Below are 56,907 nucleotides of genomic sequence, written 5' to 3'. Positions count from 1 at the left end.
CAGCCGGACCGGCCCGGAGAGGCCGTACGCCTGACGGGCGGCCGTGCCGAAGACGGCCGGCTGGGCCACCCGGAGCCGGTTGATCAGGGGCGTCGCCACCTCCACCTCGATCACGTTGTTCCCGGGCCGCAGACGGCCGCCGAGGTCGACGACCGGGTGGAGCCGGTCGGCGGGGGCCAGCCGGGTGCCGTTGACGGTGACCCGGAACGTGTCGCTGACCACGCCCAGTTCGAGGTGTGCCCCGTGTGCGGCGGACCAGTCGGCGGGCAGGGCCACGGTGGTGCGGTAGCGGCCGATGCCTGCGGAATCGGCCAGTTCGGGGATCTGCGACCAGGGGAGCAGGGTGTCGAGGGAGAGCGTGCGCCGGACGACGTCGGTGTCGGTCGGTCCGGCGCCGGGAGTCCAGTCCTCGACGTCGAGCCGCCAACTGGTGAGGGCCACCGGTGCGGGCACGGCGGGCAGTGTGGTGGTGACCGAACGGCCGCGGGACAGACGAGTGGTGTACGTGCCCGCGGCCGTGGCCCGGACGGCCAGACCGCGGCCGGTGAAGAGCACGCTGTCGGCGTCGCTCGCCACGGCGTACTGCCGATCGCCGTCACGGTCGCCGAAGAGGCCGGGGCGGCCGAGGGCGACGACCGTGGCCTGCCCGGGTTCGAGGGTGACGCGCAGGGTGATGCCGTCGTCGTCCTCGGTGTAGCGGCCTATCCGGGTGACCTCGCCCGTCCATGGATCGAGGAGGTACGGGACGGTCGTGCCGCGTCTGGTCGGGCGCAGGGTGATGGCGTGGTCGATGGCGGCGACGGGCGGCTTGACCGTCTCGGCGTGCTTGCCGTTGCAGAGGTAGAACAGGTCGGTGTCGCCGCTGACACGGTGGAAGTTGAGCAGGGTCGAGGAGGTGGCGTACCGGGCGTCCGGAGCGACACCGAGGGCGGCGAGCGCGTCGCCGACGGCGGCCTTGTCGGTGACCCTGGTGACGTTCGGCAGGGCGAGGAGGCTCGCGAGGACCTCGCGCAGCCGCCCCGTCTCGTCCTCGCCGGGCACGCCCGGGGTCAGGGCCTGGTCGAAGGCGCCGAGCAGGACCATGGGCAGCCCGTCCCGGGCCAGGCTCAGCAGCTTGCGGGCGTCGGCGAGGGCCAGGGTCGGGGTCGAGGAGTAGAAGAAGTCACCCTCGACGAACAGCGCCTTGTAGGCGGGGCCGTCGGGAGCCAACCGGCCTTGTGCGACACGGGCGCCCGGCAGGTCGAGGAGCGGTCCGCTGAGGAACTGGTGGGTCCAGCCGAGCGGCACGCCGGTCGCGGTGAACCAGGAGGCGCCGATGCCGGTGGCGGTGTACCCGGTCTGCCGGAAGACGGCGACGTCGACCCGCGGGGTGCCGGTCTGGAGCACTTGGTGGACGCGGCCCAGATAGCCCGCGATGTCCCGGGCGTGCCGCCAGGTCGGCTGTCTGGGACCCCATGACTCGCCGTAGCCGGGGGCGCCGTTGTACGGGCTGAAGGCGGCGAAGCCCGGCCAGCTCACGCCGGGGGCGGTGGCGTACGAGAAGCCGTGCACCACCGTCTGGTTGACACCGGCCGCGTAGGCGCCGCCCATGGTGCGCAGGAACCGGTCCCAGGTCGTGCTGTAGGCCGAGCCGTTGTAGGCGCCCGACTCACAGGACAGCACCGTGTGCCCGGCCATGTCCCGGCCGCCCGCGAGGCAGCGGTAGTCGTCGAGGTTCTTGAAGCCGAGCGACTCCCCCTCGGGGATGTCGAGGAGCGCGGCCGACGCGATGGCGTCGGTCTGGAGGCCGTACGGCTGCGACCGCAACTCCATGCCCAGGGAGTGCGCCCAGTCCCGCAGGGCGGTGACGTGGTGGGTGTTGAACAAATGGGAGACGGTCTCCCAGAAGTCGTGCCGGATCTGCCGGGTGACCTGCGCCTCGAAGGCGAAGACCTGGTTGCTCTTGTCCAGCACGAGAGCCGGGAGGTACGGCAGCAGGGAACGGCCCGTGCGCTCCTCGAAGACCTCGGGCAGCGCCCGGGTCCACACGAGGGAGTCGGTCTCCAGCTCCACGGAGTCCTCGAAGAAGGCACCGCCGGCGGCCCGGAGCAGCCTGCGCACGGGGCCGGTGAGCACGGAACGCTCCCAGAAGCCGGTGACGGCGGCGGTGCCGGCCGGGCTGAAGTGGTCGACCACGTAGGCGGCCGGGGCGGAGTGCGGGCCCGACTCGGGCTGTTGGGCGGTGCCGCGCTGCCAGTACGAGATCAGCACCCAGTCGCCCTCGGCCGGCGCCGTCCAGATGAGTGCGCCGTCCGCCACGGCGGCGGTGAGGTCCTGGACACTGGCGAGGTCGAGGCCGGTCTCCTTGCGGGTCGCGTTGGCGGGCTCGACGCGGGCCGCCTGGACGGCGAGCAGCGTGCGCGTGGTGACGCCGCTCGCGGCGGCGCGTACGGGTTCGGGCACCGGGCCCCGGTAGGTGGTGCCGGCGGGCACGGAGGCGCGGCCGTAGGCGAGTTCGCGGGCGGCGGCCTCGTCGTCGGGGGTGACGCCGGGGACGGCGACGGGCCAGCTGGGGCCGAGCGTGAGGTCCACGGTCAGGCCCCGGCGGGCGGCCTGCCGCAGGGCGGCTTCGACGCCCTCCCGCCACGGGTCGCTGCCCCAGCCGTGGTGTGCGGTGTCGAGGACGGACTTGTCCTTGATGCTGTGGTGCACGGCGGCGATCTCGGCCCCGCCGAAGCCGGCGTCGGCGATCTGGTCGATCTCGCGGGCGATCTCCGCCGGGTCGACGAGACCGTCCGGCCACCACCAGCGGAACCTGGGTCGCACGGAGCGCGGCGGTGTGCCGAACCAGTCGCCGGACAGCCGCTGCGGGCCGTTCAGCGGTACGGCACCGGCGTGCGCCGCGCCCGCCACGGTGAGGGCCGTGGCCGCACCCGCGGCCAGCACGGCACGCCGGGACATCCCGTCACGCCGCGGAACGGGCTTTTGCATGGTGCGCCCCTATCACTTACTGAAACGATTCAATATGCCGTAAACGCCGGAACGCTAAGGGCGCGATCCCGTCGGAGTCAAGATCCGTGCGAGGAGCAGAACCGGCTTGTGCGCGTCGCGATGAGTTTCACCGCGTCCCGCGGTCTTACTGTCGAACCCCGCACCGAGGAGGACTTCTGATGCGCAGCGTGACCTACTCGATGAGCTGCTCCCTCGACGGCTACATCGTCGGGCCGGACGGCGGTTTCAACTGGACGGCACCGGACAAGGAGGTCTTCCGTTTCTGGATCGACGAGATCCGGCAGGTCGGCGTCCATCTGCTGGGGCGGCGGCTGTACGAGACGATGCTGTACTGGGAGTCGCCCGAGCAGGAGGCCTCGTTCGACGAGGCGGAGCAGGAGTGGGCCGCGCTCTGGAATCCGCTGCCCAAGGTGGTGTTCTCCACCACGCTGTCGGAGGTGCAGGGCCACGCCCGACTGGCCTCCGGCAGTGTGGCGGAGGAGATCGAGCGGCTGCGGGCCGAGCCGGGGAAGGGCGACATCGCGATCGGCGGGGCGACGCTCGCCGCCGCGGCGGCCGCGGCGGGCCTGATCGACGAGTACCAGGTCATGGTCTACCCGGTACTGGTCGGCGGCGGTACCCCGCTCTTCCCCCGGGAGGAGCGCAGGGTGGATCTCGAACTCGTCGAGACCCGCGCCGTCGGGTCGGGTGTGGTGTACCTCCGCCACCGTGTGAAGCGTTAGCGGGCCTGGCCGCCGAGTTGCTCGGCCAGGCCGACCAGGAGGTTCTCGGGGCCGCGGACGTAGCAGAGCAGATAGCTGTCCTCGAACCGCTCGACCTCGCCGAGCAGTTCGGCGCCGTGGGGGCGCAGCCGGGCGAGGGTGTCCTGGAGGTCGTCGACGGCGAACATGATGCGGCGCAGGCCCAGCGTGTTCACCGGTGCGGGCGCGGGTTCGGCGGTGAGCGCCTTCGGCGTGTGGAACTTCGTGAGCTCCAGTCGGCTGTGGCCGTCGGGGGTCCTCAGCATGGCGACGTCCTGCCGGGCGCCGTCGAGCCCGATGACACGGTCCGCCCAGCCTGCCTCGACCGGCATCGTGCCCTCCCACTCCATGCCGAGTTCGACGAAGAACGCGATGACGGCGTCCAGGTCGTCGACCACGATGAGAACGTTGTCCATGCGCTGGATCGCCATGCCGGGCCTCCTGGGGGAGTGTGTTCCGTCCGCCCCCGGCCCGGGGAAGGGCAAGGGCACGGCCGGACACTGTACAGAAGTCCGGCCGCGCCGTTGTCTGTTGCGCGCGCGTCAGCTCGTCGCGCGGACCGCGTCACGGATGAGGTCGGCGACCTCCTTGGGGCGGGAGACCGCCACGGCGTGCGAGGCGCCCTCGAGTTCCACGATCGTGGCCCCGGCCCGCTTGGCGCCGAAGCGCTCGACCTCGGGGTTGATCGCCTCGTCCGCGCCGGCGACCAGCGCCCACGACGGCTTGGTCTGCCACGCGGCGACGGGCGCGGTCTCCCCGAACGCCGAGGCGGCCAGCGGGCGTTGGGCGGCCGCCAGGACCTTGGTGACGTCCGCGGGCACGTCGGCGGCGAACACCGACGGGAACGCGTCCTCGGCGATGGTCACCTCGACACCGGGCTCGCCGTCCGGGATCGGGTACGTCCACTCCTTGAGGTTGCTCACGAGCGGGGAGAGCGGGAAACGGCCCTGCAACTCGCCGAGGCTCTCGCCCTCTTCGAGGACGTAGGCCGCCACGTAGACCAGACCGACCACGTTCTCCGTGACACCGGCCACGGTGATGAGCGCGCCGCCGTAGGAGTGGCCGACGAGGACGACCGGGCCGTCGATCTGGGCCGCCACGGAGGCGACGTAGGCGGCGTCGGAGGCGAGGCCGCGCAGCGGGTTGGGCGGCGCGATGACGGGGACGCCGTGCTTCTGGAGTTCCTCGATCACCCCGGACCAGCTGGTGGCGTCCGCGAAGGCGCCGTGCACGAGGAGGACGGTGGGAGTGGTGGACATGGGCGGTTCTCCTTCTCGGGTCAGCCGTGCAGCGCGGTGCGCAGGGTGTCGACGGCCAGCGTGATCGCGGCCTCGGCGGCGTGGGTCTCGCGCAGGGCGTTGAGCATCACGAAGTCGTGGATGATGCCTTGGAACCGCACCGCGGTGACCGCGACGCCGGCCTCGCGCAGCTTGTTGGCGTACGCCTCGCCCTCGTCGCGCAGGACGTCCGCCTCGCCGGTGATGACCAGGGCCGGGGGCAGCCCGGTGAGCTGCTCGGTGGTGGCCCGCAGCGGGGACGCGGTGATCTGGGCGCGCTCGGCCTCGTCGGTCGTGTACTGGTCCCAGAACCACTGCATGCCGTCCCGGCGCAGGAAGTAGCCGGTGGCGAACTGGTGGTACGAGGGCGTGTCGAAGTTCGCGTCGGTGACCGGGTAGAACAGCACCTGCTGGACCAGCGGCACATCACCGCGCTGCTTGGCCATCAGCGTCAGCGCGGCGGTCATGTTGCCGCCCACCGAGTCGCCCGCCACGGCCAGCCGGGAGGCGTCCAGACCCTTCGACGCGCCCTGCTCGACGACCCACTTGGCGACCGTGTAGTTCTGCTCGATGGCCACCGGGTAGCGCACCTCGGGGGAGAGGTCGTACTCGGGGAAGACCACGGCGGCGTTCGCACCGACGGCGAGCTCGCGCACCAGGCGGTCATGGGTGTGGGCGTTGCCGAACACCCAGCCCGCGCCGTGGATGTAGAGGACCACCGGGAGGCTGCCGGTCGCGCCCGCGGGCTTGACGACGCGGGCCCGGACGCTGCCGGTGGGGCCGCCCGGGACGGTGACCCACTCCTCGTCGACGGCGGGCTTGGCGATGTCCCCGGACTGCACCTCGTCGACCGCCTTGCGGCCCTCGGCCGGCGGCAGGTCGAAGAGGTAGGGCGGGTTGGCGGTCGCCTCGGCGAAGGCGGCGGCGGCCGGCTCCAGCACCGGCTGGACCGGCTCGACGACGTCGGACATGTGGTTCTCCTCAGTGTTCGGATGCGCTGTGTGGGCGCTTCGATGACGACGCTAGAACCGTGAAGGCGGGGTGAATTGCCCGACAGCGCACCGGTGGCGGTCCGGCAGTGCACGGGTGCCAGTCCGGCAGTGCCCGGGCGGGGGTCGCGGGCGGGCGTCTCGTCAGCCGCCGTGCCCCTGTGCGCGGTACTGCGCGGGGGACATCCCGTACGCCTTGCGGAAGGTGTGGCTGAAGTGGGCGGGGCTGACGAAACCCCAGCGGGCGGCCACGGCCGCGATGGAGCGGTCGGCCGCCGAGGGGCGGGCGAGCTCCGCCCGGCAGGCTTCGAGCCTGCGTCGGCGGATCCACGCGCCGACCGTGGTGCTTCGCTCCTGGAAGAGCTTGTGCAGATAGCGCAGGGAGATGCCGTGCGCCTCGGCGAGGACCTTGGGGGAGAGTTCGGGCTCACCGAGGCGCGTCTCGATGGTGGTCCTGACGCGTTCGAAGATCGCGGTCTCCCCCGCGCCGGCCGGAGGCCGCTGGTGCCCGGCGCCGGGCAGTTGAGCGGCGGCCAGGGCCGCGAGCAGGTCCGTGACGGCGCGGGCGAGTTCCTCGCGGGCGGCCGGCGTGGCCGCGTGGATCTCGTCCACGAGGCCGGCCAGCAGCGGAAGCAGCAGCGCGGCCGGGCCCTCGGGCGCCGCCGCTCCGATGGTCCGCGCCATGACCCGGCCCATGTCCGCCTCGCCCAACCGCACCAACTGCCGGGGAATCATCAGGACATGGGCGCGCTGCCGTTGCGGCAACGCCAGACTGAAGGGCCGGCCGGCGTCGTGGAAGGCCAGGTCTCCCGGGCGGAGCCGCGCCCGGCGGCCGTCCTGGAACACCAGCGCGGTGCCTTCGAGTTGGAGGCGGGCGAGGAGGTGTGTCCTGCCGTCCGCCGTCGCGTGGCGGGCGGTCCGTACGACCTCCACCGCGTCGGACTCCTCGGTCGCGATCCGCAGCAGGCCCAGGTGGAGCAGGCGCAGGGAGCCCCGCCAGGACTCGGGGTCGGCCGGGACGACCAGTTCGACCTCGCCGTACGCGGCCGAGAAGGACCGCTCCCCGTGCGCCGGCGCCCTCATGACGCCTCCAGGGTGTGACCCGCGCGTTCGCCCAGCAGCCAGTCGGTGGGAGAGGTGCCGTACTCCCGGCGGAACGCCCGTCCGAAGTGCGGGGTGCCGCTGAAGCCCCAGCGGCGGGCCACGCTGCCCATGTCGGCCGCGTCGGTCAGTTCCCTGCGGCACTCCTGGAGCCGGAGGCCGCGGATCCAGCGGCCGACCGTCGTGCCCTCCTGCTCGAAGAGCCGGTGCAGATAGCGCACGGAGATGCCGTGGGCCCGGGCGATGAGCGCGGGCGTGAGGTCCGGGTCCGCGAGATTCCAGCGGATGAACCGCTGGACCCGCAGCAGCAGCACCCGCTCGGTGCCGGGCAGGTCGGCCGGGTCCTCGCCCAGCTGCTGCGCGGCCGTCGCGGCCAGCAGACCGACGGCGCTGTCGGCCAGCCGGTCGGCCACCGGCCCGGTGTAACTCCCGGACGTGTCCGCCAGACGCGTCATGAACGGCGACAGCAGCGCGGCGAGCCCGCTCACCGGACGGATGGCCCGTGCGGTGAGCCGGCCGAGCGCCGCCTCCGGCTGTCCGAGGAGACCGCGCGGCACGGCGAAGATCTTCAGCTGGAACCGCTCCGGGAACCGGGTGCGGTAAGGGCGGACGGTCTCGAAGAACGCGATGTCACCGGGCGCCAGTTCCGTGTACCGGCCGTCCTGCTCGACCTGGGCGGTGCCGCTGGCCTGCACGGCGACGAACACCTGGGTGCCGTCCCCCCGCGCGACCCGACCTGAGTTCCGGATGACCTCCCCGGGATCGCAGTCGACCGTCGTGAGACGGAGCTCGCCCAGCCGGTCCGTGCGCATGGTGGCGTCGTACGTCCCGCCCTGCGTCCGGATGTCCATCCCCACCAGCGTGGCGAGCACGGCGTCGTGCCAGAACTCCAGACTCTCGCGTGGCGGCACCGAACTCGTGCAGAACACCTGGCCGCGCTGCCGCACCCCACGGTCGTCCGCCCTGATGGAATCGTCCGCTTCGCCACCCATTGCCGTGCCCCCGGTCTTCGTGCCATACCCGGTCCTCGATGCTGTCAGCGCGATGGCGGGCCCCGCTTCTGTCATATGACCGGTCTCCGCGTCCGACCTGGCAGGATGGGGGGTGAGCGGGGTGGGCGGGAACGGAATTCGATGGACTTCGGTGGCTTCGGCGACAGCAGTGACAGCACTGGCAGTGGGGACTTCGGCGCCGGGCGGCAGGACGGCCCCGCGCTTCTCGGCAGAGAGCGTGAGCTGTCACGGATCGCGCGGCTGATCGACGCGGTGGACGCCGACGGTCCCCGCGTGCTCGTGCTGACCGGTGAGCCGGGCGCGGGCAAGAGCGCCCTGGTCGACCGGGCGACAGCGCGGGCGGCCGAGCGGGACCGCGGGGTGCTGCGCGTGCGGGGCTGCGAGGGGGAGCAGGACCTCGGCTTCGCCGGGGTGCATCAGCTGCTGCGTCCGGTGCTCCCAGGCATGGATCGGCTGCCCGCCCACCAGCGCGAGGCCCTGCGCCACGCGCTCGGCATGGACCGCGCCGACGGAGTGTCGGCGCCCGACGCGTTGACGATCCGGACCGCGGTGCTGACCCTGCTCCTGGACGCGGCGGCGGAACGTCCCCTGCTGATCGCCGTCGACGACGCCCAGTGGCTGGACGTCGGCTCCCTGGACGTCCTCGCGTTCGCCGCCCGGCGCCTGGACGGGGAGCCGGTGTCCCTGCTGCTCGCCGCCCGTGACGGGGCGGTCCCGGCGCGCTTCGACCGCGACTTCCCGCATCTGAGCGCGGGCCCGCTGGACCGGGCCGCGGCCGGACTGCTGCTGGACGCCCAGCCGCGTCCGCCCCAGGGCCGGATCCGCTCGCAGATCCTCACGCAGGCCGCGGGCAATCCGCTCGCCCTGATCGAACTCACGCGCGCCTTCACGCGCGATCCGGCCGGCCGCGAGCTCGCGGCGGCCGGTGCCCTCCCGCTGACCGCACGTCTGGAAGACCTGTTCGCCGCCGACCTGCCCACGCTGCCGTCCGCGACGCGGCGCGCCCTTCTGCTGGTGGCGGCGGCGGGCACCGCTCAGCTGTCGGAGATCCCGGGTGTGGGCGGGCCGGAGGTGTGGGAGCCGGCCGAGCAGGCGGGCCTGGTACGAGTCGACGGCGGCCGGGTGCGGCTGCGCCACCCGTTGGTCCGCTCGGCCGTCCAGCAGGCGGCCACCTTCGCCGAACGCCGTGCGGCCCATCTGGCGCTCGCCGCCGCGCTGGCCCATGAACCCGACCGCCGGGCCTGGCATCTCGCCGCTGCCGCCCTCGGCCCCGACGAGGAGATCGCCGAAGCCCTGGCCGAGAGCGCGCGCCGCTTCCAGCACCGAGGCGGACACGCGGCCGCGGCGACCGCCCTCGAACGCGCCGCCGAACTCACCCCCGATCCGGACACCCGGGCCCGCCGCCTGCTCCTCGCGGCCGAGTCCGCCATGTACGCGGGCCACCCGCAATGGGTCGGGGAGATCGCGGGCCGCGTCACCACGCTCACCGGCGACCCGCAACTCCTCGCCGAAGCCTCCCTGCGGGCCGGCTGGTCCCTCGCCGTCACCCTGCGCCACGACGACGCCCTCGCCTTCCTGCTCCCCGTCGCCGCCTCCATGGCCACGCCGGCACCGGCTCTCGCCCTCAGCGCACTGGGCACGGCGGCGACCCCGGCGTACAACTCGGGCGACCCCCGCCACCGGCACGAGATCCAGCGGATCGACGGTCTCGTCGCGGTGCAGCCGGACGGGGCCGACCGGGTGTGGACGCGGGCGGCGACCCAGCCGTTCACCGACCGGCAGCGCACGCTGAAGAACCTCGCCCACGCCGTCGACACCCTCCCCGAGGAGACGGACCGCACCCTGCCCGCCCTCGTCACCCTCGGTGGCGCGGCCTGGATCCTGGACGAGACCGACGAGGCCGTACGCCTGCTCGGCCGGGCCATGGACCATCTGCGCCGGGCCGCCACCGCGGGCGCCAACTGCACCGTCGCGCAGGCACTGGCCCTCGCGTACTTCGAGAGCGGCGCCTGGGACGAGGCCCTGGCCGCCGCCGAGGAGGCCTTCTGGCTGGCGACGGAGGCGGGCGCGGACAACGTCGGCGTCGGCTCACCGCTCCTCCAGGCCACCGTGCGCGCCGCCCGCGGGGACCACGCCGGTGCCCGGGCCCAGGTGGCGGACGCCGTCCGCGGCCGGGACCTGCATGCCTCCCGCAGCCTGTACGTGCGGCACCGCCACGCGCTCGCCCTGGCGGCGTCGGCGGAGGGCGACCACGAGACGGCGTACGGCCAGCTCCGCCGCGCCTTCACCGACGCGGACCGGCCGGCCCCCGTCCACTACCACGCCTCCCTCTACCAGCTCGCCGACCTCGCCGCCGCGGCCGTCCGCGCGGGCCGCACCGACGACGCCCGCACCGTGCTCGACGCCGTGCGCCGCACCCTCGAACAGCCGCGCTCCGCCCGGCTGGCCGCGATCGTGCACCGCGCCTCGGCCCTGCTGAGCGAAGCCGAGGACGCCGAACCCCACTTCCGTGCGGCGACCGACGACCCGGCAGCCGCCCGCTGGCCCTTCGAACACGCCCTCGCCCGCCTCGACTTCGCCGAGTGGCTGCGCCGCCGCCGACGCGCCGCCGAGGCCCGCCCCCATCTCACGGCCGCCCTCGACACCTTCGTACGACTGGACGCGCGCCCCTGGGCCGAGCGGGCCACCGCCGAACTGCGCGCGGCGGGCGTGCCCGTGACCCCGGCCGCCCCCGCCGACGCCCTGGCCGGGCTGACCCCGCAGGAGCTGGAGATCGCCCAACTCGCCGCGGAGGGCCTGACCAACCGGGACATCGGTGCCCGGCTCTATCTCTCCCCGCGCACCATCGGCTTCCACCTGCACAAGGTCTTCCCCAAGCTCGGCATCACCGGCCGCGCCCAACTGCGTGACGCCCTCGGCCGGTTGCCGGGCTCGGACTGACAACTCCGCGGCGCCTCACAGCCGGACGAGTTTCTCGAAGAAGAACTCGTGCTTGAGGAAAGAGGTCTGGTGCTCCGCGCCCGGGTAGGGCGGGATGAGCTGGGCGGCCTGGAAGAGCCGCCAGCCGTCCTGGAGGGCGGCGACACCGGTCGTGTACGGCGGTTCGTCGCTGTCGCCCGTGGTGGGACGGGTGGTGCCGGTGCCGTCGTAGCGGGCCCAGCCGACGACGTCCGAGTCGAGGGCGGAGGTGGACAGATACAGGACGAGCACCTGCTGGCGGTCCGCGACGGTCATGACTGGCTCCTCAGGGCGGGACGGTTGGCGATACGGGTGGCCCAGTGGTCGATGTCGAAGTCGCTGTCCCCGCTCAGGGCGCGCCACAGGTGGATGCGGTTGTGGACCTCCAGCCGGCCGGTCGCCGGTTCGTACCAGGGGAAGGTGTGCCCCAACTCGGCGGACACCTGAGGGGAGTTCAGATCCGCCGCGTCCCACAACCGGACCTGTGGCACCGTCGGGTTGAAGCGGATCTTGTACATCTGGCGGACGCTGTCGCTGTCGTTGCGCCGCCCGCCGTGCCAGATGCCGTGGTGCAGCAGCATGACCGTGCCGGCGGAACACGTCAGCCGGGTCTGGCCGAGGAGGTTCTGGTAGCGGCCGGTGTCGGACTCGTTGGTGCGGCGCAGATGACTGCCCGGCACCACGAGGGTGCCGCCCATGTCCGCGGTGACGTCCTGCGGGTAGTACATGAGCTGCACGTCGAAGGCGTCCGGGCGGACGTCGATGAGGGCGTCCGCGTGCAACGGCTGGGCGCTGCCCTCGTGCGGCTCACGCGTGTGCACGAAGTGGTGGTCGACGGTCGGGTCCGGACCGACCAGACTCTCCAACGCCCCCGCCACGGCGGGCAGTTCGACGAGCCGGCGGGCGAAGGAGCCCTCGGGGAACGCCTTCGGGACCGGGGTGCCGTACGGCACGACCGGCAGATCGCCGGTGAAGACGCGGAGCGCCTCCTCGTTCATCTCCCCCGGGACGACGCCGTCGAGACGCAGGAAACCGTGCGCCACGAACCGCGCCACCTGGACGCTGCTCAGCAGCTGAGGTGTGGTTGACATACGACGAGCCTAGGTTCGACCAGCTCTTCTGCAATGGGCCGTAATCGACGACCGCTGGTAATTTTCCACCATGTGGCAACAGGTGGAACTGGCCCTCGATCTGCCGCCCCAGGTGGCGAACGCGGGCGTGGGCGTGCACGGGGCGGCGGGGCCGCACGAGGTCTTCCGGCTGCCGCGGCTGTGGCAGCTCCACCTGTACAGCTACTCCGGCACCCTGGAGTTCGGCGGGGTGACGCACCCGATCCGGCCCGGCCATCTGAGCCTGGTGCCGCCGGACACGGAGGTGCACTTCCACTACGACGCCCCGCGCTGCGAGCACCTCTACGCCCACTTCCGGCTGCCCGGCGGCGGAGAGCGGCGCCGGCTACCGGCGATGCAGGACACCGGCGCGGACGCGGCCGTGCTGAGCGGGCTGCTGCGCCAGACGGTGGCGGCGAGCACCCAGTCCCCGCTGCGCGCCTCGGCGGAGCTGTGGACGGTGCTGTGGCGCACGACCACCCTGACCGGCTCCGCGGACAACAGCCCGAGTCCGCGCCACCCCGCGCTGCGCACGGCCATGGCCCATATCGAGGAACACCTGGCCGGACCCCTGACCATCCCGGCCGTCGCCCGCGCCGCGGGCGTCTCGCACACCCACCTGACCCGTCTGTTCCGCGAGGACACCGGGTACACGGTCGTCGGCTACATCAGGCACCGCCGCATGGAGCGCGCCCGGCACCTGCTGAACGCCTCGACCCTCGCCATCCCCGCCATCGCGGCCGCCGTCGGCATCGCCGACCTCCAGGCGTTCAACAAGACGTGCCGCAGGGAACTGGGCGCCTCACCCCGCGCGGTGCGCCAGGCGGCGAGCGGGTGAGCGCCCGGCACCTCTAGTCGGTCCGCGTGAAGGTGCCCAGCCCCTCGGCGTCGAGGTACTCGACGGTGAACGACTTCTTGCCCGGATCGAAGGACACCCCGGTCCGGCCGACCGCGTTCTCGCCGGCCGTCTCGAAGCTGAAGGTGTCACCGTCGTAGTGCGTGAGCCGGTACGACTGGGGCTCAGGACCCAGTCGCAGGGTGAGGCGGCCCTTGGCGTCGGCGACGACCTGCGCCCGCCCGTAGTAGTCGCTCTCGTACGTGCCGGTGTAGGTGTCGGCCGCCTTCGCGGGCGCGGCACCCGAGGGCGGGTGGGCGTAGTCGGTCTTCGACCTGCCCTCGTCCGCCTGCTGCTGGTAGAGCCCGTCCACCAGGGGGATCCAGTCGCGGCTGACCTTCCCCGTCTCCGCGATGTCGAAGAAGTCGAGGGCCACGGCGTCGGCGACCCCGGCCGGCGAGGAGTTGGTGAGGACGACGATGCCGAGGTCCTCGCCGGGCAGCATCGTGACGTTGGTGTGCGCGCCCAGCGCGAACGCTCCGGTGTGGGAGAGCTTGAGCCGGCCCGCGTCGTCGTAACTCACGTTCCAGCCCAGGCCGTAGAAGCCGGTCCGGCCTGCCGCCGCGTGAGGCGGGTTGGAGACCGCCTCGGGCCAGTGGGTGCGTTCCAGGGCCTTGGCGTCGATGACCTGCGTGCCGTCCAGCTTGCCGTCGCCCAGCTGGAGCCGCAGCCACCTCGCCATGTCCCGGGCGCTGGAGCTGACGCCGCCGGCCGGGGACTGCGCGTCCGGGTCCCGCACGGACTCGGCCTTCCACTCGCCGTCGGCGGTCTTGACATGGCCCCAGGCCCGGTCGGCGGCCTTCGCGTAGTCCTCGAAGCGGGAACTGGTGGAGTTCATGCCGGCCGGCTTGTAGAGGGTGTCCTCGGCGAGTTTCTCCCAGGACACGCCCTTCTCGTCGGCGACGGCCTGGGCGGCGGCCGTCAGTCCGAAGTTGGTGTAGGCGTAGCTCGCGCGGAACGGGGTCAGCGGCTCGTAGCGCAGGTGGGACAGGATGTACTCGCGGTCGTAGCCGAGGTCCTCCAGGAGATCCCCGGCGTGGTCGGGAAGGCCGCTGCGGTGCGAGAAGAGGTCGGCGACCGTCACATGGGAGGTGACCCACGGGTCCTTCAGACGGAAATCCGGCACGTTCGGGGCGACGGGTTGGGTCCAGCCCTCCACGCCCACCGCTCCGGCGACGACGGTGGAGGCGATCGGCTTGGAGACGGACGCCAGCTGGAAGACGGTGTCGGCGTCCACGGCGGCCTTCTCGCCGGCCTTGCGGACCCCGTAGCCCTTGAGATGGACCACCTTGCCGTCATGCACCACGGCGACCGCCACGCCAGGGGTCCCGGTGCGTTTCATGGCCGCCTCGACCACGCCGTCCAGCTGGTCCACGGCCCGCTGGACCTCCGCGTCGTCGAGCTGGGGCGGGGGCTGTGGAGGGGGCGGCGAGGGCCCTGGTGAAGCGGCGCCCAGCAGCGCCGACAGTCCGGCCGCGGCGATCCACCCAAGAGTGCTCACCCCTCCATTGAAAGACCGCCGCTGCCGTATGTCGCGCGCTGACCGAGAGCCCCGGCCGGGGTGCCTCAGCCGAAGTCGGGGATCGGGTGGTCCGGGGCCAGGGCGGCGGCGATGCGCTGGGCGATCGTATGGGCACTGTGGCCGTCCGCCGCCTTGCGGCCCTGGGTGGTGGACACGGCGATCGCCAGCCGCTCGGAGGGGAGGTAGTCCATGGAGGCGGAGTAGCCGAAGAACAGCGGGTGTTGGGAGATCCAGTCGCCCAGGACCAGCACACCCATGCCGTAGTGGGTGGCCGCGGTGTTCGCGATGCAGACCGTGGCCGGGCACGTGCGGGTGGCGTGGCCCAGACCGACCGTCCCCGGGTTCAGCAGCTCCTCGTACGTGGCGCGGGAGAGCAGCTCGCCCGAGCCGATGGCGGCGGCCGAGCGGGCCAGGTCACAGATGTCGGTGGTCTGGACCGCGCCGGGCGCGGTGGTCCAGGAGGGGTTCCAGAACGTGGACTCCTCGTACGTCCCCCGGTCGTCGGTGAACGCGTGCAGGACCGGTGTCGGGATGTCGGGTGTGAAGCTGTTGCGGGTCTCGCGCAGGTTCAGCGGACCCATGACCTCCCGCTGGAGCAGGACGTCCAGCCGGGCGCCGGTGATCTTCTCGAGGGCGGCCCCGAGGAGGACGAAGTTGGCGTGCGAGTAACTCCAGTTGGTGCCCGGCTGGTACCACCGCGGCTCGCTCGTGGAGAGGGCCACCACCTCCTTGGCCGTCCACTGCCGGAACGGGTCGGCGACGACGGCCTTCTGGAACGCGGGGAGGCGGACGTAGTCGACGAGACCGGTGGTGGACGCGGCCAGCATGCGCAGCGTGATCTTCTCGCCGTGCGGGAGATCGGGGAGCCAGCGCTTGACGGGGTCGTCGAGACCGACCACTCCCTGGTCCACCAGCCGCAGCAGCGCCGTGCCCAGGTAGCTGATGGCGATGTTGCCGTTGCGGAAGTGCAGGGCGGGATCGGCCGGGACCCCCGTCATCGACCTGCCGAGCGCGGTCGTGACGACGTCGTGTCCGTCGACGGTGACCCGGACGATCACGGACTTCAGGTCCATCTCGGCCTTGGCCCGCTCGGCGATCCGCACGATGTCGCGGGCCGGCCCGTGATCCGGGGACTGGGACCTCGTGCACGGCCGGTGGTGACCGTTTCCGCCCGCCGTCGCCGGGGTGCCGAGGGCGAGGAGCGTGAGAAGCGCGGTGACGGCCGTGGCGGCGAGGCGAGACCGTGAGGCGCGGTGCGTGGGGCTCATGGCGGAGGCGATCCTCTCTACTTCGGGGGAATCGGACGGGCGTACACGTGGTCCGGCGTCACGATCTCGGTGATCGCCCGGGCGAGCAGCGTGTACGGCTCCTGGCCCTCGGAGAAGATGTCCGTGTTGATCATCAGCACCAGGGTGGCCTTCTTCGAGGGCAGATAGACGGTGACCGTCTCGTAGCCGGGGATGGACCCGTTGTGCCCGATCCAGCCGCCGCTCTCGAAGATGCCCAGGCCGTACTTGGTGCCGGGGAAGCCGGTGGGGAGCATCGTGAGCCGCTCCGCCTGGGTCTCGGGCCGCAGCAACGTGCCGGTGGCGACGATCTTCGCCCAGCGGCGCAGGTCGCGCAGATCGGAGATCATCGCCCCGGCCGCCCAGGCCCAGCTGGGGTTCCAGTCCGTGCTGTCGGCGACCGCACCGGTCAGCGTCTGGTTGGTGTACCCGCGCGGGTGCGGCCGGGGGAACTCGAAGTCCCGCGGGAGCAGCGTGTGGTGCAGCCGGGCGGGGCGCAGCACCCGCTCGTCGAGGAAGTCGGTGAGGGAGCGCCCGCCGACCTTCTCGACCACGAGACCGAGCAGTACGAGGTTGGTGTTGGAGTACTCGAACTTCGCGCCCGGCGCGAAGGTGTTCTTGTGCTTGAAGCCGTACGCCAGGACCTCCCGCGGGGTGAAGGACCGTGCCGGGTCGCTGAGCAGGTCGTGCTGGAAGTCCGCGTCGGCCGTGTAGGGGTAGAGGCCGCTGCGCATCTCGGCGAGGTGGCGCAGCGTGATCCGATGCCCGTTGGGCACACCGTGGATGTACCGGGAGATCGGGTCGTCGAGCTTGATCAGGCCGTCGTCGACGAGTTCGAGCAGGGCGGTGACCGTGAACGTCTTGGTCTCGCTGCCGATCCGGACGAACACGTCCGAGGTCATCGGCCGGCCGGTGGCCTTGTCGGCGACGCCGGTGGCGCGGACGTAGCTGCCCTTGCCCGGCATCCACAGCCCGGCGACGACACCGGGGATGCCGGCCTCCCGGCGGACCTTCTCGATGGCCGCGTCCAGCCGCGAGACCAGCTTCGGATCGAGCTCGTGCCGGGGACAGTCGTCGTCACCGACGCTCGTGCGGGGCGGCTGCGCGGCGGTGGCGGGGGCCGCCGCCAGCGGGGTCAGCAGGGACGCCACGAGCAGCGCTGCGGCGAGGACACGGCGGGTGGGGACACGGCGGGTGGGGATACGTCGTCTCACGTCTCGGTGCCTCTTCCAGGTCAGGGGGAGGCAGTCACGTCACCATCCGGGCCGTGAGCGCGCGTTCCTCGTACGGGCTCCGGTCGTACGAGTCCACCCGTTCGCGCCGCACGAATCGCTCTGACGTACGTATCGCCTCGGGGTGCACCATCGTGTGAGCTGCTGACTGTCTGCTGACCGTCCGCTGACTTTCCGGTGAGAGGGAGAGGCGAGTGAGGATCGTCGTGACAGGGGCGTCCGGGTTCGTGGGACGCCTGCTGGTGAGGGAACTCCTGCGCGCGCGGACATTCGCCGGCGCACCGGTCACCCGGTTGGTGCTGGTCGATCGCCAGGCTCCGCCCGATGACGGGCAGACCACGGACCCGCTCACGCGCGTGGTCGACGGCGACCTGGTCGCGTGCCTTGCCGAGGTGTTCGCCGAGCCGGTGGACGTGGTGTTCCATCTCGCCGCGGCCGTGTCCGCCGAGTGCGAGGCCGACTTCGACCTCGGGATGCGCGTCAACCTGGACGCCACACGCGCGCTCCTCGAAGCGGCGCGGGCGCAGTCGGCGACCGGCGGGCCCACGGTACGGGTGGTCTTCACGAGCAGCATCGCCGTCTACGGCCGGCCCTCGGCGGGGGACCCCTCGCCGACGGTCAGCGAGACGACCCTGCCCACCCCGCGATCGAGCTACGGCACACAGAAGCTGATGTGCGAGCACCTCATCGCGGACATGACCCGCCGCGGCTACGTCGAAGGACGTGTGGCCCGACTGATGACGGTGGCGGTACGACCGGGGAGACCCAACGCGGCCGCGTCCGGTTTCGTCTCCGCGATCATCCGCGAGCCCCTCGCCGGACGGCCGACCGTCTGCCCCGTCGCCCCGGACATGCGGCTCGCCCTGGCCTCCCCGCGGACCACGGTCCAGGCCCTGCTGCGCATCGCGGAAGCCGGGAACGGTGGTGGACCGGGACAGGTCAAGGGAGCGACGCCGGTCAACGTACCCGCGCTCACCGTCTCGGTCGCCGGCATGCTCGACACACTGCGGCGGCTGGCCGGCGCCCGGACCGCGGACCTGGTGTCCCTCGCCCCCGATCCGGCGGTGGAGGCCGTCGTGGGCTCCTGGCCCGCGGACTTCGACAACAGCCGCGCCGCGCGCCTCGGCCTGCTGCCCGACCCGAGCTTCGAGGCGGTCGTACGGGACTACGCAACCGACCACCCCGAGGCACTCGCGGCCCCTGTCCGACCTGGACAACTCGGGTGAAGGGAACGCCGGTTGCGGCCCCGGTGGAGCGTACGACATGCGAACCTGTCGCCGTGCTGATCGTGATGGCGGGGCTGCCCGGTACGGGAAAGAGTGCGGTCGCCGAGGCCCTGGGGCGGGCGTTGGCCGTCCCGGTCGTGTCCGTCGACCCCATCGAGGCGGCGATGTGGCGCGCGGGGGTGGGCCGGGACCAGCCCACCGGCCTGGCCGCGTACGTCGTCGCGGAAGCGGTGGCGGACGGTGTGCTCGCCCTGGGCCAGAGCGCGATCGTCGACGCGGTCAACGCCGTGGAGGCGGCGCGGGAACAGTGGCGGTCGCTGGGGAAGCGCCACGGCGTGCCGGTGATGTTCGTCGAGGTGGTCTGTTCGGATCCGGCGGCGCACCGCCGCCGTTTGGAGAGCCGGTCGCGCGGGATCGACGGCTTCGCCGAGCCGACATGGGAGGCGGTGCAGCGGCTTCGGGAGGAGTTCGCGCCATGGGCCGACCACCGTGTGGTGCTGGACACGACCACCGATCTGCCGTCGAACGTCGCGACGGCCCTGGGGGTCCTGTCGGCAGCGAGGGAGGGCCGGTAGCCGCACGGGGTCGGCGCCCCTGACCGGAGACCGGCGCCGGTCAGACGGATGACAGCCATGCCTCCGTGGCGTCGGGATGGTCGAAGCGGAGGGTGTCGAGCGGGGCGAAGCGGGGGTCGCGGACCCGGCGCCCGATCTCCCGGCGCCGGGGGCCGTGTTGGGACCACGCCCACCAGGCCGGATGCTCCCGGCTCAGCCAGCCCCGCCACGTCTCCCGGTTGCCACCGAAGAGCGCCTCGCGCGTGACGCTGCGCCGAATGGAGCGGCGCAGGACGCGCGGCATGACGACGCGCTTGGGGTAGTCCAGCCAGATCACGGCGTCGGCGCGCTCCCACAGCAGGTCGCGGACTTCCGGGTACCCGAGCGAGTCGACGACCCAGCGGGGCTCCGCGGTGAGCCGCGAAACGTCCTCGGTGAGGCTGTCGTTGACGGCCCAGTCGGGGCCGTTGAAGTACAGCGCGTCCATCTCGTGGTACGGCAGGCCCAGCCGACCGCTCAGGGCGCGGGCCAGCCTGGACTTGCCCGCCCCGGTGACGCCCACGACCAAGATCCGTTCCAAGGGTGCACTCCTTGCACTCGACCGCCGCCGGAACTCTGCGCTCCGTCGAACTTCAGCAGTCTGGCCCATGGACCCGTATCAACCGCCATGACCAGGGCGACCAGGGCTGTCCGGATCCTCCATCGGACGCACCGCCAAGGTCGGGTCGGCGGGGCCCGTGATGGCCGAATGCCTCCTGTTCACCAGGGGGTGCACGCCCGTACGGTGTGCGGCCTTCGCAGTCCGGGAGGTCTCGTGAACGGTCTCCGTACGGTCATCGTCTGTCTGGTCATCACGTGCGCGGCCATCATGGCGCCGCCCTCGGCATCGGCCGCGCCGCCCACACCGAGTTGGTCCGCGCTCCCGGTACCGGCGGCGGCCCCGCCGGTGACCGTGTCCGATCTCGCCGCCCGCGGGCCGGGCGAGGCGTGGGCGACCGGGTACGAGCACGCCGCCGACGGGCTGCGGCCGATGCTGTACCGCTGGGACGGCACGGCGTGGAGTCGGGACACCTCCTTCCCCGGCGCCGACGACCTGGGCCGGCTCGGCAAGGTGCAGTTCGTCGGTGAGGAGGTGTGGATCTTCCAGATCCGCGCGGGAGCGGGGCAGATCCTGCGCCGGTCGACGAACGGCTGGAGCGCCGTCGCGCTGCCGCGAACCCTGTGGACCTACCAGGACTTCACCGCCGTACCGGGCGCCGCCTGGGTGGTGGGCGAGGACGACACCGGCCTGAAGGTGCTGCGCTACGACGGCTCCGGCTGGACCACGCAATCCACCCCGGACGGTGTGCTGTTCCTGATGGGGATCACCGCGCGGACCGCCGCAGACGCCTGGGCATGGGCGGACACCAGCACCGGCACCGCCGTCCTGCGCTGGGACGGCACGGTGTGGCGGGACGCGAAGGTCCCGCTGCCCGCCGACAGCAACGTGCACACCATCCTGCTCGAACCGTCCGGCCGGATCACGATCGGCGGCAGCCAGTACGCCGACGGTGTGTCCCGCACCTACCTGACCGCCTTCAACGGACACACCTGGCACACCACTCACCCACCCCTCGGCGACACCTACACCGAGGGCATGGTGCGCGGCCCCGACGGCGCGCTGTGGCTGCCGACGCGCAGCGACCGCGCGTTCCAGTCCAGGTACGCGCGGGTGGACGGCGCGCGCGCCACCTTCTCCTACGGCCCGGAGCGCACCGGTGCGATCGACGTCAGACCGAGTGCCCTCGCGAGGGCCGGCTCCGCGTTGCTGTCCTTCGGGACCGCCGAGATCTACGGCTCGAAACCGAACCTGATGAGCGAGCGGCTGGGAGGCTGACCATGACCCGCAGACTTCTCGTCACGGCCCTCGCCGCCGCCCTGACCGCCATCCCGCTCATGACCTCGGCCGCGGCGCGGACCACGTCCTGGCAGCACATACCGCTCCCGGCCCAGGTCCGCCCCCAGGCCGCGCTGAACGAGGCTGTGGCGACCGAGCCGGACCGGGCGTGGGCGGTCGGCACCGACGCCGTCGGCCGCGAGGCGCCGGGCTTCCCACTGGTGCTGCGCTGGGACGGCACCGTGTGGCAGCGCCAGAGTCTGCCCGGCACCGGCCGGCAGGGTGAGCTGCTGTCCGTGGCGGCGACCTCGGCGACCACCCTCTGGGCGGTCGGCCGGGACGCGGCGGGCGGCGCCCGACTCCTGCGCTCCGACGGCGTCACCTGGACCGAGACCCGGCCGCCGAGCGGCGTCCTGCCGACGGAGGTCGTCACCGGCGGTGGTGAGACCTGGCTGATCGCTTCGCGCGACGGGGCACAGGCCCTGCTGCGCCGGGACGGGAACGGCTGGCGGGACGTCCCGGTGCCACCGGGATCCGTGTACGGCCTGCACATCCTGGCGGCCGACGACGTCTGGGCCGCGGGGGAGACCAACGCGGGTGCGGCGGTGGCGCACTGGGACGGACGGACCTGGACGCAGACGATCGTGGACGGATTCCCGCGGTCGGCCGTGGGCAGCGTGCTGGCGGTCTCCCCGACAGAGGTGTGGGCGGGTGGCACCGCCGGGTTCGTCGGCGGCCCGCCGGGGCGGCCGATCCCGCCCCTGCTGGTCCGCTTCGACGGGCAGAGCTGGAGCCGGGTCACCGTGCCCACCGACTTCGGCGGCATCACCTCACTCGCGCCCACCGCGTCCGGCGGACTCGGCTGGATCGCGGTGGCCCGCTCGCAGAAGTGGGGCCCGCCCGGCAGCACTCCGCCGCTCGTCCCCGGACCGGACTTCCTCGCCTGGACCGGTGAGTCGTTCACCGGGTACGAGGAACCCGCGGTGGCCGGGGAGGGCGACTCCAGGACACTGCGGCTGGCGCCGGTGCCGGGCACGGCGCAGGTGTGGTCGGTCGGCCGTGCCGACGGCCCCGAGGGGACCTTCGCCCCGCGCGTCCTGTGCTTCGGCTGAACGCGGTACGGGTGCGACGAGCCGCCCCCGACGGCTCGTCGCACCCGTACGCCGACGCATCGACTACTCGTCGATCACCGAACCGAAGTGGGCGCCGTGGGCGTTGCCGCCGAGAGCCGCCGCCCCGTAGGACGAGGAGCCGTCGGCGCGCAGTCCGCCCCCGCTCGCGGGCAGCAGCCACACCGCGCCGTCGCCGGCGTTCTCGTCCGGCGCGGCCGCCACGAGCTCGGCACGACCGTCGCCGTTGGTGTCGACCAGCCGCACCTGGGCGCCCCACGCGTCGCTCGCCTCGGCCGTACCGGGGATGCCGGCGGTGTTCTGGTCGAAGGACTGGGCACCGGTGCCGGTGAGCCCGGCCTTCGAACCGCGCAGCAGCCACACCGCGCCCGCGTCGGCCACCGTGCCCACGTCCTCGCCGGGCGCGCCGACCGCCACGTCGGCGCGGCCGTCACCGTCGACGTCCGCCACGGACAGGTCGTTGCCCCAGGCGTCGCCGCGCTCGCCCGTGCCGGGCACGCCGGGGGAGTTCTGCGACCACCACTGCGCGCCGCTGTCGGGGCCCTGGGTGCCGGACGGGCCGTCCTCGCCGCCGTAGTACACGCCGACGAGACCGCCGAGCGCGTTCGCGTCGCCCGTGGACTCGTCCACGGCGCTGAGCTGACCGACGACCAGGTCGTCGTAGCCGTCGCCGTTGATGTCGCCGGAGGCCGAGCCGAGACCGCCGTGCAGGTCGCGCTGGTAGGCGAGACCCTCGGCCCCGCCGGCGTACAGGGCGGACCAGCCCTTGGTGTAGTCGTCGTCGGGGCTGTAGCCGGAGACGACGAGGTCGGCGAAGCCGTTGTGGTCGTAGTCGCCGGTGGTCAGGTAGGCGCCGTTGAGGGCGTGACCGGTGGAGCGCGGGGTGCCGACCTGGCGCAGGACACCCGCGTGGTACGTGAAGACGTTCAGGCCCGCCTGGTCGAGGACGGTGAGCTGGTCGCCGTCGATGTCCCCGGTGAACCGTGCGGCGGCCAGAGCCAGGCCGAAGCGGGCGTCGGCGGTCGGCCGGGCGGCGGTGATGCTCGACGTGCGCTCGGTGTCGAGGCCCTGCGCGGAGCCGTACAGGACGGTCACCCGGCCCGCGTCCTCGATCGTGCCCTCGTCCTCGCCGGGCGCGCCGACGACCAGGTCGTCGTAGCCGTCGCCGTCGAGGTCCCCGGTGGCCACGGCCTGCCCGAAGCGGTCGCCGAACTCGGACGTCCCCGGCACTCCCTCGGACGACTGGCTCACGAGCTGGACGCCGCCCCGGGGCACGGTGTTGTTGGTGCCGATGCCGTTGGGCGCGCCGTACTGCACGGTGACGTACCCGGCGCCTTCCTTGCCGCCGACGGTGCCGTCCGGAGCACCGATGGCGACGTCGTCGTAGCCGTCGCCGTCGAAGTCGCTGTTGCGGTCGGCCGCGGCGGTGCCGCCGGGCACGCCCGCGAACGCGCTGGGCGCGGCCACGATGCCGGCGCCCGCCAGCAGCAGGAACGAGGCCGCGGCGACGGCGGCCGAGCCCGCGCTGCGGCGGCCGGTGCGCATGGTGAAGCTCATGTCTGTTTCCCCCGTGCAAGGTTGATGGTCAGTCAGTTGGTCGGCTGGTCTGTTCCGACGCAGGGTCCGACACCGGTGTCCCCCGGCGAGTTGTGGTGCCCGGGAGGGCTGTGACACGCCGGTGACATCTGTTGCGGAGCTCCGACACACACGGACGTTGGCACGAATCCTTCGGGCGTCGCCATGCTTTCGACGCTCATCGAACCGTCGCCCCCGTGCCGGCCAGCAGACTGTGCGCCAGGGGTGTGGCCGAGTGCGCCACGTGTTTTCCGTCGCGGTGGCTCACGACCAGGCCCGCCCCGCGCAGCACACCGATCTGATAGCTCGCGCTGGCCGGCGCCAGCCCCAGGGAGGCCGCCACCTCGGTCGTCGTACGAACGCGATGGCCCGCCACGTCGACGAGGACGGCGGTGCGGGTCCGGCCGAGGAGCCGGTCCAGGCGTTCCCCACCGGTGCGCAGGATCTCGATCGGCTGCTTGGTGACGGGGTAGACGAGGACCGGATCGAGCCCCGGGTCCGCCAGGGCCGTGGGCCTGCGCCAGCAGAAGAAGGAGGGCACGAGCACCAGCCCGCGGCCCTCGAGCCGTAACTCCCGGTCGACGGGATAGTCGACGTCCAGGTACGGCGGGTTCCAGCGGGCGAACGGACGCAGACCATCGAGGAGCGCGGCGGTCCCGCCGTCCAGCAGCGTCCGTGTGCGCAGGGAGACGTCGTCGCTCACCGCGGACCGCACCTGCTCCCAGTACGGTTCCAGCAGCGTGCGGAACGAGTGCCGCATGACGTCCGCCACGAGCATGAGCGAACCGAAGGTCGGCTCGTACAGGCCTCTCACCCGTCGTGGGATGCGCGTCGATGCGGCGAGCCTGGTCAGTTCGGCCGTCAACCGGTCACGCGGGGTCGCCCGGACGGCCTCCAGGCCGGCGTCCAGCCCCTCACCGGTGACCGTGGGCGTGAGGAAGTCGGGGATGTATCCGGAGGTCGGGACGTACGTCCGCAGGGTGCGCAGGGCATGCGCGGCCCGGGCGTCCTGGGCCAGCCGCTCGGTGGTCTCTCTGCGCCAGTGTCCGAAGGCCAGTGGTCCTTGGTGTGTCTGCCAGCGGCAGATCGCGCACATCAACTCCCACAGCGGGTCGGGCTGCCGGGCGATCCGCACGTTCTGCAGATCGCTCCAGCCGAAGTGGATGCGAAGCAAGGGCGTTCCTCGAGGGTGTTGGGGGCACCCGATCAGCGAGGTGCTGCTCGGGCCGCCGGACCGGGCTGCGACACCGGCCCCCTTGCCGACCCCTCGGCGGCAAGGGCCGCTCGGGCTCCGGGCCGGCCCGGCGACTGAGTCGATCCTTTCCAGAGCGCTGCGGGACCGGAAGATCGGAAGCGGAGAGGATCGGCTCCCGCTCGATAAACTTCCCTGTATGAGACCTGGTCGTGGGGTTGGTGCCACGCGCGAACCGAGCCTTCATCAACTCCGGCTGCTGCTCGTCCTCGCGGAGGAACTCCACTTCGGGAGAGCCGCCGCACGGGTCTATGTCACCCAGCCCGCGTTCAGCCAGCAGATCAGGTCGCTGGAACAGCGGCTGGGCGTCGAACTCGTCGAACGCGGCGGCCGGGCGGTACGGCTCACCGTCGCCGGCCAGGCTCTCGTCCAGGACGCGAGGGCGGTGGTCGACGCCATGGCCCGGCTGCTCCAGGCCGCCGACGTCCACGCCGGAACGACCCGCGGCCGGCTGCGGATCGGCAGCCTCGGCGCCGAGGCGGCCATGCCCTACGCCCAGGCCATCCTCACCCGACTCCGCGGCTCGCACGCCGACTTGGAGACAGAGGTCCGCAACCTGTCCTTCGTCGACATGTTCAGCAAACTGAGCACCGGCGAGGTCGACGCCGCCTTCCTCCGCGGCCCGCTGCCCCCGGGCATCCAGTCCCTGCACCTGGCCACCGAGACCCGCGTGGTCTGCCTGCCCGCCGACGACCCGCTCGCCGACCGGGACGTGCTCACCCTCGCCCAGCTCGCGGACCGTGTCGTCGTCGACATGCCCCCGGAGGTGCCCCGCTCCTGGTGGGACCACCTCACGGTCAATCCGCGCCCGGACGGAACGCCGGTCCGCTTCGGACCGGTCGTCAGGGACACCGAGAGCATGGTCCTCGCCGTCACCCAGCAGCAGGCGATCACCTTCCTGCCCGCCGCGGCCCGCCGTCTCTATCCGCGTGCCGGCCTCACCTATGTCGACGTCCCGGAACTGGGCGTCTCGACCGCCGAACTCGCCTGGCTCCCGGAGAACCGGGACAAGCCCGCCGTGTCCGCGCTGCGCGAGGTGGCCCGCCAGGTCCTGCACGAGGCGCGGACCGCGGAGCCGGAGGCAGCGGCCACGGACGTCAAAGCTCCCCCCGTACCCCCTGATCCGGGGTGAGCGGGGTGGCACCGACCCAGCGGTGATAGGACCCCATGTCGACGTTGCTGCCGCACACGATCGTCACCACATGCCGGCCCGCGAAGCGTGCGCGGTCCTCCATGATCGCCGCGATGCCGAGCGCGGCCGACGGCTCGACGACGAGACCGGCGTGGTGGAGCAGCAGCCGCATCCCGGCGACGATCGACGGCTCCCGGACCAGGACGGCGTCGTCGGCGACCAGGAGGAGGTCGTCCAGCACCGCGGGGATGGGGAACCGGCCGGCGACCCCGTCGGCGATGGTGTCGGTCGCGTCGGTGGTGACGACATGCCGGGCCCGCCACGACAGGGTCAGCGCGGGCGCCCCCTGCGGCTGTACACAGATCACCTCGACCCCGGGGGCGAGGGCCTTGAGCACATGACCGACGCCGGTGGCCAGCGCCCCGCCGCCGAGCGCGACCAGGACGGCGTCGTAGGGCGGGACCGTGGCTAGGCGGTCCACGAGTTCCAGGCCGATGGTCGCCGCCCCCTCGCAGGTCTCGAGGTCGAGACTGTCCTCCAGCAGCCGCACCCCGTCGTGTCGCGCGATGGCCGCCGCCCGCTCACGAGCCGTCTCGTGGTCACCGTCCACCAACTCCAGCCGGGCGCCCAGCGCGCGGACACGATCGAGCTTGGCCTCGGTCGCGAAGCGCGACGCCACGACGGTGACGTCCAGGCCACGGCCGTGAGCGGACCAGGCGAGGGCCTGGCCGAGGTTGCCCGCGCTGGCGCACACCACGGCCCGTGCCCCGTCCTCGGCGAGCCGGCTCGCGACCAGCTCGGTGCCGCGGCCCTTGAAGCTGCGGACCGGGTTCGCCGTCTCCAGCTTGATGCTCACCGCGCAGCCGAGTTCGGGCTCCAGCGCCTCGCACCGGTACAGCGGGGTGTCGAGGAACACCGGGTCGATCGCGCGGCGGGCGGCGCGGATCCGGGCGGTGTCGAGGCGTGTCTGCCGCATGGCGCCCGAGCGTAGCGAGCGAGCGCGCTGTCAGCTGCCGGACCAGGCCTGGGCGACGGCGTAGGTGTCCTCGTAGAGGTGGTAGCGGGTGATCCGCCCGTCCCGGACCGTGGTGTGCAGGGCGAACGCGGTGTCGATGTCCCGGCCCGTCTTCCTGACCTCGGAGACCATACGCCCGGTCAACACCACGTCGTCGCCCTCGGCGATGACCTGGCGCAGCTCGAACTCCTTGGCCCGCACATGGGTCTTGAGCAACTCGAAGAACGTCCGCATGCCGTCCGCCGAGTCGACCTCGGGCACCCAGGGGATGCCCGGCGGGTGCGGGATGGAGAACGACACCGAGTCGGCGAACAGCGCCGCGGCCTCCGCGCTCCTGCCTTCGGCGAGCAGTGGGAAGAGGCGTTGCACGGTCTGTGTCGGTGACTCTGCTGCCATGTGTGTCGTCCTCACCGGTCTGTGCTCATGGGGTCGTGGGGCCATGGGGCAATGGTTTACGGGGCAATGGGTCATGGGACGCCCGATGCCGTTCCATGAGGCTCCGATCCGGGGCGGGCGGCAAGGGATTCGATCCTGCTCGAACAGCGGGCGGTCGGCCGGGCCTTCACGGAGGGAGGGCCGGCAGTTCCACGGTGACGCGGATCCCGCCGGTGGAGCGCGGGGTGAGGGTCAGGGTGCCGTCGTGGGCCTCGGTGATGGTCTTGACGATGGCGAGGCCGAGGCCGACGCCCGCGTGGTCGGTGTGGACGCGGTCGGTGCCGCGCCGGAAGGGCTCGGTGAGGGTGGGGACGAGGTCGGGGGCGAGGTGCCCGCCGGTGTTCTCGACCGTGAGCAGCACCGACGTGGGGCGGACGCCGGTCGTGACGCGTACCGTGCCCCCCTCGGGCAGGTTGTGGACGATCGCGTTGTGCACGAGGTTCGTGGTCAGTTGCAGCAGGAGCGGTTCCGAGCCGGCCGCGGGGGCGATGTCGCCGATGGTCTCGATGGTGACGCCGCGCTTCTCCGCGAGGGGCAGGAGCGTCTCGGTGGCTTCCTCCGCGACGAGGGACAGGTCGACCCGCTCACGGGTGAAGGACCGCTGCTCGGCACGGCTGAGCAGCAGCAGCGCCTCCGTGAGGTCGATCGCCCGGGTGTTGACCGCGTGGAGGCGGTCGATGACCTCGTCGCGGTCGTGGTCCGGGTCGGTGCGGGCCACGTCGAGGAGTGTCTTCGAGATGGCGAGCGGGGTGCGCAGCTCGTGGGAGGCGTTGGCGGCGAATCGCCGTTGCTCGGCGACGTGGGCTTCGAGCCGGGCGAGCATCGTGTCGAAGGCGTCGGCGAGTTCACGGAACTCGTCCTGCGGCCCGGGCAGCCGGATGCGGTGCGCGAGCGATCCCGCCGCGGCCGTGCGCGTGGCGTGGGTGATGCGGTCGAGGGGGGCGAGCATACGGCCGGCGAGGAGCCATCCTCCGACGAGGCCGAAGACCAGGAGGAACCCCATGACCGTGGCGGCCATCGGGGCGAAGCCGCGCACGAACGTGGTGCCCGGAGTGGCTCGCCACGCCCCCCTCTCGTTGGTCTGCAGCCACCCCTCCTCCAGGAGGAAGTACCCGATGGCGGCGAGCAGCAGGGCGCCGGCGACCATGAGGAATCCGGCGTAGCTCAGGGTGAGTTTGAGGCGGACGCTCAGCCCGGGCCGCCTATCCACGGTCCTCGCCTTCGATCCGGTAGCCGACACCGGGCACGGTGGCGATGACCCACGGCTCGCCGAGCCGCTTGCGCAGCGCCGAGACGGTGATGCGTACGGCGTTGGTGAACGGGTCCGCGTTCTCGTCCCACGCCCGCTCCAGGAGCTCCTCGGCGCTGACGACACCGCCCTCCGCGGCGACGAGGACCTCCAGCACGGCGAACTGCTTCCGGGTCAGGGCGACGAACCGGCCGTCCCGGTAGACCTCTCTGCGGAACGGGTCGAGGCGCAGCCCCGCGATCTCCCGCACGGGCGGCCTGCTGTGGGCGCGTCTGCGGTCGAGTGCCCTGAGGCGGAGCGCGAGTTCGCGGAGCTCGAAGGGTTTCGTGAGGTAGTCGTCGGCGCCGAGTTCGAAGCCGGAGGCCTTGTCGTCGAGGCGGTCGGCCGCGGTGAGCATGAGGATCGGCATACCGCTGCCGGAGGCGACGATGCGCTTGGCGACCTCGTCACCGGACGGTCCGGGGATGTCACGGTCGAGGACGGCGATGTCGTACGCGTTGACACCCAGCAGTTCCAGGGCGGTGTCGCCGTCTCCCGCGATGTCGGCGGCGATCGCTTCGAGGCGCAGTCCGTCGCGGATGGCCTCCGCCATGAAGGGTTCGTCCTCGACGATCAGCACACGCATGCTCTCCAGGCTACGAGCGGACACATATCGTCGGCATATCGAAAACCGCATACGTGCCGGCAACACCGCCCCGCCTTGACTGGCCGTATGAGGCAGAGCGTGGAGACGCGGACCGAGCGGGAACAGGCCGGCGCGGAGCAGACCGAAGGGGAACAGACCGGCGCCGAGCAGACCGGAGACAAGGCGGTCGGACGGTGGGGGCCGTGGAAGCGTGGCCCGGTGTTCGTGGTCCTGGCGTCGCTGCTGGGTCTGGTCATGCTGGGCCATGGGCAGATCACGGACCGCGGCAGCCTCGGCAGCCTGGTGGAGACGTTTTTGCCGTGGTGCGGCCTGTTCGTCCCGGTGCTGCTCGCCGGGGCGCTGTGGCGCCGCTCGGCCTCCGCGGTCGTCGCGCTGCTGCTGCCGGTGACCGTGTGGCTGAACCTGTACGGCGGGCTGCTGGTCGACAAGTCCCACTCCGGCGCCGATCTCACCCTCGTCAGCCACAACGTCGGCGCCGACAACCCCGACCCGGCCGCGACCGCCCGCGACCTGGCCGCGTCCGGGGCGGACGTGCTGGCGCTGGAGGAGCTGACCGAGCAGGACCGCGGCACGTACGAGAAGGAGCTGGCGACGGCGTATCCCCACCACACGGTGCGGGGCACGGTCGGCCTGTGGAGCAGGCTGCCCCTGTCCGACAGCGGGCCGGTCGACATCAAGCAGGACGCGGGGCCGCTCGGCGACGCCAAGTCCGTCGACGAGAAGCTGGGCTACAACCGGGCACTGCGCACCACGGTGACCACCGACCAGGGTCCGCTGACGGTGTACGTGGCCCACCTCGGTTCCGTACGCCTCATGCCCAGGGGAGGCTTCTGGACCGACTCACGGGACCGGGGAGCGCAGGCGCTCGGCGAGGCCGTCGCCGCCGACCGCAGCGAGCGCCTGGTGCTGCTCGGCGACCTGAACGGCACCACCGACGACCGTGCGCTCGCCGGCCTGACCTCGCGGCTCCGCTCGGCCCAGGAGGCGGCCGGGGACGGGTTCGGCTTCAGCTGGCCGGCGCGTTTCCCGGTGGCACGGATCGACCAGATCCTGGTCAGGGGAGTGGAGCCGAGGAGCTCATGGGTGCTGCCGGCCACCGGTAGCGACCATCTGCCGGTGGCGGCCGGGATCAGCTGGTGAGCGGGGCGCCTCCCGGCTGCCCGGGTCGTTCGTGGACGAGACCGGGGCGCGGCGCGGATCTTCGTGGGTTCCGCCAGTACGCGGAGCGGGCGTGATGCGGAAAGACTGACCGGGAGTGGCCGCGCTCGCCCCGGCCCTCCGGGCGACGGGCGAGTCCGACCGGTCGCCTGCCCGCGAGAGCGCGAAGGAGTTCCATGCTCGACGGCTGCACGCCCTGGCCCGAGGTGTTCGTGGACCGCTACCGGGCGGCCGGGCACTGGCGGGGCCACACGCTGGACGACCTGCTGCGCGGCTGGGCCCTGGAGTACGGTCCCCGGACCGCGCTGGTGCAGGGCGACACCCGCCTCACGTACGCGCGACTGAACCGGCGTGTCGAACGCATGGCCGCGGGCTTCCGGCTGCGGGGCCTGCGTCCCGGGCAACGGGTCGTCGTCCAGCTGCCGAACGTCCCCGAGCTCGTCGTCACGGCGTTCGCGTTGATGCGCGCGGGAGCGATCCCCGTGTTCTGCCCGCTGTCGTACCGCGCGGCCCAGGTGTCCCAGGCCGCCCGGGTCAGTGAGGCCGTCGGCTATGTCGGCCCCTCGACGTACGAGGGCGTCGACCACCGGGCGACGGCCGCGGACATCGCGGCCCGATGGCCCTTCCTGCGGCGGGTGTTCATCTACGAGGAGCCGGGCACCTCCTCCCCGTACGGCGGACTCGCCACCGACCCGTCGGGCTGCCACTACTTCCCGCTGGACTCCGTGGACGCCCCACCCGACCGCCCCCTCGCACGGAGCGCCGACGAGGTCGCCTTCCTCCTTCTCTCCGCCGAGTCCGCCGAGTCCGCCGAGTCCGACAAGGCTGATCAGGCCGACAAGGCCGATGAGTCCGACGAGTCCGACGAGTCCGACAAGGCTGATCAGGCCGACAAGGCCGCCGGGACCGCCGCGACGACGCCCCGGCTCGTCCCGCGCACCCACGACGACTACGCCTACCAGCTCCGGGCCGCCGCCGAGTCCATCCCGCTCACCGAGCACGACGTGTATCTCGCCGCGCTGCCCGCCGAGTTCACCCTCACCTTCGGCTGCCCCGGCATCCTCGGCACGCTCTCCGTCGGCGGCACCGCCGTCCTGGCCGAGAAGCCGACTCCGGCCGAGTGCTTCGCCCTCATCGCCCGGGAGCGGGTCACCTTCACCTCGGTGGTGTCCGAGGTCGCCCGACGCTGGCTGGAGGAACTCCCCAAGACCCAGGCCGACTTGAGCAGCCTGCGACTCATCCAGCTGGGCGGCGCGCCGGCGGACCGAGGTACCGCGCGGCAACTGGGCACCGACCTGGCCTGCCGCGTGCAGCAGCTCTACGCCACGCCGGAGGGCCTGCTCGTCCTCACCCCGCCGGCCGCCCCGGACGACGCGGCGCTCGCCACCCACGGCCGGCCTCTCTCACCCGACGACGAGATCCGCGTCGTCGACGCCGACGACAACGACGTACCTCCCGGGACGCCCGGTGAACTCCTCGTCCGCGGCCCCCACACCCCGCGCGGCCACTACCGAGCCCCCGACCACACCACCCACGCCTTCACCCACGACGGCTACCTGCGCACCGGCACCGTCGCACGCTCCAGCGAGACCGGCGCCCTGACCGTGACCGGCCGTCTCGCCGAGGCGTAGCGCGGCGGCCTCGGGACGCGGCTGAGCAGCGCCGACCGGACGCGTCCGAATCGCCCTCTACTGCAATCGTGTCGTATTCACTCATCATCGAACACATGGGGGCATCAAGGGATCAAGGGTGGTTATGCCATCGGTGCGGGGCGATCGACGAGACCGTGCGCGATCGTGGCCGGATCGATCTCATGGCCAGGCTCTGCGAGCGGTGCTGGAACATCCTCGCGAACGAGATGGCGCGACTCGACGGAGCGACGGCCGCGCCGAGACCCGAGCCAGATCCTGACGATCCGTCATGGATCGAGCCGCCGACCTGTCCGCAGTGCGCGAGGCCCGTCCGCGTGTACCCGACCAACTACGACCGATGGGTCAGCCTCGCCGAGGTCGCGCTTCCCGCCAAGGACGTTCCCGAGCCCTTCCGTTGGCGTCTGACGAAGCTTCCCGGTCGGTCCCTCGCCGGCCTCGACGTCGTGGCGGTACGGGTACGCGGACTCGATCCCCTGCCCGGCGAACCCGTCGTACCGGCGCATCGCATGCTGTGCGTGCCCGACGACCGGTAGAGGGCGGCCGACCGGCCGTCAGGCGCACGGGTGACGGTGTGTCACGAGGATGGGTGGCGGCCCCCGATCGACGGAAGAGAGTAAGGAGGGTACGAATTCCGCTGGCGAGAGGGGACGTGTATGTCTGCGTCCGAGGTGGGACCGGGCACGACGACGAGGAAGGCCGTGCAGGAGCCGATTCCCGCGCAGCCGCGGCGGTTCTACGACGGTGGTGTCGACTCCGGTGAAGGGCAGCCGGAGATTGCGCCCGACCCCGGCTGCGACCCGCGCATCGAGCTGGTCCGGGTCATCGAGGAGGGCCGCGAGGAGTTCGCGATGCGGCGGCGTATCGCCTACCGGGACCGCCACCTCGGTGAACTCCTCGTGCCCCGGGAGACACGGACCTTCCGCAGCGATCTGACGTCGGTGCCCGCGTTCTTCACCTGGCTGGTGCCGAAGACCGGGGAACACCTCCCGGCGACGCTGCTGCACGACGGGCTGATCCACTGGCCCGACGAGCCGACGTACGTCTCGACCGACCACCATGTCGTACTGCGCGCGGAGGCCGACCGCGTTCTGCGCGACGCGATGGCGGACGCCGGCACCGGGCTGATCCGGCGTTGGCTGGTGTGGTCGGCGGTGGCGACGGCGACGATGCTCGACGGCCGGGGAACGGGCTGGACCACCCCGCACGCGTGGCGCTGTCGCCTGACCGCGGCCCTCACCGTCGTGGCCGTCGCCGTGCTCGGCCTGTGGGCGACCCTCGACCTGTTCGACACTCTGCCCGCCTTCCTTCCGGAACTCCCGTGGATGGGCGACCGCAGGTGGTTCGTCGAGCTGGCCGGAGGTCTGTCGGGCGCGGTCGTGATCCCGCTGGCGCTGGCGCTCCTGTGGGGGCCTTTCCGGATCGCCGGGGCGGTCCTGGGAGTGAGCCTCGCGCTACTGCTGCACGTCACGGTCGCGTTGCTGATCCTGACCGGGCTCTACCGGGCGCTGGAGAGGCTCACCAGGAAGGCGCCGAACGCGGCACGCGCGCTGGCCTGGGCCGCGGGGCCGCTGGTGCTGCTCGTCTTCGCCGCGGTGCTGCTCCAACAGTGAGGCCTGGCAAGAGATTCCGCTGCCTCGGCCGTGCCCAAGGTCACAGAAGCGTATCGGGCATTTTACCCTTCAATCTTCACGAAAGGATCACAAGTTGGCTAGGTTGACCCTGGCCCGCACGACATCCTTCGAACAACAGGTCGTCTCGTGCGTTCTCGTACGGAAGGAGCCCGTCCCATGTCGCCGGAACCCCTGCGCTCGCAGTCCTCAGGTGTCCCGTCAGCAGGTGAGGGAGAGGCGCCGAGCCGTGACGAGGTCCGCCGGCGGATCAACAGCCTCTACGACCGGGCCGAGAGCGACACGGGCACCTTCAACGCGACCCGCGCGCTGGCGATACCGCGGCAGCGGGGCGGGGGCGGCCGTGGCTCCCAGGACAGCGTGGAGCCCGCGCTCTCGGACCTGACTCGACAGTGGTTCGACGCGGCCCGGGCCAAGTTGGGCCCGACCGTCGCGGCGCCGCGGACCGAAGGGCGCAGGCCGTCGGCCCGGCCGGCTCCCGCGGCCCGCGCCCCCCGGCCCGCGGAACGTCCGGCGGAGCCCCTCGCCCTGGAGGCGCCCCGGGCGCCCGAGGCGTCGGTTCCGGAGCTTCCGGCCGCGCCGGTACGGGAGTTGCCGGCCGGTCCGGTGCCGGCCGTCGAGTCCCGGTCGGACACGGGGGTGTGGGGCACGGGTCCGCAGCCGGTCCTCGGCGGCGGCGCGCCCCAGTGGCCGCTGCCCGAGTCATCCCTGACGCAACTCCCCGAGCCCACCGCCGTGTTGCCGGCCGTTCAGGACTCCGTCATCGGTTCCTACGAGGTGAGTCCCCCCGCGAGCGACGGCGCACTGTTCGGCACCGGCCCGGCAACGGCTGGGATCGCCCCGTATCTCAGGGGCGGTGCGGCCGATCAGGCCCCTTCGTACACCGCCGAGTGGCCGATCGACGCGACGGCGGCCACGTATGAGACCGCGCTTCCGGCGCCCTCTGTATCGGCGGCCTACGAGCCGGCAGCCGTTACGGCAACGGCCTTTGCTGCACCGGCCTTTGCTGCACCGGCCGTTGAGCCGACCGCCTTCGAGACGGCGACCTTTGAGACAGCGACCGTTGAGCCGGCCCCCGCTGTGCCGGCCTACACGGCGCCGCCCGCCTATCCGACCCCTGAGGGCGCGACGGCCCTCGCCCCGGCGCCTCCGGCCCCCGCCCCGGCCGTGACCTTCGCTCCCTCGCCCCTCGAATCCCCCGCCGTCCCCGCTCCCGTCCCCGCTCCCGTCGCCCCCGTCGCGTTCGAGAGCCCCGCACCACCGCCGGTGGACGTCGTTCGCAGCACCAAGGCCGAGCGGGTGATCGACTTCGCGCGGGCGCAGATCGGCCGTCCCTGTGTCTGGGGAGCGGCCGGACCGGGATCCTTCGACGCCCCCGGTCTGTCCCAGGCCGCCTGGAAGGTGGCCGGGGTGACGCTCCCGCGGACCGTCCAGGCGCAGGCCGGAGCGGGGACGCCGGTCGCCCTCGCGGACGTACGGGCCGGGGATCTGGTCTTCTTCCACGACGACCTCAGTCATGTGGGCATCTGGACCGGGAACGGCATGATGATCCACGCCCCGGGGCCGGGGACGCCGGTCCGTGAGGAGTCGGTGTTCTTCGCCGGGCAGACCGCGATCAGGGGAGCGATCCGCCCCGCCTGACACGTCACCGCCGGGCAGTTCTCCCTGAATCCCGCATGAACCAAAGCTGAACATTTTGTGATCTCCGGGTGCACAACCATGCATGGCCTCCCCGGGTCGAACTGGCGACCAACGGTGTTACCGCACCGTGCTCAGTTCCTTGGGGGGAACCTTGTCCATGATGGTCCGTCAGGTGTGTGGTGCGCTGCGGGTGCGCGGGGCCACCGACCTTTTTCTTGTCCTGTTGCTGGCAGCCGGTTTCATGGCGCTGCCGGTCTTCGCGCTGCTGCCGTGGCTGGGGGGCTTCGCGGTGGCGTCGATGGTGAGCTATGCTGCCGACGAGGCGTTGCACGTGCGGGCGCCGGGGTTCGTGCGCCGGCTGGCGACGCTCCAGTTGGACCGCACGCTGCGGTTCGCCGTCCGTACGGTGATGCTGCTGGCGCTGGCCGAGCGGATGGGCGCGTCGGACGCGCTGCTGGTCTCCGCGCTCGCCGTGTTCAGCGTCCACTTCGCGCTCGTGATGCTGTACACCGCCTTGCATCACGCGGTCCGGCGCCGTCGCGTGCTGCCGCTGGTGGTGCGCAACCTGGACATGAGCGGGTTGCCGCTCCCGCAGCAGCCGCCGGCCATCCTGTTCCGGCGCTTTCTGCGCAAGCTGCTGCACCTCGACCTCCCGGCGCACGTCGGCTTTCTGGTGGCGCTGGCCACGGGAACCCGGGAGTGGGCGTACGCCGGCTTCGCGCTGACCCTCGGCATCACCGCGGTGGCGGTGCTGGCGCTGGCGGGGCAGTACCTGCGGGCGCGGCGCATGCCGGTGCGGGAGGACGTGTTCGCCGAGGTCAACCGTCAACTCGCGGCATACGGGCCCGAGGTGGCGCTCTACTTCAGCTTCGCCGCCGTGTCCCGTGACTTCATGTACCAGGTGAACATGTGGCTGGAGACGCTGGAGCGGCTCGACCGGCGCCCGCTGATCATCCTGCGCGAGCGGGCCTCGTTCCGTTACCTCGGCCGCACCCGACTGCCCGTCCTGTGCGTCCCCAAGGCCGACGACCTGGCCGAACTGGACCTGTCCGGCGTCCGCGTCGTCCTCTACCCCGGCAACGCCGGCAAGAACGTCCACATGCTGCGCATCGCGGAGGCCAAGCACGTCTTCATCGGGCACGGCGACAGCGACAAGCTGGCCAGCAGCAACCGGGTCAGCAAGGTGTATGACGAGATCTGGGTGGCCGGCCGGGCCGGGCGCGACCGGTACCGGCGGGTGCGGCACGCCATCAGCGACGCGGCGATCGTCGAGGTGGGCCGTCCGCAGCTGGCGCCGATCCAGCTCCACGCCGACCGCGTGCCCGGCCGTCGCCCCGTGGTCATGTACGCCCCCACATGGGAGGGCTGGAGCGACGACGACTGCCACACGTCCCTCATCCCGATGGGCGTCCGACTGGTCGAGAAGCTGCTGGCCGAGGACGTACGGGTCATCTACAAGCCGCATCCGCTGACCGGCAAGCGTTCGGCCGAGGCCGCCGAGGCCGACCGGGCCATCCGCGAGCTGCTGCACGCCGACAACGAACTCCGCCGGGCCGCACCGGCGCAGACCGACCTCGCCGCCGTCCGACCGCGGCTGACCGAGATCCGCACCCGGCTCGACGAGCTGGCCGGACGCCAGCGCGGCGACGACGCCCAGCGGACCCGCGAGGCACGTCCGCCCGAGCTCGACGACGCGGCCGAGTGGCACACCCTGCACGCCGAGTGGCACCGACTGTTCTGGGAGAGCCACGGCGCACTCGGCCACCATGTGATCCTTGAGCAACTGCCCACCCTGTACGAGTGCTTCAACCAGGCGGACATGCTCGTCAGCGATGTCTCCTCCGTGGTCGCCGACTTCGTCGCCAGCCTCAAGCCGTACGTCCTCACCAACGCCCACGACCTGCCCGACGAGGAGTTCCGGGCCGCCTACACCACCGCGGGCGGCGCGTATCTCCTCGACCGGGACTGCACCCGACTCCCGGACATCCTCCACTCGGTGCGCGAGCCGCTGAACGACCCGATGGCGCCCGAGCGCCGCACCCTCAAGGAGTACGTCCTGGGCCCGGACCACCCCACCTCCATGGAGCGCTTCAACACGGCCGTCAACGCCCTGGCCGACAAGGGCGCGGCGGAGCTCGCGGAGGACCGGACACTCCTGGAGCCGACCGACCTCGTCGGCTGAGCGGATCGGCGACAGGTTGCCGACAGGTCCTTCGCATAGCCTCGTACGTGCGTAACCAGCTCGGGGAGGCATGGGTGTTCGGACGGGGCGCGCGGTGGTGTGCGGGTGCGGTGATCGCGGTCGGCGTGCTGCTCGTCGGCTCCAGCGCGCCGAGAGGTGCGGTCATCGGCAGACCGCTCCCGGTCGGCGCGGCCACGGAGGTCGTGCCGAACCGGGTCATGACGTGGAACATGTGCAACCCGTGCAAGCAGGCCAACGTCGACCGGGCGACGGAGATCGCCACGTACGCGCCCCAGGTCATCGGGTTGCAGGAGGCGTGCGCGAGTGACGTGTCGAGGATCCGGGACTATCTGGAGGGTCTTTACGGGCTGAAGTACCACGTCGAGTACGGCACGGTGCTGCAGAAGTGGGGCCGCTGCGGGGGAGTGCCGTGGAATCCGGGCGGCTACGGCCAGGCGATCCTCTCGGCGGCGCCCATGACCGACCCGGTCCTCGTGGAGTATCCCGACGGCGGCTCCGAGGACCGCGGGTACATGGCGGTCACCACCACGGTGGACGGCCGGAAGGTCCGGGTCTTCAACACGCACCTCGCCCAGCGCCGCCAGGAGTCGGTCCGCGCGGAGCAGGCCGAGGTGCTCGCCAAGGCCGTCGCCCGGTACGACCGCGTGATCGTGGTCGGCGACTTCAACGCCACGCCGGAAACCGCCGAACTGGCCCCGCTCTGGGCCCTGGCCGAGGACACCGACCCCCAGTGCCGTCCCACGGCCTCCGGCGCCTGTGACACGACCACCGACTGGCACAGCAAGTTCGACTACGTCTTCCTGCGCGGCGTCGCCTCGCTCCGCCACCAGGTCCACCTCACCCCGTACTCGGACCACGATCTGCTGCAATCGGACCTGGATCTGAGCTGAGACGACGGACCTTCTCCGTGCTGTGCCGCGGTGACAAGACGGCGACATAAAACTGAGTTCCCGTCAGCACTTCCTGAGCGCGGACCGTCCGAGTCCCTAACGTCCGCGGCATGGACATAGACAGCAGGAAGAGGGGGACGTGGCGCAACGCCGCCCTCGCCGCGTTGTTGACCGCCGGGACGCTCACCGCGGCGGCGCCTGGTGCTCAGGCGGACGGGGCGCGGACGGAGACTCCGGTGGTGTCGACGTCCCCGGTCACCGGGGTGCGGGAGACGGTCGTGCGGGTGAAGGCGCCGTTGCCGGAGTCGGCGGGGCCACGGCCGGCCGCGTGCGACTGGCTGTCGTATCTGCGGTACCGCGCCGCCGACGGGCCGGCCGCCGCGGCCGACGCCGACCGGATCCTGGTCGCCCAGCCGGGCATCCTGGAGGGGGCCGGGGCGTTCGACAGTGTCGCGAGGAACGCGGTGACGGCCGCCGCCGCCCGCGGTCGGCACATCGAGTTCTGGGCCCTGGACCGGCGTTCCAACTGCCTGGAGGACCGCACCGGCATCGCCTCCGGCGACCAGCACACGGCCGTCGACTACTACTACCGAGGCGAGCAGGTCGGCGGACGTACCTTCAACGGGTACGTCGGCAACGGCCGGTTGGGGTGGATGGCGCGGCTCGGCATCGAGCAGACCGTCCGCGACGAGTACGACCTGCTGACCAGCGAACTGCCCGACCAGAGCGTGCGCGAACGCAAGGTGCTGTGCGGCGGGCACTCGCTCGGCGGCGTCGTCACCGGCTACTTCGCCACCGCCGACTTCGACGGGAACCCGGCCACCACGGCCGACGCCGGACACCGCCAGTGCGCGGGCTACTTCGCGCTCGACACCACCGTCTCCACCTCGCTGGCCGACCTCAGCGGCAGCATCCCCGACGACACCAACCTCCCCGATGTGGGCCTCGGTCACGGCGTCGTACAGGCCGGCCTCGACAGCGGCGTGCTGCCCCGCGCCCTGTCCGCCCCGGTGCTCCTCAACCCCGAGACCATGACCCTCCTCGCCATCGCGGGCCTCGGCGCCCTCGAAGCCCCCGGAGCCGAGGCGGACCTGCCCCGCTACCTCCCCGCCAACCTCAACATCGAGGCCACCAACCGCTTCCTGTTCTCCAAGGACACCCCCACCTTCGTCACCGGCTCACCCGGCGTGAAGGACTTCCGGCTCACCAACGATGCCGTGCTCGGCGCCCTGCTCGACGACAACTCCGTGCCTCTGGCGTTCCTCCAGAGCAGTGTCGGCTTCTTCGACGGCGGACCGATCGTCGACAAGGACTTCCCCGTCGCCAACGGGAGTTCACAGCAGCCCGGCCTGTTCGGCATCGGCTACAAGGCGATCCCGGACCGTCCGCACGGGCCGCTGTACACATGGCGGAATTACGACCGTGTCGGCGCCGCCGACGACCCCGGGTACCGGTCGGCCGACGGCACCCCGTTCACCGCCGCCGGCAAGGAGGTCACCGACCTCCGGGAACTGGCCCGCAGCCTGGCCGAGCAGCCGCTCGACTTCACCGAGCAGTACTTCCCCACCAAGCTCGTCACCGACCTCGAACTCGCCGGTTCCCCGCAGGTGAAAAAGCTCGTCGCGCATCCCGAAGGGATCACCGCCCACCCCACCCTCACCGTCCTCGCGGGCGACGGACTGCTCGCGGGTCGCGTTCCGGACGACCTGCATCCGCTCATCGCCCCCGGCTACCAGCACCTCGACGTACTCACCGCCGCCCCCGTGCAGATCGACGGCCGCCCCGAGGTCGTCTCCAGCGGGCTCGCACGGTTCGCCGCGACCCTCGACTGACCGTCGGCGAAACATACGTGGGGCCCGGGAGGAGCAACTCCTCCCGGGCCCCTTCTCGCTCCGTCGGGCTCAGACCCTGCCCGCGGCGAACGTGGCCGCCGCGTCGGCGTTCGCCGTGTAGCCCAGATGTGCCCCGACGTCGCTCCCGCCGCTCTCGCAGACAGGGTCGCCCGTGGCGCAGAAGTCGATCGTGCGGCTCTGGTAGACGCCGGTGACGCTCTTGCCGAGGGCCCGGATCGGGTTGCCGAACAGCAGCACGGCCGCGACCTTCGGCTCGACCGCGGTCGGCAGGGTGGCGACGATGGGACTGCCGACCACCGCACCCTCGCTGCTGATGCCGATGGAGTTGTCCACGACGTTCGCGCCCTGCGAATAGCCGACGAGGACGAAACGCTGGTTGGGACAGGCGGCGGCCTGTTGCCTGACGTGATTCACCAGATCCGCGTTGCCCTGTGCCGCCGAGGTCAGGGAGAGGTCCGCCGGATAGTTCACCTTGTAGCTGGAGAGGGTCTTTCCGGTGATTTTCTTCTGGAGTGCGGAATACACGGGGTCGCCGACGATGAAGCCGAGCGTGCCCGGCTCGAACGTGCCGCGGGCCGCGACGACGTCGATGTCCGTGCAGGCCGCGGCTGATGCCGCGGGCGCGGTGAGGGTGATGACGCCGGCTCCGCCGAGCAGCGAGAGCGCGGCCAGGCATACACGGATACGCATGGAATTCCTCCGCGATGGGGGGCGCGGGATGCGCCTGCGAAAGGGACTTCCTCAACGTATTCGTGATGTTCGAAAGGGTGTTATGGACACGATTATGGAAGCGGTGCGATTTTTTATTGCGGGATGAGTGCTGGAATTCAGTCCGGGCGCGGGTGCGTGGATTCCGCGCGCAGCGCCAGGATCATCTCCAGACGGGCGTCCGGATCGTGCAGGGCGTCGCCGAACAGCTTCTCCAGTTGGCGCAGGCGGTAGCGGACCGTCTGCGGATGCACGTGCAGCCGGGCGGCGACGTCCGGGACGTTGCTGCCGCTGAGCAGCCAGGCCAGCAGCGTCTCGCTGAGCCGTGCGCGCTGCCCCGTCGACACCGTCTCCAGCGGGGCGAGGGCGCGGGCCCCCAACTGGCCGAGCAGCGGCTCGTCGGCGTGGAGCAGCAGCGTCGACAGATGGTCGGCGCAGCGCACCACGTCCTGGCGCGGGAGGATGCCACGCCCCATCAGCCCGAGCGCCCGGGTGGCCCACCGCAGCGACTGCGCCGCCTCGCCGAGCGGCACCGTCGGACCGATGGCCGCCGGGCGTCCGCGTAACGCGAGGGTGAAGCTGCGGCCCGCCCACCGGCCGGAGCCGTCGGGATCGGGCACCAGCATGCGCGGCGGCCGGGACTCCATGTCCACCAGCGCCCCCGACGAGGCCAGCGGCCGGTCCTCCTCGCGCTGGTCGGGGGCGCCGGCGAGCACCACGACGGCGACGTGCCGGGGCACCGTCCACCGGGCGCCGTGTGCCAGCTTCCGCACCGCCTCCGGGGCCACCGGGCCCGTACCCAGCAGCAGTTCGAGCAGCCGTCGGCGGCGCCGCTCCAACTCGTCCGTGCTGCGCAGCTGGCCTTCCGAGTAGCCAGCGGCGGCTGCCTCGGCGACCTCGTGCACCGTCTGGAACGCCAGCTCGCCCAGCGCGGCCACGACGGTCGAGTCCAGCCCGAGGGTCTCCGCGGTGCGGCCCATGCAGCGCCAGGCGTGCATGCCGCCCACGCGCAGGGCGGACTGGAGCACGTCCAGGCTGCGGCCCTCCCGGGCCACGCCACGTCCCAGGGCGTAGTACGTCGCGGCGATCGACTCCCCGTCATCGCGCGGATCGGCGATGTGGTCCACGAACAGGGTGAGCGCCTGCACCACCCCGGCCCGCAGGTTTCTGCCGTAGGGCCCGTCGGGCGGCTGGGCGTACTCGGGCACCTGGCGGCGGACCTCCTCCTCCACCTGGTCGGCGACGGCGGTGAGTTGGGCGCGCAGCAGCTCGGCCAGCTCGGCCGGCACCTGGGTGGCCTCGGAACCGTTCGTCGGGTCGCGCGGGGTGGGGAACGCCATCGCGGACACTCCTTTCGCCCGGAGTCGGCCGGCCCGCGCGGTGTTGCCCGTGGGGCGAGGGGGACGTCCTGGGTTGGACGGGCGTCCCCTCCGTTCCGTTCCGTGCCCCCATGGCACCGACATCACTCCGGCACGCCCAGGGCACGGGCGAGCATCGGCCACGACGCGGTGAACTCCCCTTGCCAGTAGGCCCAGCTGTGCCCTCCGCCCGAGTAGAAGTGGCTGTCGACCGGGATGGCGAGCCGCGCCAGCGCGTCGGTGAAGGTGTGCGCGGACGGCCACAGCGCGCTCTCCAGCACACCCGGCAGGGGATCGCCGCCGCCCCCGAGCAGACCGCTGCCCTGGGAGACGTACAGGGAGGTGCCGCGCAGCCCGTCCGCGCGGGCCCGGGGATTGAAGTCCCGCCAGACGAGCAGGTTGAGGATCGGATTGCCCCACAGGGAGGCGGCCGGGAGGTTCTCCCGGGCCACGATCGCGTCCACGATGGCGGGCACCCCGGGCGCGGTGGTGTCCAGGACACCGCTGTAGGAGGCCGCGGCGGCGAACGCGCCCGGATGCCGGGCCGCGTGCGCCATCGCCCCGTACCCCCCGGTCGAGACACCGGCCACGGCCCGCACACCGGAGGCCCGGTAGTCCCGGGCGAGCAGCGCGGGGACCTCCGTCACCTGGAAGGCCTCGTAGTCGGAGCCGTCGCGCCACACGCTGGGAATGCCGGTCGGCCCCGCGTCCGGCATCGCCACGATCAGCTCGCGGCCCTCGGTGAACGCCTCGATGTCCGTCTCCCGCGTCCAGGACGTGTAGTCGTCGTGGGCGCCGTGCAGGAGATACAGGACCGGATACGTCCGTGTCGGCCGCGTGCCGAAACCCGACGGCAGGATCAGCCGCACCGGCGCGCTGCGCCGCAGGGCGGCGGAGGGCACGGACACGTCGAACGTACGCGGCCCCACCTGGGTCGCCGCCCGGGCGCGACCGCTGCCGGTCGCGGTGCCGAACAGAACGGCCAGACCGGCGGCGGTCGCCGCCTTCGCGACGGTGCGCCGGGACACTCCGGTGATGCGGTCGGGCATGGCGGCTCCTCGGGTCTCCGGTTCAGCGGGCGGGGGCGCGCTCGGCGAGCGCCCGGTCCAGATGGGTGGCGATCTCGTCGACGCAGGGCGGGTCGAGCAGCGCCAGGTGATGGCCCTTCACCTGGACGACCGTCAGCTCCGGGCACACCTCGTCCCAGCCCAGCGTCTCGTCGTCGCGTTCGTAGGCGGGGTCGCGCACCGTGTGCGGCGCCGGTTCGGTGGCCCGGTAGAGCAGCACCGGGCCACCGAACCGGCCGGGCCGGTGCGCCTCACCGATCCTGAGGTCGAGATAGGAATCCCGCTGGTGCGCCAACGCGGCGGGCGGCACGTCGAAGGACTCCCGTACGGCCCGGAGCACGGTGTCGATCCGGTCCCTGTCGTCGTCCATGGCGACCAGGTCGTCGTACGGCAACTCCAGGCGCACACCGTAGGTTTCGGCGACATGCCCCGCGAACCCCTCGAAGTGGGCGCGGATCCGCTCGCCCGGCGTCAGCCCGGGGCGGGGGAGGGGGCGCACGGAGTCGATGAGCACCACGAGCGGTATGTCTCGTCCGGCGGCGGCCAGTTGCCGGGCGGTCTCCTGGGCGACGAAGCCGCCGAAGGACCAACCTCCCAGCAGCAGCGGGCCGTTCGGGCGGGCGGCGTCGATCGCCTCGGCGTACCGGCGTGCCTTCTCCGTCACCGTGCGGGCCTCGTCGATCCGGTCGAGCCCGAACACCGGCTGCTCGGCGTCGAGGGCTTCGGCGAGCGCCTTGTACACGGTGGTCGGACCGCCCGCCGCGTGCACGAGGAACAGGGGCGGCCGGGAGCCGGTGGCGCGCAAGGGACGCGGGGTCGCGCCACCGGCCGACCGGGGGAGCGCCTGTTCGACGCGGGCGGCCGCCTCGGCGACCGTGGCGGCACCGAGGAGATCGCGCAGGGGCAGCTCGACGCCGAACTCACGCTTGACGGCCGTACGGACACGGACCGCCATGAGGGAGTCGAGACCGAGGTCCGTGACGGTGGTGGTGGGGGCGACACGGGTGGGGGAGTGGCCGGACACGGCGGCGATGTGGTGGATCAGACGGGTCACGACGGGCGAGTGCTGCGTCGCCTGCGGGACGGCGTCGTGTTCGACCACGTCGAGCCGTCCAGGTACCGCCCCCGCCTTTCCGTCCGTCCACCAGTGCCGTGCGTGCCGCCAGCGCGGCCCCGGCAGGTCGATGACCCGTCCGGCCGGCAGCGGCAGCCGCCGGCCCGCCGCGTACAGGGCGCCCAGCTGCCCGGTGAACGCGGCCGATCCGTCCGCGTCGCGGCGCAGCGTGGCCAGCGCGAGCGCGCCGGGCACGGTGTCGGTGACAGCGCCCGTGAGCACCGGATGCGGCGAGATCTCGACGAACGCGGTGTGCCCGTCGGCCGCCGCCGCTCCGAGGGCCCGGTCCAGGCGCACCGGGCGGCGGAGGTTCGCGGCCCAGTGCGTGGCGTCGAACGCGCTGACGCCGCGCGGGTCGTCGAGGACGGTGGAGTAGACCGGGACGCGCGCCCGGCGCCCCCGCACCCCGGCCAGCGCCTCGGTCAGCCCCGGCAGCAGCGGTTCGACCTGCGGGGAGTGCCCGGCGCCCACGACCCGCATCGAGCGCGCGGCCCGGCCCTCCTGGCGCAGCCGGTCCACCAGGCGCTCCACCGCGGCCTCCGCCCCCGTCACGACCTTCTGCCGTGGTGAGGAGTGGACGGCGACCTCCACGCCCGGGAAGTCCCGCTCCAGCCGGTCGAGTTCGGAGTCGTCGAGGTCCACGACGGCCATCGCGCCACCCCGCAGCCCGCTCAGCAGCCGGGCGCGTACGGCGATGACCCGGGCCCCGTCGCTCACGTCCAGGGCGCCGACGCACACCCCGGCCGCCACCTCGCCCATGGAGTGGCCGATCACGGCGGCGGGTTCGACACCGTACGACCGCCACAGCTCGGCAAGCGCCAACTGAACCCCGAACAACAGGGGTTGGGCCGTCTCCAGCCGGTCAAGGCCGGTGCCGGACGCGAGGTGGTCGTACAGGGACAGGCCGCCGCACTCCGCGGCGAGCTGCGGGTCGAGCTTCTCGACGGCGGCGGCGAACGCGGGTTCCTCGGCGAGCAGTCGGCGCCCCATCCCGGACCACTGGGTGCCGTAACCGGAGAAGACCCAGACCGTGCCGGGCCCCACCAGGTCCCGGTCGCCGGTCATGACCCGCTCGTGCGGGCGACCTTCCGCCAACTCGTCCACGGCGGAGGCGAGTTCGTCGCGGTCGCGGGCCACGACCGCCGCACGGACCGGACCGCGGCCGGTGCGGCCCGCGAGGGTGCGCGCCACGTCGGCGGGGTGCGCCGCGCACCCCTCGGGTGTCCGCAGCCAGGCGGCGAGCCGGCCCGCGGTGTCGCGCACGCGCTCGGGATCGGCGTCGGAGAGGAGATGCAGACGGGCGCCGGGCTCGTCGCCGTCCGGGGGAGGGGGCGGGCCGAGGGGACGCCATTCCTCAAGCACCACATGCGCGTTGGTGCCGCCGAACCCGAATCCGGAGACGCCGGCGGTGGCCGTGCCGCCGTAGCGGGGCCAGGGCTCGGGCTCGCTCACCAGACGCAGCCGGGTGCCGTGCAGGGCGCCGCCCTCGCTGTGCAGGGACGGCGGGATGAGATCGTGGTGCAGGGCGAGCACGGTCTTCACCAGACCGGCGACCCCCGCCGCGGCCTCCAGATGGCCCAGGTTGCCCTTGACCGAGCCCAGCAGCAGTGGCTGGTCGGGGTCGCGGCCGGACCCGAGGACCGCGTCGAGCGCGCCCGCCTCGATCGGATCGCCGAGCGGTGTGCCGGTGCCGTGCGCCTCGACGTGGTCCACGTGCGCCGGAGTGAGCCCGGCGCGGGCGTAAGCGGTCTCCAACAGGGCCCGCTGGGCTGCCGGGTTGGGGGCCATGAGACCGTTCGACCGGCCGTCGGAGTTGACGGCCGTCGTACGGATCACCGCCAGCACCCGGTCGCCGTCCCGCTCGGCGTGCGACAGCCGTTTCAGCACCACGGCCGCGCAGCCCTCGCCGCGCCCGATGCCGTCGGCCACCGCGGAGAACGGTTTGCACCGCCCGTCGGGCGCGAGGGCGCCCGCCCGCCGGAAGGCGACCGTGACGGCCGGTGACAGCAGCAGATTGACGCCCGCGGCGATCGCCGTGTCGCTCTCGCCCGCCCGCAGACTGACGCAGGCGTGGTGCACCGCGACCAGCGAGGACGAGCAGGCGGTGTCCACCGCCAGACACGGCCCCCGGGTGTCCAGGACGTACGCCAGCCGACCCGCCGTCACGCTCAGCGCGGCGCCGGCCGGCGCCCACGGATCCACCGCGCCCGGGTCCGCGCCGGTCAACTGCCCGTACTCCGGCGCGGACACCCCGACGAAGACACCCGTGGCCGTGCCCGCCAGGGACGCGGCAGGGACGGCGGCGTGATCGAGGGCCTCGTGGACGACCTCCAGCAGGATCCGCTGCTGGGGGTCCATCACCGCCGCCTCGCGCGGAGTGATGCGGAAGAAGTCCGCGTCGAACCCGGCGATGTCGTCGAGATAGCCGCCGTAGGGATGCGCGTCGGCGGGCGGGAAGGCGGTGAAGTCCCGCCAGCGGTCCTCGGGCACGCGCCGGATCGCGTCCACGCCCTCGCACAGCAGTCGCCAGTAGTCACCCGGCCCGTGCACCCCGCCCGGCAACCGGCAGCCGACGCCGACGACCGCGACGGGCTCGCCCGGCGCACCGGGCGCCATGACCAACGGCGCGGGTCCCGGAGCCGTGCCGCACAACCGCGCCACCAGCGCCTGCACGGTCGGCGCCTCCCACAGCAGGGTCGGCGGCAGTTCGCAGCCCGTGACGCGGGACAGCTCCGCGGTCAGGGCGATCGCGTCCCGCGACGACATGCCGAGCTCCGCGAGCTGCCGGTCCAGCGGAACGTCCGCCACGGCCGTACCGAGCCAGGACGCCACCCGCTCGGCGATCAGCCGCCGCAGCGCCGCCGCGTCGAGGCCCCTCATCCGGCGGCCCTCGACGCGGGATCGACCGTCGGGTCGGGCGCTGGTCCGGCCGCTGGTCCGGCCGCTGGGTCGGCCGCCCTCTCGTAGGCCCCTTCGAGATACCGAGCCCGCGTCAGCGCCCGCGACACCTTGCCGCTGGACGTACGGGCGACGGCACCCGGCGGTACGAGCACGACGTCCGCGAGCCGCAGCCCGTGCCGCGCGGACACCGCCCCACGTACGGCCCGCACCACGCCCGGCACGTCCAACTCGGCCAGGGACACGGTCCGTACGTGCTCGGCGACCAGGACCACCCGCTCACCCGCGGCACCCACCGAACCCACGGCCGCCGGCACGGCGAACACGGCGAGCCGGTCGCGCCGCACCGCCGGATGCGCGTCCTGGGCCGTGGCCTCCAGGTCCTGCGGATAGTGGTTGCGCCCGTCGACGATGACGAGGTCCTTGAGCCGCCCGGTGACGATCAACTGCCCGTCCAGCACCGCGCCCAGGTCCCCGGTGCGCAGCCACCGCCCGCCCGGCGCGTCCGGGCCGCCGTCGAACTCCGCCCCGAAGACCCGCTCGCTCTCCTCCCGCCGACCCCAGTAGCCGCGCCCGACGTTGGGCCCCTGCACCCAGATCTCCCCGACCTCCCCCTCGGCCGGTACGACACGGCCGGCCGGGTCGGCGATACGCACCCGCTGCCCCGCCGGGGTGCCGCAGCCGGCCAGCAGCACGGCCCTGGGATCGTCGGGCCGCGCGGGCAGGGCCTTACCGGCGGCGAGGGCGTCCCGGTCCAGGGCGAACCGGCCGAGCGGCTCACCCGGCCGGGCGGCGCTGACGAAGACGGTGGCCTCGGCCAGCCCGTACGAGGGACAGTGCGCCCCGGTCGGCAGACCCTGGTCGGCGAAGGCGGCGTGGAAGCGGTCGGCCGTGCCCGGGCGGACCGGCTCGCTTCCGTTGATCAGCGCGGCGACCCCGTCGAGACGCAGGTCGGCCTTCTGCGCGTCGGTGACGGCGCCTACGCAGTAGTCGTACGCGAAGTTGGGCGCCGCGCTCAGGGCCCGCGGATGCGTGCCCAGCAGCCGCAGCCATCGTGCGGGTTCGTTGAGGAAGGCGGCCGGGTCCATCAGCACCGACAGCGCACCGCGCACCACGGGTGCGGCGACGCTCAGCACCAGCCCCATGTCGTGGTACAGCGGCAGCCAGCCCACACAGGTCACCGGACGGGCGTCGGCGCCGTAGGCGCTCAGCGCCTGCCGGGCGTTGGCGACGACGTTGCCATGGGTGATCTCCACCCCGGCCGGAGCCCGTGTCGAACCGGAGGTGTACTGGAGGTAGGCGATCGCCCCGGCATCCGGTGCGACCGGCCGCCGGGCGCCGTCCGCGGCGTCGTCCGGCACCTCGTCGGCACAGACGATCCGCGTCGGGCTCTCCGCGCTCCGCGCACAGAGCTCCTCCACCTCCCGTCGTACCCGGCTCGTGGTCACGACGCCCGAGGGACGCGCGTCGGCGAGCACTCCCGCGAGCCGGTCCGCGTGACCGGGCAGGCCGGGCGGATACAGCGGTACGGCGATCAGCCCGGCCGTGAGCGCCGCCAGGAACCCGGTGACGTACTCGATGCCCTGCGGACACAACAGCGCGATGCGCGCCCCTGGTTCGGCCTGTTCGGCGAGGCGGGCGGCGAGCGCGCGCACCCGCAGGTCAAGGCGCCGCCAGGTCAGGGTCCGGTGGACCCCGCGGGAGTGCGGCGCCGGGTACTCGACGAAGGTGAGCGCGCGCCGGTCGGGGGTGGTCGCGGCCCAGTGCCGCACGTACTCGGGCAAGGTCGGGCACGCGGGGGAGAGCGGGGGGTGGCGGCTGTCCATGGGACATGGCTCCTGAAGTCGCGGGGCGGAAATGGCTCCTGACTGGACGGCTCAGAGCGGGATGTTGCCGTGCCGGCGCTGCGGCAGCGGCGCGCGTTTGCCGTGCAGGGCGGCGAGGGCGCGGCAGATGTGGTCGCGGGTGTCGCGCGGGGCGATGACGGCGTCGACGTACCCGCGCTCGGCGGCGAGGTACGGCGTGCCGTGAGTGCGCTCGTACGCGGCGACCAGCCGGGCCCGCAACGCCTCGGGATCGTCGGCGGCGGCCAGCTCGCGCCGGTGCAGGAGGCCCACCGCCCCCTCGGCGCCCATGACGGCGATCCGGGCGCTGGGCCAGGCGAGGTTGATGTCGGCGCCGAGGTGCTTGGACCCCATCACCGCGTAGCCGCCCCCGTACGCCTTGCGCACCACGACCGTGACCTTGGGGACGGTGGCCTCGGCGTAGGCGTACAGCAGCTTGGCGCCGCGCCGGATGATGCCGCCGCGTTCCTGCCGTACGCCGGACAGATAGCCGGGGACGTCGGCGAACGTGAGCAGCGGAATGCCGAACGCGTCGCAGAACCGTACGAACCGCGCCGCCTTCTCGGAGGCGTCGATGTCGAGGACCCCGGCGGCGTGCAGCGGCTGATTGGCGACGACACCGACCGACCGGCCCTCGACGCGCGCCAGGGCGCAGACGATGTTCGGTGCGAACAGCTCCTGCACGTCCAGCAGTTCACCGTCGTCGACCACCGCCCGCAGGATCGCCCGCATGTCGTACGCCTGACCGAGCCGATCCGGCACCACGGAGTCGAGCAGCTCCCCGGAAGGGGCGGCGCCGGGCGCGTAGGCCGGTGGGGGCTCCAGGTTGTTGGCCGGAAGGTACGCGAGCAGAGCGCGTACGACGTCCAGGGCGTCGTCCTCGTCGGCGGCGAGGAAGTGCGCGTTGCCGTTCACGGCGTTGCTGGTGCGGGCGCCGCCCAGCTCCTCGGCGGTGGCGCGCTCGCCGGTGACGGCCTCGATGACCTCGGGGCCGGTGACGAACATGTGCGAGGCGCCGTCCACCATGACCGTGAAGTCGGTGATCGCGGGCGAGTAGGCGGCGCCGCCCGCGCACGGGCCGAGCACGACCGAGATCTGCGGAATCACCCCGGAGGCCTGGACGTTGCGGCGCACCAGCTCGGCGTAGAGGGCGAGGGAGGCGACGCCTTCCTGGATACGGGCCCCGCCCCCGTCATTGAGCCCGACGACCGGGCAGCCCGTCCGCAGGGCGAGCTCCATCAGGGCGACGGTCTTCTCGCCGAACGCCTCGCCCATGCTGCCGCCGAACACGGCGGAGTCCTGGGCGAACACGCACACCCGGCGTCCGTCGACGGTCCCGAACCCGGTGACCACCCCGTCGCCGTACGGACGCCGGTCCTCGCCCCCGCCCGCCCGGGCCCGCACGAACAGCCCGGTCTCGGTGAAGGACCCCTTGTCCACCAGCCGCTCGATCCGCTCCCGGGCCCCGAACTGCCCACGCCTGCGCGCCCCTTCCACCGCCAGCGCCCGCTCGCGGCGACGGGCCAGATCGGTGATCCGCTCCGCCTCTTTGGTCACAACCACCTCCGAAGTGGTTGTCGAATATGGCAGCGCGGCGACGAATGTATGAGCGAATTGGTGTGAGCTGTGGGGGAGTTGAGTCCTCGGGAACGGAAATTCATCCCCGCATGACAAGGGCGCCGTTACGCAGCGGCAGGACAGCCGTGCGCCGGGCAGACCCGAGGCGATTCGTGTTCAGCTCCTGAGGGACCGGCGGGCGTCGGCCACCAGGTCGCGGGGTAGTCCCTCTCCTGCGCACGCGTAGTCGAACAGCAGGTCCCTATAGCTGGTGTTGGCGAGGCGTGGTGCCATGAGGATCAGGGCCCGTAGATCCTTCGCCGAGCCGGACAGGCGGGTGCGGTAGGCGGCGTGCGCGGCGCGGAGGGTGATCTCGCCGGGGGCGAGTGTCAGGCCCTGTTCGGTGCGGTGCACGGCCGCGGCGAAGTCGCCTTGTTCGGCGCGGACGTCGGCGAGGTCCAAGTGGAGCGACCAGTTGTCGGGTTCCAGGGCCAGGGCACGTTCGAAAGCGGTCGCGGCCCGGTCCAGGTCGCCCGTCGCACGCCAGGTGCCCGCTCGCGCGACCTCGGTCCACATCGAGGGCCCGGCGGTGTCGGCGCGGTCGCACAGGGCGAACGACAGATCGGGACGGCCGCAGGCTCGCGGCAGCCGGGCCATGGAGGCCAGCGACTCCGGGAGGGGGCTGCGCGCGGACACGACGTCGACGGCCCGGAACCAGGGCGCGAACCGGGCACGCATCTCGTCGGAGTCCAGGTCGTGGCCGTGGTCCAAGGTCCGCAGACAGGCCTCGGCCAGCGCCTCGGCACGCACGCCACCGAGCAGGCGGGCGTCGCCGAACCAGGGCGCGAAGCCCCACGCCACGTCGGGCCGCACCCCGGTGACCGAGCCGAGGGTCATCACCGCGTCGTCCATCTCGCCGTCGAGAAAGAAGAAATAGGCCTGGGCCGGCACCGTGCTCACGGAGCCGTCGCCCGCGAGCCCCGCCGTGAGCTCCGCACGCCGCTCTCGCCACAACTCGGCGAGCACCTCATAGGGCTCCGCCGCCGCGGGCGCCGAGGCGACGGCCCCCACCAGCATCTTCACGGCATCGACCGGGCTTCCGCCGCAGTGCGCCATCACACCGGCGAGCGCGACTCCCGCGGTCACTGACTGATTGGACATCGACAGAGGATAGCCATGGCGGAGAACATCCATGGCCACAGGTCGGGCGGTGGTGGCCGTGCGCACATGAGCTCGACCTGGACGGTTACCCGGCGGCCATGAGCGAGCGGCAGAACGTCGGGCAGGGAAACGGTGAGCGGCACTCCCGGTCGGTGCGGGACGCGCCCGGTGACGAGGCGGACCGGGGCGTCACCGTCCCCGACACCGGGCCGTCCCCCGAGGTGGAGCGGCGGGCGCCGGACTCGCCGGCCAAGCTGCCCGCGAGGGCGTGGCGGGCCGTACTCAGAGGCAGCCTGCGTGAGTTCAAGAACGACGAACTCGCCGATCGCGCCGCCGCCCTGACGTACTACGGCGTGCTGTCGCTGTTCCCGGCCCTGCTGGTGCTCGTGTCGCTGCTGGGCATCGCGGGCAGGTCGGCCACCGACACCGTCCTGGACAACCTCAGGCAGCTCACCCCCGGCTCGGCCCGCGACATCATCACCCGGGCCGTCCAGCAGTTGCAGGACCAGTCGGGCACCGGCTCGGTCATGGCGATCGTCGGACTGGCGCTGGCGGTGTGGTCGGCGTCCGGCTACGTGGCCGGGTTCATCCGCGCCGCCAACGCCGTCTACGACATGCCGGAGGGGCGCCCGGTGTGGAAGGTGCTTCCGGTACGGCTCGGGGTGACCGTCGTGCTGATGGTGCTGGCGGTGGCCAGCGCGCTGATGGTGGTCTTCACCGGCGCCCTGGCCCGCCAGGCCGGGACCGCCCTCGGGCTGGGAGACACCGCGCTGACGGTGTGGGCGATCGCCAAGTGGCCGGTCCTCGTCCTCCTCGTCACGATCATGATCGCGATCCTGTACTGGGCCACGCCCAACGCCCGGGTGATGGGGTTCCGTTGGATCACGCCGGGCAGCGTCCTGGCCCTGCTCATCTGGCTGGTCGCCTCCGCCGGCTTCGCGCTCTACGTCGCCGGCTTCGCCTCGTACAACAAGACCTACGGCACCATGGCCGGCGTCATCGTCTTCCTGATCTGGCTGTGGATCAGCAACCTCGCGATCCTGCTGGGCCTGGAGTTCGACGCGGAGACGGCTCGGCAGCGGGCCGTGGCGGGTGGGCTCCCGCCGGACGCCGAGCCGTACACCCGGCCCCGCGACACCAGGACGTGGGACGAGAAGGACCGCCAACGCCTCGCGGACGGCCTCTGAGACACCCCTGGTCGCGCCGGGAACCGAGCGGCGGGTCGCACTCGTGTCCGGGTACGGGTGCACGGGCAACGGCTGCGGCGCGCGGGGGAATCATGCAGATCATCGAGGTGACCGGGTACGCCGTCCGATCCGCCGTGATCACCATGCGGCGAAAAGACACCCCGCTGGAATTCGTGATCTTCCCGATGGTGCACGTCGCCTCGCCGACCTTCTACTCGCAGGTCCGCACCCGACTCCGCGACTGCGACCTCATCGTCCTTGAAGGCATCACAGGCCGCTCGGCGGGCGTGAGCGCCCTCACGCTCGCCTACCGGTTCGCCCCGCGGCGCCGACGCAACGGCCTCCAGGAGCAGCGTGACGACGTGCTCCTCCCCGAGTCCGTACCGGTCATCAACCCGGACGTGACCGCGGCCGAGGCGATGGCGGACCTCAGGACACTGCCGCGCTGGATGTACGTGCTCCTCCTGGTCGCGGCGCCCGTGCTGGGCCTCGTGTTCGCGCTGCGCGGACCCCGGGCCTTCCTCGACGAGGACATGGCCGTCGACGATCTGCCGCAGACCCTGCGGGCGGAAATGCTCGCCGACGACCCCGTGGAACACGCCATGACCGGCCGCCGCGACGAACGCCTGCTCGCCGCGCTCGGCGAGATCCACACGGAGCGCGCCGACGAGCCGATCCGGGTGGCCGTCGTCTACGGAGCCGGCCATGTCCCGGCGATCGTCTCCGGCCTGATGGACCGTTACGGCTACCGGGCGCGCGAGGCGCAGTGGCTGACCGTCCTCGTCCCGGCGTAGACCTCCGCTCCGCGACCGTCGCGCTTCGGCCGGATGTTCCCCGGTCCACGCGGGCCCCATGCGTAGATCCCCGGAGGCTGGGCACTTGGGGTTCTGCCCGGCGCCGCCGGGTGCAGAGCGGCGGTGTGAGAGGGGACTCGTCATGATTCTTCCGGCGGAGAGAGAGCTGCGTGCGGCGCTGGCACGGTTCGCCGAGGCGCGCATCGATCACGACCGGCTGGCCACCGGTCGCAGCGGTCGCGCTCTCGAGGACGCCACGTACACGCTGTGCGTACTGACCGGCGCCCGTACCGCGGAGGATGCCCTGGCCATGGCGGACGCGCTGCTGCGGAGGTACGGCGCCGAGGCCGCGAGCGCGACGAAGGACAAGACGCTGGCCGCATAGCAATACGGTACGGGTCGGTCTAGTTTCGTTCCCGGAGCCGGGCGCATGCCGTCGCCCGTCCGGGAAGGATCAGATCCTCATGCGTTACGCAGTTCTCGGTACCGGCATCGTCGGCCGGACGATCGCCACCAAGCTGGCCTCGCTGGGCCACGAGGTGGCGATCGGTACCCGTGATCCGCAGTCCACCCTGGCCCGCACGGAGCCGGACGGGATGGGTAATCCGCCGTTCGCCGTCTGGCACGCCGACCACACGGACGTACAGCTGAAGCCCTTCGCGGAGGCCGCCGCCTTCGGCGAGACGGTCGTCAACACCACCGCCGGAGGCGCGGCCCTGGACGCGCTGGACGCGGCGGGCCGTACGAACCTCGTGGGCAAGGTGGTCATCGACCTCGCCAACCCGCTGGACTTCTCGGCCGGTATGCCGCCCACGCTCGACCCGGTCAACACCGACAGCCTCGGCGAGCAGATCCAGCGTGCCTTTCCCGACGCGAAGGTCGTCAAGACGCTCAACACCATGAGCTGCCCCGTCATGGTCGAGCCCGCCCGTGTCGCCGGCCCGCACAACGTCTTCGTCTCGGGTGAGGACACCGGAGCCAAGAAGCAGGTGACCGAGTTGCTGGTCTCCTTCGGCTGGCCCGAGTCCAGCGTCATCGACCTCGGCGGCATCGAGACCGCCCGGGGCACCGAGATGGTGCTGCCGATCTGGCTGCGCCTGATGGGCACGCTCGGCCACACCGACTTCAACTTCCATGTCCAGGGCGCCCGTTAGGGACCAGGCGGAGCGGTGTCCGGCTCGTCCGCCCCGGTCAGGCGGGGAGGAAGCGGGGCCACCAGGGCGGGACGTTGTCCGGGCACAGCGGGGCGGGGTAGGAGTCCGGCATACCGAGCCAGGTCACGAGGAACCAGGTCAGGCACAGGGCGAAGAGGAGCCCTGTGGCCCAGGCAGCCCCGCTGTGCCGTCTTCCGAGGGTGCTGTGCAGGACGATCCACGGCAGGGCGGCGGCGATCCAGATGAGCGGCGCGAGGACCAGCAAGGTCATGCCGTTGGCCGCCGCGCCGCCGCCGATGCCGCACGCGGCCCAGGCCCTGCCGATCGCGGCGACGGACACGGTCGCGGTCAACCCGCCCAAGAGGATCCCGGAGCCCGTCCCCCTGAGCGCACGGCGCGGTGCACCCGACGGCCCTGCCGGGGGTGCGCCCGACGGCTCTGCCCCCACGCTCGCGCCCGCGTCGTCGTGAAGCCCGGCGCCCACGCTCGCCTCCCCCGTGTCGTCGTAGAGGCGGAGGCTACCAGCGCCGCGGAGCGGTTCCGCGAGGCCAGGCGGTGCGTGACAGCCGCTGCCGGCGCCCAGCGCCGTCAGCGCAGCCGGCGGGCCCGCAGCACCACGTCGTCGGTGTGGTGCGCGCCCGCGCCGCCGTCCGGTGCCACGCGGGGCCGCTCCTCGTCGACCTGCACCTCCCAGTCCTCGTCCAGCAGCGCGGCGACCATCGAGGGCCAGACGTAGTCGGCCGGGTCGAAGCCGCTGTCGTCCGCCGACCGGCTCTCCATGCCCGCGTGATGCACCAGCAGCAGCACTCCGCCGGGCGCCACGGCATCGAGCAGCGCCCGTTCGGCCGCGGCGTCGGGGGTGCGCTGCAAGGCCGGGTACTGCGCGGAGACCAGGTCGAAGGAGGCCGGCGGGAGCGCCGCCTCGGTCAGCGCGGCGTGCGTCCAGCGCACGGTCACGCCGGCGTCCCGCGCGTGCCCGGCCGCCCGCTTGAGCGCCACGCCCGAGACGTCGAGCGCGGTCACCTCCCAGCCGGCGCGCGCGAGCCAGACGGCGTCGGCGCCCTCGCCGCAGCCCACGTCGAGCACCCGGCCGGGGGCGAGACCGGCGACCTCGGCGACCAGCGCGCCGTTGGGCTCGCCGCTCCACAACTGCTGCCGGTCGGCGTAACGGGTGTCCCACTCCGCCCGCACCGCCGGGTCTCCGGCATACGCGTCGGCGGGCGAGGAGGACGTGGCGGGAACGGGCGTCGGTGCGGTGATGTCGTCGGTCATCGGACCACCGTCGCCCCTGGTGCCCCGGTCACGCCACACTCGTTGCCGGACCGGCAAAAACGGTGTTCCGGAGCCGCTCGGGGTCAGCGGCCCCTGCGGACCCGGGCCGCGGCCCGGGCCTCCGCCGCCTTGCGGGCCTCGGCGGCCTTGCGGGACTCCTTCGCGGGGCGGCCCGTACGGTCGCCGAGGCCGCGGAAGGGGACGTTGCCGGTGGAGGTCTTCGTCCCGGTCGGCGGGCGCTTCGCGCCGGTGAGAGCGGTCAGCTTCGCCTCGCCGGAGCGCACCTGGGTGACCGTCGGCCGGATCCCGGCCCCGGACATCATCCGGTTCACGTCGCGTCGCTGGTTGGGGGTGACCAGGGTGACCACGGTCCCGGACTCCCCGGCGCGGGCCGTGCGCCCGCCGCGGTGCAGATAGTCCTTGGCGTCGGCCGGGGGATCGACGTTCACGACGAGGTCGAGCGTGTCGATGTGAATGCCCCGCGCGGCGACGTTGGTGGCCACCAGCACGGTGATCGCACCGTCCTTGAACTGGCCCAGCGTGTGAGTGCGCTGCGGCTGCGACT

At 72.6% G+C, this 56,907-nt stretch carries 48 protein-coding genes (2 of these 48 running past the window's edge); 20 read left to right on the top strand and 28 right to left on the bottom strand.

Annotated elements, in window-relative coordinates; all coding sequences use genetic code 11:
- A protein-coding gene (locus ACIHIX_RS36900) for a glycosyl hydrolase (protein ID WP_399964118.1) crosses the window boundary here: on the bottom strand, positions 1-2,970 show its 5' portion. 30 nt of this gene lie to the left of the window's left edge; the window shows 2,970 of its 3,000 coding nt (coding positions 1-2,970); its start codon is at positions 2,968-2,970; its stop codon lies beyond the left edge, outside the window.
- A 179-nt stretch (positions 2,971-3,149) separates the two neighbouring features.
- Here ACIHIX_RS36900 and ACIHIX_RS36895 point away from each other — a divergent pair, with 179 nt between their 5' ends.
- Positions 3,150-3,713 carry a dihydrofolate reductase family protein gene (locus tag ACIHIX_RS36895; protein ID WP_399964116.1) on the top strand — a complete coding sequence of 188 codons (564 nt, stop codon included), beginning with the start codon at positions 3,150-3,152 and terminating at the stop codon, positions 3,711-3,713.
- Here the strand turns inward: ACIHIX_RS36895 and ACIHIX_RS36890 are convergent.
- From ACIHIX_RS36890 to ACIHIX_RS36870, 5 genes are all read right to left on the bottom strand, one after another.
- Positions 3,710-4,162, bottom strand: a complete 453-nt coding sequence (locus ACIHIX_RS36890; RefSeq protein ID WP_399964114.1) for a VOC family protein — start codon at positions 4,160-4,162, stop codon at positions 3,710-3,712. The genes ACIHIX_RS36895 and ACIHIX_RS36890 overlap by 4 nt on opposite strands.
- A 111-nt stretch (positions 4,163-4,273) precedes the next feature.
- Positions 4,274-4,990 carry an alpha/beta fold hydrolase gene (locus ACIHIX_RS36885; RefSeq protein ID WP_399964112.1) on the bottom strand — a complete coding sequence of 239 codons (717 nt, stop codon included), beginning with the start codon at positions 4,988-4,990 and terminating at the stop codon, positions 4,274-4,276.
- A gap of 20 nt (positions 4,991-5,010) precedes the next feature.
- Positions 5,011-5,979 (bottom strand): alpha/beta hydrolase, encoded by a 969-nt coding sequence (locus ACIHIX_RS36880; RefSeq protein ID WP_399964110.1) that lies wholly within the window; start codon positions 5,977-5,979, stop codon positions 5,011-5,013.
- 162 nt (positions 5,980-6,141) lie between these two features.
- On the bottom strand, positions 6,142-7,080 hold the full coding sequence (locus tag ACIHIX_RS36875; protein ID WP_399964108.1) for a helix-turn-helix domain-containing protein: 939 nt from the start codon (positions 7,078-7,080) through the stop codon (positions 6,142-6,144).
- Complete coding sequence (locus ACIHIX_RS36870; RefSeq protein WP_399964106.1) at positions 7,077-8,090, bottom strand: helix-turn-helix domain-containing protein; 1,014 nt, start codon at positions 8,088-8,090, stop codon at positions 7,077-7,079. The genes ACIHIX_RS36875 and ACIHIX_RS36870 overlap by 4 nt, the downstream gene beginning before the upstream one ends.
- Positions 8,091-8,231: 141 nt before the next feature.
- Between ACIHIX_RS36870 and ACIHIX_RS36865 the strand changes: the two genes are divergently transcribed.
- Complete coding sequence (locus tag ACIHIX_RS36865; RefSeq protein ID WP_399964105.1) at positions 8,232-11,051, top strand: AAA family ATPase; 2,820 nt, start codon at positions 8,232-8,234, stop codon at positions 11,049-11,051.
- A 15-nt stretch (positions 11,052-11,066) separates the two neighbouring features.
- On the opposite strand, the gene ACIHIX_RS36860 is transcribed toward ACIHIX_RS36865, so the two are convergent.
- Positions 11,067-11,345, bottom strand: a complete 279-nt coding sequence (locus ACIHIX_RS36860) for a hypothetical protein (protein WP_399964103.1) — start codon at positions 11,343-11,345, stop codon at positions 11,067-11,069.
- On the bottom strand, positions 11,342-12,160 hold the full coding sequence (locus ACIHIX_RS36855; protein WP_399964101.1) for a phytanoyl-CoA dioxygenase family protein: 819 nt from the start codon (positions 12,158-12,160) through the stop codon (positions 11,342-11,344). The genes ACIHIX_RS36860 and ACIHIX_RS36855 overlap by 4 nt, the downstream gene beginning before the upstream one ends.
- A gap of 70 nt (positions 12,161-12,230) precedes the next feature.
- Between ACIHIX_RS36855 and ACIHIX_RS36850 the strand changes: the two genes are divergently transcribed.
- Positions 12,231-13,016 (top strand): helix-turn-helix domain-containing protein, encoded by a 786-nt coding sequence (locus tag ACIHIX_RS36850; RefSeq protein ID WP_399964099.1) that lies wholly within the window; start codon positions 12,231-12,233, stop codon positions 13,014-13,016.
- A 13-nt stretch (positions 13,017-13,029) separates the two neighbouring features.
- Here ACIHIX_RS36850 and ACIHIX_RS36845 read toward each other — a convergent pair whose 3' ends face one another.
- From ACIHIX_RS36845 to ACIHIX_RS36835, 3 genes are all read right to left on the bottom strand, one after another.
- A complete protein-coding gene (locus ACIHIX_RS36845; protein ID WP_399964097.1) occupies positions 13,030-14,574 on the bottom strand; it encodes a serine hydrolase in 1,545 nt (514 codons plus the stop codon).
- A gap of 65 nt (positions 14,575-14,639) precedes the next feature.
- Entirely contained in the window at positions 14,640-15,863 is a 1,224-nt protein-coding gene (locus ACIHIX_RS36840; protein ID WP_399964095.1) for a serine hydrolase domain-containing protein, read from the bottom strand.
- Positions 15,864-15,880: 17 nt separating this feature from the next.
- Complete coding sequence (locus ACIHIX_RS36835; protein WP_399964093.1) at positions 15,881-17,095, bottom strand: serine hydrolase domain-containing protein; 1,215 nt, start codon at positions 17,093-17,095, stop codon at positions 15,881-15,883.
- A gap of 212 nt (positions 17,096-17,307) precedes the next feature.
- Between ACIHIX_RS36835 and denD the strand changes: the two genes are divergently transcribed.
- Together denD and ACIHIX_RS36825 are read left to right on the top strand one after the other, a co-directional pair.
- Positions 17,308-18,339, top strand: coding sequence for a D-erythronate dehydrogenase (denD, locus tag ACIHIX_RS36830; protein WP_399964091.1), 1,032 nt, complete (start codon positions 17,308-17,310; stop codon positions 18,337-18,339).
- A gap of 53 nt (positions 18,340-18,392) precedes the next feature.
- Positions 18,393-18,914, top strand: a complete 522-nt coding sequence (locus tag ACIHIX_RS36825) for an AAA family ATPase (RefSeq protein WP_399964089.1) — start codon at positions 18,393-18,395, stop codon at positions 18,912-18,914.
- Between the two features lie 40 nt (positions 18,915-18,954).
- Here ACIHIX_RS36825 and ACIHIX_RS36820 read toward each other — a convergent pair whose 3' ends face one another.
- Positions 18,955-19,473, bottom strand: coding sequence for an adenylate kinase (locus tag ACIHIX_RS36820; RefSeq protein ID WP_399964087.1), 519 nt, complete (start codon positions 19,471-19,473; stop codon positions 18,955-18,957).
- Between the two features lie 234 nt (positions 19,474-19,707).
- On the opposite strand from ACIHIX_RS36820, the gene ACIHIX_RS36815 reads away from it, so the two are divergent.
- On the top strand, positions 19,708-20,769 hold the full coding sequence (locus ACIHIX_RS36815) for a hypothetical protein (RefSeq protein WP_399964086.1): 1,062 nt from the start codon (positions 19,708-19,710) through the stop codon (positions 20,767-20,769).
- 2 nt (positions 20,770-20,771) lie between these two features.
- Positions 20,772-21,881, top strand: a complete 1,110-nt coding sequence (locus ACIHIX_RS36810; RefSeq protein ID WP_399964084.1) for a hypothetical protein — start codon at positions 20,772-20,774, stop codon at positions 21,879-21,881.
- A 63-nt stretch (positions 21,882-21,944) separates the two neighbouring features.
- On the opposite strand, the gene ACIHIX_RS36805 is transcribed toward ACIHIX_RS36810, so the two are convergent.
- Entirely contained in the window at positions 21,945-23,456 is a 1,512-nt protein-coding gene (locus ACIHIX_RS36805) for an FG-GAP repeat protein (protein ID WP_399964082.1), read from the bottom strand.
- A gap of 196 nt (positions 23,457-23,652) precedes the next feature.
- Positions 23,653-24,648: a transcriptional regulator gene (locus ACIHIX_RS36800; RefSeq protein WP_399964080.1), complete on the bottom strand. Its 996-nt coding sequence runs from the start codon at positions 24,646-24,648 to the stop codon at positions 23,653-23,655.
- 217 nt (positions 24,649-24,865) lie between these two features.
- Here ACIHIX_RS36800 and ACIHIX_RS36795 point away from each other — a divergent pair, with 217 nt between their 5' ends.
- On the top strand, positions 24,866-25,858 hold the full coding sequence (locus ACIHIX_RS36795; RefSeq protein WP_399964078.1) for a LysR family transcriptional regulator: 993 nt from the start codon (positions 24,866-24,868) through the stop codon (positions 25,856-25,858).
- On the opposite strand, the gene ACIHIX_RS36790 is transcribed toward ACIHIX_RS36795, so the two are convergent.
- The 4 genes from ACIHIX_RS36790 to vanR-Sc all read right to left on the bottom strand — a co-directional run bounded on the left by ACIHIX_RS36790 (position 25,824) and on the right by vanR-Sc (position 29,182).
- Positions 25,824-26,834: a threonine/serine dehydratase gene (locus ACIHIX_RS36790; RefSeq protein WP_399964076.1), complete on the bottom strand. Its 1,011-nt coding sequence runs from the start codon at positions 26,832-26,834 to the stop codon at positions 25,824-25,826. The two genes, ACIHIX_RS36795 and ACIHIX_RS36790, sit on opposite strands and share 35 nt — an antisense overlap.
- 30 nt (positions 26,835-26,864) lie before the next feature.
- Entirely contained in the window at positions 26,865-27,269 is a 405-nt protein-coding gene (locus tag ACIHIX_RS36785; protein ID WP_399964074.1) for a nuclear transport factor 2 family protein, read from the bottom strand.
- Positions 27,270-27,435: 166 nt separating this feature from the next.
- Positions 27,436-28,518 (bottom strand): sensor histidine kinase, encoded by a 1,083-nt coding sequence (locus ACIHIX_RS36780; protein WP_399964072.1) that lies wholly within the window; start codon positions 28,516-28,518, stop codon positions 27,436-27,438.
- On the bottom strand, positions 28,511-29,182 hold the full coding sequence (gene vanR-Sc / locus ACIHIX_RS36775) for a VanSc-type vancomycin resistance response regulator transcription factor VanR (protein WP_399964070.1): 672 nt from the start codon (positions 29,180-29,182) through the stop codon (positions 28,511-28,513). The genes ACIHIX_RS36780 and vanR-Sc overlap by 8 nt, the downstream gene beginning before the upstream one ends.
- A gap of 87 nt (positions 29,183-29,269) precedes the next feature.
- On the opposite strand from vanR-Sc, the gene ACIHIX_RS36770 reads away from it, so the two are divergent.
- The 8 genes from ACIHIX_RS36770 to ACIHIX_RS36735 all read left to right on the top strand — a co-directional run bounded on the left by ACIHIX_RS36770 (position 29,270) and on the right by ACIHIX_RS36735 (position 40,207).
- Entirely contained in the window at positions 29,270-30,343 is a 1,074-nt protein-coding gene (locus ACIHIX_RS36770; RefSeq protein ID WP_399964069.1) for an endonuclease/exonuclease/phosphatase family protein, read from the top strand.
- A gap of 194 nt (positions 30,344-30,537) precedes the next feature.
- Positions 30,538-31,992 carry an AMP-binding protein gene (locus ACIHIX_RS36765; protein ID WP_399964067.1) on the top strand — a complete coding sequence of 485 codons (1,455 nt, stop codon included), beginning with the start codon at positions 30,538-30,540 and terminating at the stop codon, positions 31,990-31,992.
- Positions 31,993-32,147: 155 nt separating this feature from the next.
- Complete coding sequence (locus ACIHIX_RS36760; protein ID WP_399964065.1) at positions 32,148-32,546, top strand: DUF6083 domain-containing protein; 399 nt, start codon at positions 32,148-32,150, stop codon at positions 32,544-32,546.
- A gap of 120 nt (positions 32,547-32,666) precedes the next feature.
- The gene (locus ACIHIX_RS36755; RefSeq protein ID WP_399964063.1) at positions 32,667-33,623 is read left to right on the top strand and encodes a DUF1353 domain-containing protein; all 957 of its coding nucleotides are present in this window, start codon (positions 32,667-32,669) and stop codon (positions 33,621-33,623) included.
- Positions 33,624-33,800: 177 nt separating this feature from the next.
- Positions 33,801-35,282, top strand: a complete 1,482-nt coding sequence (locus ACIHIX_RS36750) for an NlpC/P60 family protein (protein WP_399964061.1) — start codon at positions 33,801-33,803, stop codon at positions 35,280-35,282.
- A 157-nt stretch (positions 35,283-35,439) separates the two neighbouring features.
- Complete coding sequence (locus ACIHIX_RS36745) at positions 35,440-37,464, top strand: hypothetical protein (protein ID WP_399964059.1); 2,025 nt, start codon at positions 35,440-35,442, stop codon at positions 37,462-37,464.
- A 47-nt stretch (positions 37,465-37,511) separates the two neighbouring features.
- Complete coding sequence (locus ACIHIX_RS36740) at positions 37,512-38,375, top strand: endonuclease/exonuclease/phosphatase family protein (protein ID WP_399964057.1); 864 nt, start codon at positions 37,512-37,514, stop codon at positions 38,373-38,375.
- A gap of 110 nt (positions 38,376-38,485) precedes the next feature.
- The gene (locus ACIHIX_RS36735) at positions 38,486-40,207 is read left to right on the top strand and encodes a hypothetical protein (RefSeq protein WP_399964055.1); all 1,722 of its coding nucleotides are present in this window, start codon (positions 38,486-38,488) and stop codon (positions 40,205-40,207) included.
- A 69-nt stretch (positions 40,208-40,276) separates the two neighbouring features.
- Here the strand turns inward: ACIHIX_RS36735 and ACIHIX_RS36730 are convergent, their stop codons facing one another.
- The 7 genes from ACIHIX_RS36730 to ACIHIX_RS36700 form a co-directional block, all read right to left on the bottom strand.
- Complete coding sequence (locus ACIHIX_RS36730; protein WP_399964053.1) at positions 40,277-40,918, bottom strand: cutinase family protein; 642 nt, start codon at positions 40,916-40,918, stop codon at positions 40,277-40,279.
- A gap of 137 nt (positions 40,919-41,055) precedes the next feature.
- A complete protein-coding gene (locus ACIHIX_RS36725; RefSeq protein WP_399964051.1) occupies positions 41,056-42,276 on the bottom strand; it encodes a PucR family transcriptional regulator in 1,221 nt (406 codons plus the stop codon).
- A gap of 122 nt (positions 42,277-42,398) precedes the next feature.
- Positions 42,399-43,343, bottom strand: a complete 945-nt coding sequence (locus tag ACIHIX_RS36720; RefSeq protein WP_399964049.1) for an alpha/beta hydrolase — start codon at positions 43,341-43,343, stop codon at positions 42,399-42,401.
- Between the two features lie 22 nt (positions 43,344-43,365).
- Positions 43,366-47,355 (bottom strand): beta-ketoacyl synthase N-terminal-like domain-containing protein, encoded by a 3,990-nt coding sequence (locus tag ACIHIX_RS36715; RefSeq protein WP_399964047.1) that lies wholly within the window; start codon positions 47,353-47,355, stop codon positions 43,366-43,368.
- Entirely contained in the window at positions 47,352-49,199 is a 1,848-nt protein-coding gene (locus ACIHIX_RS36710; RefSeq protein ID WP_399964044.1) for a fatty acyl-AMP ligase, read from the bottom strand. Before ACIHIX_RS36710 ends, ACIHIX_RS36715 begins: the two co-directional genes overlap by 4 nt.
- A 51-nt stretch (positions 49,200-49,250) precedes the next feature.
- Positions 49,251-50,774, bottom strand: a complete 1,524-nt coding sequence (locus tag ACIHIX_RS36705; protein WP_399964042.1) for an acyl-CoA carboxylase subunit beta — start codon at positions 50,772-50,774, stop codon at positions 49,251-49,253.
- 177 nt (positions 50,775-50,951) lie between these two features.
- Entirely contained in the window at positions 50,952-51,935 is a 984-nt protein-coding gene (locus ACIHIX_RS36700; protein WP_399964040.1) for a tetratricopeptide repeat protein, read from the bottom strand.
- A gap of 98 nt (positions 51,936-52,033) precedes the next feature.
- Here ACIHIX_RS36700 and ACIHIX_RS36695 point away from each other — a divergent pair, with 98 nt between their 5' ends.
- The 4 genes from ACIHIX_RS36695 (at position 52,034) to ACIHIX_RS36680 (ending at position 55,070) form a co-directional block, all read left to right on the top strand.
- Positions 52,034-53,122 (top strand): YihY/virulence factor BrkB family protein, encoded by a 1,089-nt coding sequence (locus ACIHIX_RS36695; RefSeq protein WP_399964038.1) that lies wholly within the window; start codon positions 52,034-52,036, stop codon positions 53,120-53,122.
- Positions 53,123-53,214: 92 nt separating this feature from the next.
- Positions 53,215-53,916 carry a hypothetical protein gene (locus tag ACIHIX_RS36690; RefSeq protein WP_399964036.1) on the top strand — a complete coding sequence of 234 codons (702 nt, stop codon included), beginning with the start codon at positions 53,215-53,217 and terminating at the stop codon, positions 53,914-53,916.
- 142 nt (positions 53,917-54,058) lie between these two features.
- Positions 54,059-54,301 (top strand): DUF5133 domain-containing protein, encoded by a 243-nt coding sequence (locus ACIHIX_RS36685; protein ID WP_399964034.1) that lies wholly within the window; start codon positions 54,059-54,061, stop codon positions 54,299-54,301.
- A gap of 79 nt (positions 54,302-54,380) precedes the next feature.
- A complete protein-coding gene (locus tag ACIHIX_RS36680; protein WP_399964032.1) occupies positions 54,381-55,070 on the top strand; it encodes an NADPH-dependent F420 reductase in 690 nt (229 codons plus the stop codon).
- A 37-nt stretch (positions 55,071-55,107) separates the two neighbouring features.
- Here ACIHIX_RS36680 and ACIHIX_RS36675 read toward each other — a convergent pair whose 3' ends face one another.
- The 3 genes from ACIHIX_RS36675 to ACIHIX_RS36665 form a co-directional block, all read right to left on the bottom strand.
- Positions 55,108-55,422, bottom strand: a complete 315-nt coding sequence (locus tag ACIHIX_RS36675) for a hypothetical protein (RefSeq protein WP_399964030.1) — start codon at positions 55,420-55,422, stop codon at positions 55,108-55,110.
- A gap of 236 nt (positions 55,423-55,658) precedes the next feature.
- Complete coding sequence (locus tag ACIHIX_RS36670; protein ID WP_399964028.1) at positions 55,659-56,342, bottom strand: class I SAM-dependent methyltransferase; 684 nt, start codon at positions 56,340-56,342, stop codon at positions 55,659-55,661.
- An 83-nt stretch (positions 56,343-56,425) separates the two neighbouring features.
- Positions 56,426-56,907: the end of a DEAD/DEAH box helicase gene (locus ACIHIX_RS36665; RefSeq protein ID WP_399964026.1), read on the bottom strand. Its footprint extends 877 nt past the window's final position; the window shows 482 of its 1,359 coding nt (coding positions 878-1,359); its start codon lies off the right edge, out of view; the stop codon is at positions 56,426-56,428.

The sequence above is a fragment of the Streptomyces sp. NPDC051913 genome (assembly GCF_044593635.1).
GTDB lineage: Bacteria > Actinomycetota > Actinomycetes > Streptomycetales > Streptomycetaceae > Streptomyces.
The sequence above is the reverse complement of the archived record's forward strand: the minus strand, read 5'-3'. Positions and strand labels throughout refer to the sequence as shown.

Bases quoted from the DNA above. Each gene is read 5' to 3' on its own strand.
- ACIHIX_RS36895 (WP_399964116.1), top strand. From the start codon at position 3,150: ATGCGCAGCGTGACCTACTCGATGAGCTGCTCCCTCGACGGCTACATC.
- ACIHIX_RS36890 (WP_399964114.1), bottom strand. From the start codon at position 4,162: ATGGCGATCCAGCGCATGGACAACGTTCTCATCGTGGTCGACGACCTG.
- ACIHIX_RS36885 (WP_399964112.1), bottom strand. From the start codon at position 4,990: ATGTCCACCACTCCCACCGTCCTCCTCGTGCACGGCGCCTTCGCGGAC.
- ACIHIX_RS36880 (WP_399964110.1), bottom strand. From the start codon at position 5,979: ATGTCCGACGTCGTCGAGCCGGTCCAGCCGGTGCTGGAGCCGGCCGCC.
- ACIHIX_RS36875 (WP_399964108.1), bottom strand. From the start codon at position 7,080: ATGAGGGCGCCGGCGCACGGGGAGCGGTCCTTCTCGGCCGCGTACGGC.
- ACIHIX_RS36870 (WP_399964106.1), bottom strand. From the start codon at position 8,090: ATGGGTGGCGAAGCGGACGATTCCATCAGGGCGGACGACCGTGGGGTG.
- ACIHIX_RS36865 (WP_399964105.1), top strand. From the start codon at position 8,232: ATGGACTTCGGTGGCTTCGGCGACAGCAGTGACAGCACTGGCAGTGGG.
- ACIHIX_RS36860 (WP_399964103.1), bottom strand. From the start codon at position 11,345: ATGACCGTCGCGGACCGCCAGCAGGTGCTCGTCCTGTATCTGTCCACC.
- ACIHIX_RS36855 (WP_399964101.1), bottom strand. From the start codon at position 12,160: ATGTCAACCACACCTCAGCTGCTGAGCAGCGTCCAGGTGGCGCGGTTC.
- ACIHIX_RS36850 (WP_399964099.1), top strand. From the start codon at position 12,231: ATGTGGCAACAGGTGGAACTGGCCCTCGATCTGCCGCCCCAGGTGGCG.
- ACIHIX_RS36840 (WP_399964095.1), bottom strand. From the start codon at position 15,863: ATGAGCCCCACGCACCGCGCCTCACGGTCTCGCCTCGCCGCCACGGCC.
- ACIHIX_RS36810 (WP_399964084.1), top strand. From the start codon at position 20,772: ATGACCCGCAGACTTCTCGTCACGGCCCTCGCCGCCGCCCTGACCGCC.
- ACIHIX_RS36805 (WP_399964082.1), bottom strand. From the start codon at position 23,456: ATGAGCTTCACCATGCGCACCGGCCGCCGCAGCGCGGGCTCGGCCGCC.
- ACIHIX_RS36795 (WP_399964078.1), top strand. From the start codon at position 24,866: ATGAGACCTGGTCGTGGGGTTGGTGCCACGCGCGAACCGAGCCTTCAT.
- ACIHIX_RS36790 (WP_399964076.1), bottom strand. From the start codon at position 26,834: ATGCGGCAGACACGCCTCGACACCGCCCGGATCCGCGCCGCCCGCCGC.
- ACIHIX_RS36785 (WP_399964074.1), bottom strand. From the start codon at position 27,269: ATGGCAGCAGAGTCACCGACACAGACCGTGCAACGCCTCTTCCCACTG.
- vanR-Sc (WP_399964070.1), bottom strand. From the start codon at position 29,182: ATGCGTGTGCTGATCGTCGAGGACGAACCCTTCATGGCGGAGGCCATC.
- ACIHIX_RS36770 (WP_399964069.1), top strand. From the start codon at position 29,270: ATGAGGCAGAGCGTGGAGACGCGGACCGAGCGGGAACAGGCCGGCGCG.
- ACIHIX_RS36765 (WP_399964067.1), top strand. From the start codon at position 30,538: ATGCTCGACGGCTGCACGCCCTGGCCCGAGGTGTTCGTGGACCGCTAC.
- ACIHIX_RS36755 (WP_399964063.1), top strand. From the start codon at position 32,667: ATGTCTGCGTCCGAGGTGGGACCGGGCACGACGACGAGGAAGGCCGTG.
- ACIHIX_RS36750 (WP_399964061.1), top strand. From the start codon at position 33,801: ATGTCGCCGGAACCCCTGCGCTCGCAGTCCTCAGGTGTCCCGTCAGCA.
- ACIHIX_RS36745 (WP_399964059.1), top strand. From the start codon at position 35,440: ATGATGGTCCGTCAGGTGTGTGGTGCGCTGCGGGTGCGCGGGGCCACC.
- ACIHIX_RS36735 (WP_399964055.1), top strand. From the start codon at position 38,486: ATGGACATAGACAGCAGGAAGAGGGGGACGTGGCGCAACGCCGCCCTC.
- ACIHIX_RS36730 (WP_399964053.1), bottom strand. From the start codon at position 40,918: ATGCGTATCCGTGTATGCCTGGCCGCGCTCTCGCTGCTCGGCGGAGCC.
- ACIHIX_RS36725 (WP_399964051.1), bottom strand. From the start codon at position 42,276: ATGGCGTTCCCCACCCCGCGCGACCCGACGAACGGTTCCGAGGCCACC.
- ACIHIX_RS36720 (WP_399964049.1), bottom strand. From the start codon at position 43,343: ATGCCCGACCGCATCACCGGAGTGTCCCGGCGCACCGTCGCGAAGGCG.
- ACIHIX_RS36715 (WP_399964047.1), bottom strand. From the start codon at position 47,355: ATGAGGGGCCTCGACGCGGCGGCGCTGCGGCGGCTGATCGCCGAGCGG.
- ACIHIX_RS36710 (WP_399964044.1), bottom strand. From the start codon at position 49,199: ATGGACAGCCGCCACCCCCCGCTCTCCCCCGCGTGCCCGACCTTGCCC.
- ACIHIX_RS36700 (WP_399964040.1), bottom strand. From the start codon at position 51,935: ATGTCCAATCAGTCAGTGACCGCGGGAGTCGCGCTCGCCGGTGTGATG.
- ACIHIX_RS36695 (WP_399964038.1), top strand. From the start codon at position 52,034: ATGAGCGAGCGGCAGAACGTCGGGCAGGGAAACGGTGAGCGGCACTCC.
- ACIHIX_RS36690 (WP_399964036.1), top strand. From the start codon at position 53,215: ATGCAGATCATCGAGGTGACCGGGTACGCCGTCCGATCCGCCGTGATC.
- ACIHIX_RS36685 (WP_399964034.1), top strand. From the start codon at position 54,059: ATGATTCTTCCGGCGGAGAGAGAGCTGCGTGCGGCGCTGGCACGGTTC.
- ACIHIX_RS36680 (WP_399964032.1), top strand. From the start codon at position 54,381: ATGCGTTACGCAGTTCTCGGTACCGGCATCGTCGGCCGGACGATCGCC.
- ACIHIX_RS36670 (WP_399964028.1), bottom strand. From the start codon at position 56,342: ATGACCGACGACATCACCGCACCGACGCCCGTTCCCGCCACGTCCTCC.